54 protein-coding genes and 1 riboswitch (1 of these 55 running past the window's edge) are annotated in these 50,637 nt (G+C 38.0%); of the genes, 36 read left to right on the top strand and 18 right to left on the bottom strand.

From position 1 onward, the window contains the following. Positions 1-550: 550 nt before the first annotated feature. Together ACSKT4_RS12880 and ACSKT4_RS12875 are read right to left on the bottom strand one after the other, a co-directional pair. Positions 551-940 (bottom strand): hypothetical protein, encoded by a 390-nt coding sequence (locus ACSKT4_RS12880; RefSeq protein WP_186867987.1) that lies wholly within the window; start codon positions 938-940, stop codon positions 551-553. Between the two features lie 14 nt (positions 941-954). Beyond that, a complete protein-coding gene (locus ACSKT4_RS12875; RefSeq protein WP_186867988.1) occupies positions 955-1,425 on the bottom strand; it encodes a hypothetical protein in 471 nt (156 codons plus the stop codon). Between the two features lie 184 nt (positions 1,426-1,609). Here ACSKT4_RS12875 and ACSKT4_RS12870 point away from each other — a divergent pair, with 184 nt between their 5' ends. The 3 genes from ACSKT4_RS12870 to ACSKT4_RS12860 all read left to right on the top strand — a co-directional run bounded on the left by ACSKT4_RS12870 (position 1,610) and on the right by ACSKT4_RS12860 (position 2,723). Next, positions 1,610-2,086, top strand: a complete 477-nt coding sequence (locus ACSKT4_RS12870; protein ID WP_465823530.1) for a DUF2975 domain-containing protein — start codon at positions 1,610-1,612, stop codon at positions 2,084-2,086. A 10-nt stretch (positions 2,087-2,096) separates the two neighbouring features. Then, positions 2,097-2,303 (top strand): helix-turn-helix domain-containing protein, encoded by a 207-nt coding sequence (locus ACSKT4_RS12865; protein ID WP_465823529.1) that lies wholly within the window; start codon positions 2,097-2,099, stop codon positions 2,301-2,303. 81 nt (positions 2,304-2,384) lie between these two features. After that, positions 2,385-2,723 (top strand): hypothetical protein, encoded by a 339-nt coding sequence (locus ACSKT4_RS12860; protein WP_465823528.1) that lies wholly within the window; start codon positions 2,385-2,387, stop codon positions 2,721-2,723. A 143-nt stretch (positions 2,724-2,866) separates the two neighbouring features. On the opposite strand, the gene mgtE is transcribed toward ACSKT4_RS12860, so the two are convergent. Next, positions 2,867-4,222 carry a magnesium transporter gene (mgtE, locus tag ACSKT4_RS12855; RefSeq protein WP_186867992.1) on the bottom strand — a complete coding sequence of 452 codons (1,356 nt, stop codon included), beginning with the start codon at positions 4,220-4,222 and terminating at the stop codon, positions 2,867-2,869. 436 nt (positions 4,223-4,658) lie between these two features. Here mgtE and ACSKT4_RS12850 point away from each other — a divergent pair, with 436 nt between their 5' ends. From ACSKT4_RS12850 to ACSKT4_RS12795, 12 genes are all read left to right on the top strand, one after another. Next, positions 4,659-5,342 carry a response regulator transcription factor gene (locus ACSKT4_RS12850; protein ID WP_211740914.1) on the top strand — a complete coding sequence of 228 codons (684 nt, stop codon included), beginning with the start codon at positions 4,659-4,661 and terminating at the stop codon, positions 5,340-5,342. Continuing rightward, a complete protein-coding gene (locus tag ACSKT4_RS12845; RefSeq protein WP_186867994.1) occupies positions 5,339-7,180 on the top strand; it encodes a sensor histidine kinase in 1,842 nt (613 codons plus the stop codon). Before ACSKT4_RS12850 ends, ACSKT4_RS12845 begins: the two co-directional genes overlap by 4 nt. A 180-nt stretch (positions 7,181-7,360) precedes the next feature. Further along, the gene (locus ACSKT4_RS12840) at positions 7,361-8,257 is read left to right on the top strand and encodes a polysaccharide deacetylase family protein (protein ID WP_186867995.1); all 897 of its coding nucleotides are present in this window, start codon (positions 7,361-7,363) and stop codon (positions 8,255-8,257) included. Positions 8,258-8,300: 43 nt separating this feature from the next. Then, positions 8,301-9,326, top strand: coding sequence for an LCP family protein (locus ACSKT4_RS12835; protein WP_465823525.1), 1,026 nt, complete (start codon positions 8,301-8,303; stop codon positions 9,324-9,326). Positions 9,327-9,500: 174 nt separating this feature from the next. Beyond that, the gene (locus tag ACSKT4_RS12830) at positions 9,501-10,211 is read left to right on the top strand and encodes an N-acetylmuramoyl-L-alanine amidase family protein (RefSeq protein ID WP_186867997.1); all 711 of its coding nucleotides are present in this window, start codon (positions 9,501-9,503) and stop codon (positions 10,209-10,211) included. A 190-nt stretch (positions 10,212-10,401) separates the two neighbouring features. Then, positions 10,402-11,106 (top strand): helix-turn-helix transcriptional regulator, encoded by a 705-nt coding sequence (locus ACSKT4_RS12825; protein ID WP_246521256.1) that lies wholly within the window; start codon positions 10,402-10,404, stop codon positions 11,104-11,106. Between the two features lie 85 nt (positions 11,107-11,191). Then, entirely contained in the window at positions 11,192-12,094 is a 903-nt protein-coding gene (locus ACSKT4_RS12820) for an EamA family transporter (RefSeq protein WP_186867998.1), read from the top strand. 333 nt (positions 12,095-12,427) lie between these two features. Further along, positions 12,428-13,216: a MerR family transcriptional regulator gene (locus ACSKT4_RS12815; protein WP_186867999.1), complete on the top strand. Its 789-nt coding sequence runs from the start codon at positions 12,428-12,430 to the stop codon at positions 13,214-13,216. 100 nt (positions 13,217-13,316) lie between these two features. Then, positions 13,317-14,114, top strand: a complete 798-nt coding sequence (locus ACSKT4_RS12810; protein WP_186868000.1) for a CPBP family intramembrane glutamic endopeptidase — start codon at positions 13,317-13,319, stop codon at positions 14,112-14,114. Between the two features lie 176 nt (positions 14,115-14,290). Next, entirely contained in the window at positions 14,291-15,565 is a 1,275-nt protein-coding gene (locus tag ACSKT4_RS12805; protein WP_465823538.1) for a DUF5068 domain-containing protein, read from the top strand. Between the two features lie 168 nt (positions 15,566-15,733). Next, a riboswitch (PreQ1 riboswitch) is annotated at positions 15,734-15,780 on the top strand. A 96-nt stretch (positions 15,781-15,876) separates the two neighbouring features. Continuing rightward, positions 15,877-16,377 (top strand): preQ(1) synthase, encoded by a 501-nt coding sequence (gene queF, locus ACSKT4_RS12800; RefSeq protein ID WP_186868001.1) that lies wholly within the window; start codon positions 15,877-15,879, stop codon positions 16,375-16,377. Positions 16,378-16,397: 20 nt separating this feature from the next. After that, positions 16,398-16,952: a VUT family protein gene (locus ACSKT4_RS12795; protein ID WP_186868002.1), complete on the top strand. Its 555-nt coding sequence runs from the start codon at positions 16,398-16,400 to the stop codon at positions 16,950-16,952. Positions 16,953-17,120: 168 nt separating this feature from the next. Here ACSKT4_RS12795 and ACSKT4_RS12790 read toward each other — a convergent pair whose 3' ends face one another. The 5 genes from ACSKT4_RS12790 to ACSKT4_RS12770 form a co-directional block, all read right to left on the bottom strand. Next, positions 17,121-18,407, bottom strand: coding sequence for an MFS transporter (locus ACSKT4_RS12790; protein WP_436262590.1), 1,287 nt, complete (start codon positions 18,405-18,407; stop codon positions 17,121-17,123). A gap of 157 nt (positions 18,408-18,564) precedes the next feature. Next, a complete protein-coding gene (locus ACSKT4_RS12785; protein ID WP_186868004.1) occupies positions 18,565-19,221 on the bottom strand; it encodes a hypothetical protein in 657 nt (218 codons plus the stop codon). A 116-nt stretch (positions 19,222-19,337) separates the two neighbouring features. Further along, the gene (locus ACSKT4_RS12780) at positions 19,338-19,757 is read right to left on the bottom strand and encodes a MarR family winged helix-turn-helix transcriptional regulator (protein ID WP_186868005.1); all 420 of its coding nucleotides are present in this window, start codon (positions 19,755-19,757) and stop codon (positions 19,338-19,340) included. A 106-nt stretch (positions 19,758-19,863) separates the two neighbouring features. Continuing rightward, positions 19,864-20,478, bottom strand: a complete 615-nt coding sequence (locus ACSKT4_RS12775) for a DUF2306 domain-containing protein (protein ID WP_186868006.1) — start codon at positions 20,476-20,478, stop codon at positions 19,864-19,866. A gap of 728 nt (positions 20,479-21,206) precedes the next feature. Continuing rightward, positions 21,207-22,211, bottom strand: coding sequence for a DJ-1/PfpI family protein (locus tag ACSKT4_RS12770; RefSeq protein WP_465823536.1), 1,005 nt, complete (start codon positions 22,209-22,211; stop codon positions 21,207-21,209). Between the two features lie 184 nt (positions 22,212-22,395). Between ACSKT4_RS12770 and ACSKT4_RS12765 the strand changes: the two genes are divergently transcribed. The 12 genes from ACSKT4_RS12765 (at position 22,396) to ACSKT4_RS12710 (ending at position 32,085) form a co-directional block, all read left to right on the top strand. Further along, positions 22,396-23,079: a response regulator transcription factor gene (locus ACSKT4_RS12765; protein WP_186868007.1), complete on the top strand. Its 684-nt coding sequence runs from the start codon at positions 22,396-22,398 to the stop codon at positions 23,077-23,079. 1 nt (position 23,080) lies between these two features. Continuing rightward, entirely contained in the window at positions 23,081-24,409 is a 1,329-nt protein-coding gene (locus tag ACSKT4_RS12760; RefSeq protein ID WP_186868008.1) for a sensor histidine kinase, read from the top strand. Positions 24,410-24,456: 47 nt separating this feature from the next. Then, on the top strand, positions 24,457-25,854 hold the full coding sequence (locus ACSKT4_RS12755) for a polysaccharide deacetylase family protein (RefSeq protein WP_186868009.1): 1,398 nt from the start codon (positions 24,457-24,459) through the stop codon (positions 25,852-25,854). Between the two features lie 204 nt (positions 25,855-26,058). Further along, a complete protein-coding gene (locus ACSKT4_RS12750; protein WP_186868010.1) occupies positions 26,059-26,553 on the top strand; it encodes a hypothetical protein in 495 nt (164 codons plus the stop codon). Between the two features lie 257 nt (positions 26,554-26,810). Next, positions 26,811-27,437, top strand: coding sequence for a uridine kinase family protein (locus tag ACSKT4_RS12745; protein ID WP_186868011.1), 627 nt, complete (start codon positions 26,811-26,813; stop codon positions 27,435-27,437). Continuing rightward, complete coding sequence (locus tag ACSKT4_RS12740) at positions 27,434-27,691, top strand: hypothetical protein (RefSeq protein ID WP_186868012.1); 258 nt, start codon at positions 27,434-27,436, stop codon at positions 27,689-27,691. The genes ACSKT4_RS12745 and ACSKT4_RS12740 overlap by 4 nt, the downstream gene beginning before the upstream one ends. A 56-nt stretch (positions 27,692-27,747) precedes the next feature. After that, positions 27,748-27,930 carry a hypothetical protein gene (locus ACSKT4_RS12735; RefSeq protein WP_186868013.1) on the top strand — a complete coding sequence of 61 codons (183 nt, stop codon included), beginning with the start codon at positions 27,748-27,750 and terminating at the stop codon, positions 27,928-27,930. A 248-nt stretch (positions 27,931-28,178) separates the two neighbouring features. Continuing rightward, on the top strand, positions 28,179-28,658 hold the full coding sequence (locus tag ACSKT4_RS12730) for a GNAT family N-acetyltransferase (protein WP_186868014.1): 480 nt from the start codon (positions 28,179-28,181) through the stop codon (positions 28,656-28,658). A gap of 299 nt (positions 28,659-28,957) precedes the next feature. Further along, a complete protein-coding gene (locus tag ACSKT4_RS12725) occupies positions 28,958-29,761 on the top strand; it encodes a nucleotidyltransferase family protein (protein ID WP_186868015.1) in 804 nt (267 codons plus the stop codon). 176 nt (positions 29,762-29,937) lie between these two features. Further along, on the top strand, positions 29,938-30,915 hold the full coding sequence (locus tag ACSKT4_RS12720; protein ID WP_186868016.1) for an HD domain-containing protein: 978 nt from the start codon (positions 29,938-29,940) through the stop codon (positions 30,913-30,915). Between the two features lie 73 nt (positions 30,916-30,988). Beyond that, entirely contained in the window at positions 30,989-31,618 is a 630-nt protein-coding gene (locus ACSKT4_RS12715; RefSeq protein WP_425516465.1) for an HD domain-containing protein, read from the top strand. A 200-nt stretch (positions 31,619-31,818) separates the two neighbouring features. Next, positions 31,819-32,085 (top strand): CPCC family cysteine-rich protein, encoded by a 267-nt coding sequence (locus ACSKT4_RS12710; protein ID WP_186868017.1) that lies wholly within the window; start codon positions 31,819-31,821, stop codon positions 32,083-32,085. Positions 32,086-32,206: 121 nt separating this feature from the next. Here ACSKT4_RS12710 and ACSKT4_RS12705 read toward each other — a convergent pair whose 3' ends face one another. Further along, on the bottom strand, positions 32,207-33,376 hold the full coding sequence (locus tag ACSKT4_RS12705; protein ID WP_186868018.1) for an MFS transporter: 1,170 nt from the start codon (positions 33,374-33,376) through the stop codon (positions 32,207-32,209). Positions 33,377-33,457: 81 nt separating this feature from the next. On the opposite strand from ACSKT4_RS12705, the gene yeiL reads away from it, so the two are divergent. Both yeiL and ACSKT4_RS12695 read left to right on the top strand, forming a co-directional pair. Continuing rightward, positions 33,458-34,129, top strand: coding sequence for a transcriptional regulator YeiL (gene yeiL / locus ACSKT4_RS12700; protein ID WP_186868019.1), 672 nt, complete (start codon positions 33,458-33,460; stop codon positions 34,127-34,129). A 61-nt stretch (positions 34,130-34,190) separates the two neighbouring features. After that, positions 34,191-35,153 (top strand): nucleoside hydrolase, encoded by a 963-nt coding sequence (locus ACSKT4_RS12695; RefSeq protein ID WP_465823523.1) that lies wholly within the window; start codon positions 34,191-34,193, stop codon positions 35,151-35,153. A 51-nt stretch (positions 35,154-35,204) separates the two neighbouring features. Here ACSKT4_RS12695 and ACSKT4_RS12690 read toward each other — a convergent pair whose 3' ends face one another. The 6 genes from ACSKT4_RS12690 to ACSKT4_RS12665 form a co-directional block, all read right to left on the bottom strand. Beyond that, positions 35,205-36,608, bottom strand: coding sequence for an MBL fold metallo-hydrolase (locus tag ACSKT4_RS12690; RefSeq protein ID WP_465823522.1), 1,404 nt, complete (start codon positions 36,606-36,608; stop codon positions 35,205-35,207). Positions 36,609-36,685: 77 nt separating this feature from the next. Further along, positions 36,686-38,056 (bottom strand): ABC transporter substrate-binding protein, encoded by a 1,371-nt coding sequence (locus ACSKT4_RS12685; RefSeq protein WP_186868022.1) that lies wholly within the window; start codon positions 38,054-38,056, stop codon positions 36,686-36,688. A 66-nt stretch (positions 38,057-38,122) separates the two neighbouring features. Next, on the bottom strand, positions 38,123-38,950 hold the full coding sequence (locus tag ACSKT4_RS12680; RefSeq protein WP_465823521.1) for a carbohydrate ABC transporter permease: 828 nt from the start codon (positions 38,948-38,950) through the stop codon (positions 38,123-38,125). A gap of 18 nt (positions 38,951-38,968) precedes the next feature. Continuing rightward, a complete protein-coding gene (locus ACSKT4_RS12675; RefSeq protein WP_186868024.1) occupies positions 38,969-39,859 on the bottom strand; it encodes a carbohydrate ABC transporter permease in 891 nt (296 codons plus the stop codon). A 12-nt stretch (positions 39,860-39,871) separates the two neighbouring features. Continuing rightward, on the bottom strand, positions 39,872-40,957 hold the full coding sequence (locus ACSKT4_RS12670) for an ABC transporter ATP-binding protein (RefSeq protein ID WP_465823519.1): 1,086 nt from the start codon (positions 40,955-40,957) through the stop codon (positions 39,872-39,874). 170 nt (positions 40,958-41,127) lie between these two features. Then, positions 41,128-41,853 carry a DUF421 domain-containing protein gene (locus ACSKT4_RS12665; protein ID WP_186868026.1) on the bottom strand — a complete coding sequence of 242 codons (726 nt, stop codon included), beginning with the start codon at positions 41,851-41,853 and terminating at the stop codon, positions 41,128-41,130. A 289-nt stretch (positions 41,854-42,142) separates the two neighbouring features. On the opposite strand from ACSKT4_RS12665, the gene ACSKT4_RS12660 reads away from it, so the two are divergent. Then, the gene (locus ACSKT4_RS12660; protein ID WP_211740942.1) at positions 42,143-42,478 is read left to right on the top strand and encodes a zinc ribbon domain-containing protein YjdM; all 336 of its coding nucleotides are present in this window, start codon (positions 42,143-42,145) and stop codon (positions 42,476-42,478) included. A 54-nt stretch (positions 42,479-42,532) separates the two neighbouring features. On the opposite strand, the gene ACSKT4_RS12655 is transcribed toward ACSKT4_RS12660, so the two are convergent. Further along, entirely contained in the window at positions 42,533-42,961 is a 429-nt protein-coding gene (locus tag ACSKT4_RS12655) for a VOC family protein (RefSeq protein WP_211740943.1), read from the bottom strand. A 95-nt stretch (positions 42,962-43,056) separates the two neighbouring features. Between ACSKT4_RS12655 and ACSKT4_RS12650 the strand changes: the two genes are divergently transcribed. Next, on the top strand, positions 43,057-43,704 hold the full coding sequence (locus tag ACSKT4_RS12650) for an RNA polymerase sigma factor (protein ID WP_186868029.1): 648 nt from the start codon (positions 43,057-43,059) through the stop codon (positions 43,702-43,704). A gap of 65 nt (positions 43,705-43,769) precedes the next feature. Here the strand turns inward: ACSKT4_RS12650 and ACSKT4_RS12645 are convergent, their stop codons facing one another. After that, a complete protein-coding gene (locus ACSKT4_RS12645; protein WP_186868030.1) occupies positions 43,770-44,816 on the bottom strand; it encodes an ATP synthase beta subunit C-terminal domain-containing protein in 1,047 nt (348 codons plus the stop codon). Between the two features lie 318 nt (positions 44,817-45,134). Between ACSKT4_RS12645 and ACSKT4_RS12640 the strand changes: the two genes are divergently transcribed. The 5 genes from ACSKT4_RS12640 (at position 45,135) to ACSKT4_RS12620 (ending at position 50,547) form a co-directional block, all read left to right on the top strand. Next, complete coding sequence (locus ACSKT4_RS12640) at positions 45,135-46,634, top strand: malate:quinone oxidoreductase (RefSeq protein ID WP_465823518.1); 1,500 nt, start codon at positions 45,135-45,137, stop codon at positions 46,632-46,634. 107 nt (positions 46,635-46,741) lie between these two features. Beyond that, a complete protein-coding gene (locus tag ACSKT4_RS12635) occupies positions 46,742-47,491 on the top strand; it encodes a collagenase (protein ID WP_465823517.1) in 750 nt (249 codons plus the stop codon). 658 nt (positions 47,492-48,149) lie between these two features. Further along, the gene (locus ACSKT4_RS12630; RefSeq protein WP_186868033.1) at positions 48,150-48,881 is read left to right on the top strand and encodes a MerR family transcriptional regulator; all 732 of its coding nucleotides are present in this window, start codon (positions 48,150-48,152) and stop codon (positions 48,879-48,881) included. After that, positions 48,881-49,819: an ABC transporter ATP-binding protein gene (locus ACSKT4_RS12625; RefSeq protein WP_465823516.1), complete on the top strand. Its 939-nt coding sequence runs from the start codon at positions 48,881-48,883 to the stop codon at positions 49,817-49,819. Before ACSKT4_RS12630 ends, ACSKT4_RS12625 begins: the two co-directional genes overlap by 1 nt. After that, the gene (locus ACSKT4_RS12620; RefSeq protein ID WP_211740946.1) at positions 49,816-50,547 is read left to right on the top strand and encodes an ABC transporter permease; all 732 of its coding nucleotides are present in this window, start codon (positions 49,816-49,818) and stop codon (positions 50,545-50,547) included. The genes ACSKT4_RS12625 and ACSKT4_RS12620 overlap by 4 nt, the downstream gene beginning before the upstream one ends. A gap of 84 nt (positions 50,548-50,631) precedes the next feature. On the opposite strand, the gene ACSKT4_RS12615 is transcribed toward ACSKT4_RS12620, so the two are convergent. Further along, positions 50,632-50,637, bottom strand: partial view of a universal stress protein gene (locus ACSKT4_RS12615; protein WP_465823515.1) — the end only. 495 nt of this gene lie beyond the right edge of the window; 6 of the gene's 501 nt are visible here — the last part of the coding sequence; the start codon falls outside the window, past its right edge; its stop codon occupies positions 50,632-50,634.

Genomic DNA, 50,637 nt, shown 5'->3' with positions numbered 1-50,637 from the left:
CAATAACAAGCTTTATTTTAAATTCCTCACTATATTTGGACATAAAAAACACCCCCAAAAGTTAGATATACTACTCTAACTTTTGGGGGTAAGTGCCCTATAAATATAGGAATCATTATAAAATAATATTTCTTTTTACTCATTTTATCCCCTCCGTTAAACATAACTACCTAGTTAGTTCAACGAGAAACCTTCCTTAAAAATTTGCAAATAATCTTTTTTATTTAACTTGGAGAAACTGCAATTTCTTTTTAGCTTCTTATATTTTGTGAAACCTTAATAAAAAGGGCCCCGTTAATGTTATTAACTTTCTGTATGATTTTGGATATTGACCTTGAAAAGATAAAAAGGGGGATTTCCCCTTACCATCTTTAAATACATTTTAACATAACATTCTAATAATTTACATAAAGATATACCCATTTATTACGTTGGAAAATTACACTGTCAAAACAGATGCTGGAATGCTACATTGTTGTATTTCAACGGCATCTCGTGTAAACCCATCCTAACTCCCTCTTCCCTCTTCACAAATGAATCAAGTATAAATTTAAAATTCTTCAGTTCCTAATTCTAAAAAGAACTCCCTAACATCCTCCGGTAACGCTTCTACCGCAAGAATCTTTAACCGTTCCGTCCCAGGAGAAGTCATAATCACATAGGACATTTCACCGAACTCCATAAGTGTGAACTGTCCTACTCTATTTGCTGTATTGGCTTGAATATAGGTGAAGTCCTCTTCTGTAAAGTTATTCTCATAGCCATCTAATATATGGCTTTGTACATCTTCAAAGCTATCAGCAAAATGTAATTCTTGATACATTTCAAGTGAGTTCTTTGGTGTGAAAAATAATACATGGAATACAGAACCCCCAACGATGATGAAGAAAAAAACGAAGAACCATATCCAATCAGCTGGTGTTTTCCTTTTGATTAACATGAAAATATCCCCCATTATTTTTTAGTAGAAATCGTGATAAATGGCTCTTGTTCACTCAGTACATCAATCATAAACTCAGATGTTATATACAAATGATGTTCAACAGAGGGATGGATATCAAATAAAACAGGATTAATCCCTTTATACCAGGATAAATAAGACGAATTCTTTACTTTATAAAAAGTTGGCTCGTAAGTTAGTTTACTTAATCCTTGTGTTTCTCTATCTTTGCCTACTCTTGAAATAAGCTTTTCAATATCTGTTCTGGCTATTTCATCAAGTATGCGAAACGTAATGACTGAATTAAGATTAGATTTATTTTTCCCGTAAGTGAAGGTATACTCCTTCGAACCATTGAATTCCTCAAATACTAGTATAAAATTCCCTTCATAATGCATGTTTACTAAGTTCATTGGATTATCAAATCTACTAAAGGGATTATTCGTAAGAGGCTCCCAAACTATAAGTTGCCCTTTTTCCAACATACAACCTCTCTCCTTTGTTTTTTGGATCCTATTTAGATATTCGACTATTACTTCTAAATTCCTTTAATCTCATCACGGGAATCAGGAAATCAATAAAAACACATCAATTATTAATAAAATTTTATTGTAAAACGATAAACAAGATGGTAAAGTAACATTGATAATAGATAAGTGAGGTGCTTTTATGGAACGAGGGAAAACGATCTTTTTAAGGATAGCTGTTTATCTTATTGGGATTATAGTACTTGCTTTGGCAATATTTTATTTGCCAAGGTTGGCAAACGATACGGCAGAAATGTATCCTGAGTTTGCTTATCTGAAGTTTCCTGTATTATTTGGTTTGTACATAACCGTGATACCATTTGTATTTGCGATTTATCAGGCATTGAAGCTTTTAACTTATATTGATCATAACCATGCCTTTTCGGAAATGTCTGTAACGTCCTTAAAATATATACAATACTGTGCCATTATGATCAGCATCATATATGTAATAGGGATGATCTATTTCTTGTCCCAACATGCTTTACACCCAGGAATTGCAATTATCGGATTTACCATTATGTTTAGTTCTCTTGTTATTGCAGTCTTCGCGATGGTTCTTCAGAAATTGTTGAGAAATGCGTTAGATATAAAAGCAGAAAATGATTTAACGGTCTGAGGTGAAAACAGTGGCAATTATAATCAATCTAGATGTGATGCTAGCTAAAAGAAAAATGAGTGTAACAGAGTTATCCGAAAAAGTAGGAATTACAATGGCCAACATATCTATTTTAAAAAATGGTAAGGCCAAGGCGATTCGGTTATCAACCCTAGAATCGATTTGCAAGGCATTGGATTGTCAGCCTGGGGATATTCTGGAGTATCGACCTGACTAGACAATGAAGGTCAGAATGAAATGGGAGAATTGTTTAAAATGAAAGGAAGTGGACGTCATGGGGATTTCTCTCATATTTTTTATGGTTATAAGTATCATTTTCATTTCAACCATTACTATTCCAATAATTATCGCTGCGAGAAAGAATGAGAACAGAAGACCACCTCGAAAGATTTCTTATGTCATAGTAGGGCTGTTGCTACTTCATTGGGTATTTTTCTTAACTAGTGGTTATGCTTTACTACCAACGAATATTGCAGATGCTATATTCTTGCCTGTGTGGTTAGTTTTGTGCGGGGCAGGTGCCATTACAGCTATTTATGAATTTAAAGGTAATAAAGTTTTTGCTATTCCGGTAGCAGGCTTAACAACCATTAGTTTATTATTTAGTTTTTTCATTTACGGACTCTCCAAAATGTAAAACACTGGGGATAAAGATGAAGATGATTCATTAAGAAGAGTGATCAAATAAATACATGACTCCACCAATTTAAAAAACCCTAATCCACTCACTAGACTTTAGTAAATGGATTAGGGTTGCTTCAAAAGACTATATTCTCCTGATCACATCAGCTGCGTGATGAACATCGTCGCAATCCCGAAGTAAATCAGTAAGGATAAAATATCATTGATCGTTGTAATTAGCGGTCCTGATGCGACGGCAGGATCGACCTTAAATTTATATAGAATTAATGGGATAATCGTTCCTGCTAATGTTCCAATAATTAACGTGATTAATAACGAACTCCCCACTACCAAGCCTAGTGTTAGACTACCTTGCCACAAATAGGCAATAATCGTAATCATGATGGCACAGATAATCCCAATCATGATACCTACCCACAACTCACGGGCGATTAGCTTGATGACTTGTTTAAAATTCAAGTCTTTTGATGCAAGTCCCCTTACGACTACTGCAAGTGATTGGGTTCCTGTATTACCGGTCATCCCTGCAATCATTGGCATAAAGAATGCGAGTGCAACTGACTTTTCTAGCGTTGCAGAAAAGCCATCAATGATACTACCTGAAATAAGCCCAATAAAGAGTAGTAAAATTAACCAAGGTAATCGCCGAGAAGCAGCTACGAGAGGCTTCGTATTGAAGTCAATCGCTTTACCAGAGGCAGATAATTTTTCAATATCTTCGTTCGCTTCTTGAATGACGACATCGATAATATCATCGACCGTAATAACCCCTACTAATTTATTCTCCTCTTCCACAACTGGAATGGAGACAAAATCGTACCGCGAAATTATCTTAGCAACTTCCTCCTGGTCTGTTAGTGCATCGACCTTCACGACTCTACTATACATAATGTCCTCAATCTTATCTTGCAAATCTGCCAGCAATAAATCTTTATACGACACAACACCGATAAGATGCTTATTCTCATCAATGACATAGAGATAGTTAAGGTATTCAGCCAGCTCTGCAAAATGCTTTAGCTTATCGACTGCCTCACGAACAGTATAGTTCCTTGGTATCCATACATAGCGGTTATTCATAATCCTACCGGCAGTCTCGGGAGGATAATTCATTAAGTTTTGGACGATTTGGTATTCTTCCTGCTTCATTTCTGATAACAGTTCTTCCATTTTTTCCGGCTCTACATTTGCTAGTAGATCCGCCAAATCATCATTTTCCATTAAATCCAGAACTTTAGTTGATTTTTCAATCCCTACTTTATGTAGCACATCTAACTGCTCTTCATTCTCTAACTCCTGGATAAAGTCTGTTAGTTGTTCAATGGACAAGTAGAGAATAAACTTATTTCGATATTTAGGAGCTAATTGAAGATATTGCTGCGCTAAATCATACGGCTGCAATTCATCAATAATTTCTTGGAATGTCTCTTTCTTTCCATCTTTTAAGGCTTGGATAATAGCCAATGTGATTTCGTTCTCTATATTTAGCGTCATCCATGTCCCCTCCTTTACGTAGGATGGCAATTGAATTAATTGTCCTTATTGAATTATTCCCATAAACTAGTCCTGTGAAAAGTAGTATAAAAAGAAATGTGACCAATTCCTTGGAATAAGCAATGCTATAATGATGAAACCTAATAAAAATAAGTCTCTATGTACGCATTAATTAGGATATAGACTAAATAGGGAAAAAGCAAACCCCTGCTAAATGCTTTGAGAGTAACAAAGGAAAAAAATACTAATTAAGTAGACAGCGTGAAAACCCTTATCGATAAAGGGATTAAAGCGATCTGTTGATCTGTTATTTATGGAGTTTCTACCAATCAACTTTATTTTCTTTATCTAATCTTTACATGAAATTGATATAATTTTAATGTTTAAGTAGAATTTAGTGTTTGGGGTTTATTAAGGTTAAACAAGGATGGGTTCTATGAAAGAAACAATATTAATTGTGGAAGATGAAGATATACTAAGAGAGATTAATAAGGACTATTTTGTCGATGCGGGTTATAAGGTGTTAGAGGCAAAAAATGGGAAGGAAGCATTAACTTTATTTGGAAGTTTAGCAGTTGATCTAGTCATTCTTGATGTGATGATGCCGGAATTGGATGGATGGTCCGTATGTAAGAAAATACGTGAAAAGTCCACCGTGCCCATCATTATGCTAACAGCAAGATCAGATGAAGAGGATACCCTATTAGGATTCGAACTAGGAGCAGACGATTATGTAACAAAGCCATTTAGTCCACGAGTTCTGCTAGCAAGGGCAAAGCGCTTACTCACCTCGCAAGGTGGACATAGCGTACCCGAAAATAATGAAGTCCTGACGAGTAAGCATCTCGAAGTAGACCTCCGTTCCCATTCTGTTAAGGTTGAGGATGAGTACATTACGTTAACCCATACTGAATTTGAAATATTAACCTATCTAATGAAAAATAAAAACATCGTCGTATCCAGAGAGCAATTAATTATTAAAATTTGGGGATACGATTTTGCTGGGGATGATCGAACGATTAATACGCATATCCGTAACTTACGACACAAATTAGGGAAATGCGCCAATCAAATCAAAACCATTGTACGTGCAGGATATAAATTTGAGGAGCTAGAATGAGAAATCGCATTGTAGTGAAATTATTCTTGCTCACGTCAGGACTGTGTATATTAATATTGGCGAGTATTTTTATTGGTCAAACGATCCTATTTGAAGATTATTATGCGAACAATAAACTGAATCAGCTATCACAAGCCGTTGATTCATTCATCGTAGATTATCAAAAGCTTGATGAAGATGAAATAAGACGGCAAGAGCTAGAGCAACAATTCTATCAAGAAAACAATGCATGGATTGCTGTACTGGACAAACATGGTTATATTAACGGGACAAAAGACTATTCTGTGCAATTAGATCAAGGGTTTGTATTAGAAGACGAATTGGTTACCTATACAGATCAACAGTTTGTCATCCCTATTTCCTACCTAGAGGATACGTATAATGAAAATGACCAGCTCGATTTTTTTGATGGAAAAGAAAATCGCCTAATTGAAATTCATGGGATAGAAAAGGATGATGAGATTTATCCGTATGAACTCATTGTTAGTACAGAAGAAGTTGTGTATGAACCACAAAATCCTTTTTATCTGCTAAATGGCGGAATTGATAATGTGAGTTTTTGGAAAAATACTGCACTTGCTGCAGAAGCAGAAAAACATAAGGATTCCAAGAAAATCGTAAACCAAATAATATATGGAAGTATTGATGACATACACATACCAAGTAATAATAGTCTTTTATATGCTTCAACACTATCCAATCGACTATTTTTGGAACGAATTAAGCAATTTCAAATTGATTTGATTTTTAACCGTACTCAGGTTCCTTTATCTGATGAGCTAGAATATGAGGAAAATGGAATAAATTATCGAGTATTAATCAACGAGCAAAAAGATAGCAATGGTGAGACCATCTATTTCTTTACGATGGCATCCCTACAGCCGATTGATGAAGCTGTAGAGATGATGAAGGATTACTACATCTATATTATTCTTGGCGTCCTCGTATTAATTTTGTTAGTGGCATTTTATTATTCGAAAAAAATAGCTAGCCCATTATTAAAAATCAATAATACAGCAAAACGGATAGCTAATTTAGATTTTAAAGAACGAGTACCAGTGAAGTCTAAGGATGAAATCGGTGAACTGGCTAAGAATATCAATTCCCTTTCGGATACGTTACATTCCTATATACGAGCATTACAGCAGGATATCGAGAAGGAAAGGCAATTAGAACTAACACGTAAAAGCTTTATCGCTGGCGTGTCGCACGAGTTAAAAACACCTTTAAGTATTATGAAAAGCTGTATCGACATCCTACAAGATGGTGTAGCGAAGGATAAAAGGGAATATTATTTCGCAGCGATGAGTCAGGAAGTTAACCGCATGGATCGCTTAATTGTTGATATGCTGGAGCTGGCTAAGTTTGAATCAGGAACATATAAAATGAAAATGGAAGTCTTTCGTATAGACGAACTGATTCATAATGTTTACCAGCAATTGCTAATTAAGGCGCATGACAAGGAGTTACATGTGCACGTGAACGTAGAGCCTATTGAGGTAGTTGCGAATGAACATTGGATCGAACAGGTAGTAACGAATTTCGTAACCAATGCGATTCGTCATACCCCTGAATCAGGGAATATAACCATCAATACAAATGAAGAGGATAGTAAAGTAAAAATAACTATAGAAAATGAAGGTAGCTCTATTGATCCAGATCAATTGGAAAAGGTATGGGATCGCTTCTACCAGGGGGATAAGAATCAACGCTCGAAGGAAGGGACAGGACTAGGACTTGCTATTTCCAAAAACATCTTACTATTACATGATGTCGAGTATGGGGTTTATAATACCGACACAGGGGTATGTTTCTACTTTTATTTAAATAAAACATAATGTTTTAGACAGTCGTCTAACCGCCCTTTCTGGTTAGGGTTAGACGACATGTTACTTGGAATCGTATTCTAGTAATCTTTAAGTTAACTTCACGCTATCTTTTTTTTATCTTTATTTCACTATACTACTCTAGCATTATGCACCAACAGTAAAGGGTAAAGTGAAAGGAAGATCATCAATATGTTAAAAAGTTACCGACCACTAATAATTTGTGTTGTACTAATTATCGTAGCTTTCGCGATTGTAACGAAATTTAGCTCGACCGCTGTTAGCTCAGAAAACAGTGAGAATAATAGCGAGCAATCGTTATCCATAGATTCAGAGGATGAAAAGGTACAAGATAAAGAGGAAGATACCGTAGAGCCGTCAGAAGATACAGTATCACCGGAAGTAGAAACGAATGAGAACGAAGAAGTAACGGAAGAACCAGTAAAATCAATAGCAGATGAGACGGGGAAAGTCGTATACTTAACATTTGACGATGGCCCAAGCTCTGTTTCAGATGAAATTTTAGATACGCTTGATCAATTCAATGCGAAAGCAACATTCTTTATGCTGGAGCCTGCGATGAAGCAATATCCAGAGGCAGTAAGACGTACGGTTAAGGACGGACATGCTGTCGGATTACATGGGGTGACCCATAATAAAGATATATTTTATAAATCCGAGCAGTCTGCTTTAGGGGAAATGAAAACAGCACAGGATACATTAGAGAGTATTTCAGGTGTCCATTCCTCCTTAATTCGTACACCGTATGGAAGCATCCCATATTTAACCGATTCATTTAGGGAAGTGTTTGATCAGAATGGATTTAAATTGTGGGATTGGAATGTAGATAGCAGTGATTGGAGTTTATCAAAGGATGAATACGTAAAGAATGTTATATCACAGGTAGAAAAATTAGAAAATGATGGGATAACCCCAGTTATATTAATGCACGATCGTGGCGAGACCGCCCATCATTTATCTACTCTGCTACAGTACTTACAAGAGCAAGGTTTCCAGACGAAGGTAATTGATGAGCATATACAAGCATATCATTTCAACTGTTATAATCGCTGTTATCGTCTTCCCTAGTAATAGGATAGGTATGGACTAGTTCTACGTTACTAGCGTATTCATGCAAGATAATACGAAAGTGAGGGAGATTACATTGGAGAACCGAAAGCAAATTAGAAAGAGAAAACGGAGAAAATTAACTTGGAAGTTTTTATTATTAATTGTCGCCGCAGTCGTAGCATATAGTATTTATTTCTTTGTAAATGTTTATGCGGCTACAAAAGAGGCTCATGAGGAGATTGACCGTCCAGATAACAAGTCGGCACTTAGAGAGGAAGAGGTTGACTTTGGTGGCGACCCGATATCGATATTATTAATGGGAGTGGATGATGGGGCAAGTGGCCAAAATGGTCGTGCTGACTCGCTAATTGTTGCTACATTAAATCCGAATACCAAGAAAGTATCCCTAACAACCGTTCCACGTGATACAAAAATGGATTTTACGGCAGATGAAGTAGACCCTGCTTATGTTGGTTACCATAAAATTAACGCAGCATACTCCTATGGTTCTATGTTTGGCTATGGTGCCAATAAACTAACTGTCGAAAAGGTAGAACAATTGTTAGATATTCCAATCGACGAATATGTTGCGGTTAATTTTGAAGGATTTAGTGAGGTAGTAGATGCACTCGGTGGCGTTACGATTGATGTCAAAGAACCGTTCTCACAAAAAAGTCACATTAAAGGTGGTGAGACCTTCTACTTTGAAAAAGGTGAGCAAAAGATGAATGGTGAGGAAGCTCTTGCCTTTGTTCGTATGAGAAAACAGGCAACGAATAACATCTATTCTCGTGAAGAAAGACAACGCCAATTTATCAAGTCGACCTTAAAGGAAGCAATTTCTACGGACACCTTGTTTAAAGTGGGAGAACTGGCAAATATTATCGGATCAAATGTGAAGACTAGCCTAAGTCCTAGTGAATTATTCCAATTACAGAAGCTATATTCATCTATTGATGCTTCAGAAATCAAAACGTATGAAATAGAAGGTCAGGATGAAAAAATTGAAGGCATCTATTATTTCATCCCGTCAGAAGAAGGATTAGCTACTATTTCTAATCAATTAAAACAGGAATTGGAATTATAATTTGTAAAGTAGTCTATACTGAAATATTGGTATAGGCTACTTTTTTTATCTTTATCTCACCTTTACATCAAGGTGTTACACTGTAGATGAATAGGTGAAATAGACTTAATACTGGATAAACAATAATTGTAATAAACATACAGCTACTAGATGTGAAACAAGGAGAATTTGCGTATGAAGAAATGGATTAGATTAGTGGTTTTTAGTCTGTTAGTCGTTCTACTAATATTTACTTGGAAGGAAAATGTGGAGTTAAGTAAAGCACTAAGCCAGGCCAAAAAGGAAGAGCAATTGAGTAACCAAGATGTGGTCGTATCAAATGAACAGGAAGATAGCTCAAGCCCGGTTTATAAGGTCGTAATTGATCCAGGGCATGGTGGCGATGACCCGGGGGCAATCGGTGCTAGTGCTTCTTTTGAAAAGGACTTCACATTAAGCTTGTCAAAGAAACTAGCAGCACTACTGGAACAAGAAGCAGCATTGGAAGTATATATGACTAGAGAAGAAGATGTCTTTATTTCAACGGAGACAAGAGAGAGACCGAACTTTGCGAATGACCTATCCGCAGATTTGTATGTTTCGATACATGCCAATACGTTTGATAACCCGTCTGTATCGGGTACGGAAACGTATTATTACCATGACGATGCAGAAGTATTAGCCAATACGATACATAAGCATTTGTTAAGTGCAACTGGCTACACCGATAGAGGGGTTAGAAAGGAAAATTACTTTGTCCTAACCGATACGACGATGCCTGCGGTCTTATTAGAAGTAGGATATTTGACCAATCCGGAGCAGGAGCGAGAGATGATATCGGAGGAGTTTCAACAAACTGCGGCAGAGGCTATTCGTGATGGCATAAAAGAATACTTGGATCTGTAAATGGCCTTGCAATATGTAATCTCTTATCAGTATGTAACTTGAAAAGCCAGTTATTCTGTCATGAAGGAAGGGAAAAGCACGGTTACACTAGCGCCATACATCATCTACTAAAAAAACGGAATTCTCCCTTTATGGTACACCTTATAAGATTTATACTATATTATAATAAGCTAAGGTTATGGGGGAGTACATGATGCAACGTCTCAATCAAGTCATATGCGAGAGAAGAACGTATTCGAAGGAATTCCATTCACATCAACATGATTTTGGCCAATTTCTTTTCCCTTTACAGGGTACCTTAGACATACAAACAAAATGGCAAGCGGTAAACCTTACATCCGATTATTGCTTTTACCTTCCTCCAAATTGTAATCATCATTACCGATCGGTCGATAGGAATGAATTTCTAATATTAGATATCCCAATTCACTATTTGCCGGGAGATACGGACAGCATGTACATACCGTTAGATAAACAATGGAGTTCTATTCGTTATTTGCTATTGGAAGAGGCAAGGAATGAGGATAACTTATCTTCCTTAGTGGATTTGACTAGATATGTAACGAATAAGCTGCAAATCTCCCATTCACCATCCATTGATTATATTCATAAACATTATAAGGAGCCTATTAAGCTAGAAGCATTAGCATCGATTGAACACTATCATCCGGTATATTATTCAGCTTGGTTTAAGAAAAAGACTGGGAAGAGTCCGAAAGCATATATTTCCGAGCTTCGCTTGAAGGAGGCAAAGCATCTCCTGCTTGCAACCGATTGGTCTATGTCGAGGATTAGTGAGGAATTAGGCTATGAGAATTCGTCCTCATTTACGAGATGGTTTGTAGGCTGTGAGGGAATCGCTCCACAACAATATAGAAAGCTTCAAATTGGATAAAAAGGATAGTAAACTTGGTAAAGAAAATTCTTAGGAATTTTTCTATGATAAGTTTACTATTCTTTTTTTAATTGAGGTGAGCAAAATGACAGGGAAGTTACCTCCTTTTTTGATATTATTGGCTGCGATTCTGTGGGGGACAACAGGAACATCACAAGCGCTTGCCCCAGATTCCGCCCATCCGATTGCGATTGGGGGTACTCGTTTAGCGGTAGGAGGGGTATTTTTATTACTAATAGTTCTCCTAACTGGTAAATGGAATGTCAGGAACTGGCCAATTAAGCCGACACTAATAGCGGCTTTATGTATGGCCTTGTATCAACCTTTATTTTTCTCAGCTGTTACATTAACTGGGGTGGCTATAGGGACTGTAGTAGCGATTGGGAGTGCCCCTATTTTATCTGGATTTTTAGAATGGGTTTATCGTAGAAAACGTCCACCTATGATTTGGTGGTGTTCTACATTGCTCTCTATCTTCGGCTGTCTTTTGTTATTTATGAATAAAGACGCTGTTCAAGTGGACCCGGTGGGATTATTCTTGGCATTGGGTGCGGGGTTATCATTTGCAGGATATACGCTAGTAAGTAGGGAGCTAGTAGCAAAATACTCTTCTATATCTGTAGTGGCAATTGTATTTACCCTTAGTGGGATTTTGTTATCGCCATTTTTGTTTGTGTTTGATATCTCCTGGCTAGCAAGTTCTCGCGGTGTTGTAGTCAGTCTTCATCTGGGCATCGTGGCAACAGGAATAGCCTATTTATTATTTGCCAAAGGGCTTACCCATGTATCCTCCTCTACCGCTGTTACCCTATCGTTGGCCGAGCCGCTAACCGCTGCATTATTAGGCGTCTTTATCGTAGGGGAGACGTTAAGCCTTATCTCGTGGGTAGGGATGATCCTTTTACTTATTGGAATCGGGATATTAATAAGGTCGGAGAAATCGAATGGAGAAATGGAACTTAATGAGCAGAAAAGTATGAGTGGTTGAAGCATAGCTAGACATGAAGTCCCTTTACAAAATAGCGTAAGGGGGCTAATTTTTGTATTCCATAACTAATCAACCTATTACAGCAAGATTTGGTTAATCAACCAGTCTGCCAAAAAGGAGCAACATGAAAAATGAACTCTCCTAACCAATGGGTAACTTTAATAGGCGTATAAATATCAAGTTTGCGAACATCCTGAAAGCGGGACTACTCAGGGAATAATGGTGAATGACCAAGACATTATTTATAATAAGTGTAGAGGTCTATTTTTTAATAAAAATGTTTCTGTGATAAAGGTAAGTCTATTCTTACAGCCGATTTACAGGGGGTGAATTATGTATACCATTGGTCAAGTTGCTAAATTTTTGGGAGTTTCTAGGGATACATTAAAGTATTATGAGGAAAAAGGTTTGGTTAAACCGGAGCATGATGCTCATAATGGGTATAGAAAATATAATGAATATGATATTCAGGACGTTATTACAACCAATTTTTATAGGGAAATTGATATCGAGATTAAGAAAATCCAAGAGATACGGCAGAATATGAGTGTAGTCGATTTAGAAAGTATATTAGAGGAGAAGGAAGAACAAATAGTTGAGGAACTTGAATATAAGAGTCTTCTTTTAAAAAAGATTAGATCGGTGAAAGAAGCTTGTAATAAAATTAACAATCATTTAGGAAAGTATACGATTAAAGAGATGGGACCATTAGAAGTAGTGGGCAACATAACGGATTATAAAGCTTACAATGAATATGAAATGTTAAAAATTAATACAGAGGAGAAAGCTGTTACGTTAAAGAGTGCAAGACGTGTTATCTATTTTGATCAAAAGGGAATTAAAGAAGATCACTTTGTTATTGTTAGAGAGATGGGAGATCCAGAACATAATGATAACGGTGGTATCCTTTATCATCCGCAATGTATGTATATGGTAATCGAAAACGGCAGAGCGGTGGATGGTGGGGAAAGTATGGACCAAGAAGTAGGAGAAAGGCTTTTAAAGATAGCACGTGAAAATGGGTATGAATTAGCTGGTGTAACGTATATCAATATATTATTGACTACATATGTAGATGGTCTAGAGCGTGTGTTTTTAGAAGTGTACACCCCTTTAAAATAAATCGTAAATGGTCTTGAGCTGGGGGTAACCCACAGGTTTAAAATGATGATTAGTAATGGATGACTCCATTATTAACGACTTGTTTTAAAGGAGTGGCTTTATGAAAAAGAAAAAACCAGTCAAGAGACCATTGATAAGTTTTATTATCCTAAGCTATGTTATATTTTTGGTGTTTTTTATCGCTATTGGCATAAGTATGCTATTGGGGGTTCCTGATAGTATAACCAACCTTCTACAAGTTATCGCTGCATGGTCTTCAACCTTTGCTTTTATTATATTGTTTAAGAGAATTCAACAAGAAGTAAGTTTAATAGAGTTTATAAAAAAACAATTTGCTGAAAGAATAAGGCCTTCTGTATTGATTAATGTAGTAAGTATACAAGTTTTAATCCTCTTTGTAGCTATTATAGTACTATCCAATATACAGGGTACGCTAGCGTTTTCCTTTACGAGCTTCGGACTATTGCTCATTGCTTTTATAGATAGTTTAGTAAGGGGACCTTTAGGGGAAGAGTTAGGTTGGAGAGGATATGCTTTAAGTGAATTACAAAAAAAGTACTCTCCATTATTATCTGGCATCATAATAGGAATTTTGTGGGGATTTTGGCACACCCCACTATGGTTTGCCTCGGGATATGCTGGGATCAGTTTAATCAAGTACATGGTGCTTTTTATGATTGGGATTTTATCTATTTCCATTATGATGACGTTATTCTACAATCTGAATAAGAACCTTGTGATACCAATTGTCATTCATCAATTGTTTAATTTTTCTCTAGTGGTAATTCCGGGGGATGTATTAGACGTTTTACTATATGTAATGCCTTGTTATGTTATAGTCGCATTACTATTAATTGTTATAAATCCTAGAAAGATCTTATATGGTAGGGATCTATAGGCTATTCATTAGGTTCAATTAAATATTCCTTGCTCTGCGAAGGTTCGTTCTAAAGTAATGTGACTTGAGACTTAGTATTGTAGTATTCTTCCATATAAATTAATCCTTTCTCCTCATATTACTAAAAAGCCTAATATGTTACACTGTTACCAGTTTGAAATCTTGGAGGTTGGAAAATATTGGGTAGATTATGGATGGTTCTTGTCACTATGATGCTAGCATTATTTATTGTCAGTGGATGTGGAAGTGGCGAGAAAGAGACAGCTAATGATAATGAAGATGTTTCAAAGGAAGATAATGAAGAGGTTGACGACGAGGAAGTTCAAGAAGATGAACCAGAGGAAGAAGCGGAATCAGAAGAAACGAATCGAGCGGCTACTGGTGATTTTGCAGAATTAATTACTTATATGGAGGATAAAACAGAAGGAACGGCGAATGTACTTTATGAAAATAAGGAATCACAAGTACATGAATTGGACGGTGTTACGGTTTCATTGGATGCCTATACACTGGTTGAATTAAATGATTTCCACACTAATTTCGATATTCCTTTCAATGATGAGACCGATGGTGGTGTCATTATTGCACAATATACCGTGACGAATGAGCTGGATCAAGATGTATATTATATGCCTACTTTTTATCTGTCATTTACTGGTGCGGATAAGGCTTATAACAATTATAAAGAGCTGCTTCCAGAAGAAGAACAGCTGCCAGAAAAATTATCACCGTCAAATGATTACACCTTAAAAGCTGGTGAATCTGTAACTGGTTATTACGCTTATCCATTCGGTAAGTCCCATTTACAGCAAGCATTAGATGTAGGGACTGTGGCTATAGACGTTCCAGCTGCTGAAGCGGAAAAAGGAGACTTCGGTAATCCGATTGGAAAGGAAGGCAAATTTAAACTTAGCTTAAATGAAGAAGGCGCTGAAAAGGTAGCTGCCAATGAAGCCTTTTATAAGGATAAGGTAACTACTGACGATATGGGTGAGAAGAAGATGCTGAAGGAAGAGTCTGATATTGGAGAAAGTGAACAGTTAGGAGATGTAACGGTTACACTAGAGGGATATCAGATTACTGAATTCACACCTAATGAAGTAGAAGCACCACGCTTTACTGACTTTAATAATGGAATCGTATTGCTGACAGCTAAATTCGATCTTGATAATCAAGGTTCAGAGCCTATTAATCTATCATCAATGAGTTCAAAGCTAATTGTAAACGATGGAAGTCAGTACATTCTCGATCAAGGGATGCTACTTAATTATCGGTATGGTGATGTGATTGAAGCTGGCGAGTCTGGTGAATATCTGCAAATATATACATTAGACAAAGAGCAGTATGAAAAAATTTGGAAGGATAAACCTATTGAATTAGAATTCGGCCCTATTCGGGGTGAGGAAGCAAAAGATTTATCCAAAGGAAAAACAGCTACTTTTGAGCTATAATTGTTTTACCCTTTGACAGGTTTATATGAGAGTAACGGATTTATTGTAAATCTGTTACTCTTTTTTTGACTCCTTAAGGAAAGGAATAAAGCAAATGGTTGCCTAATAAAATAGAGATTGACATGTGCACAAGGAGTTGTATAATAAAGAAATCAATTGCATACCCGAACGGGAGAGGTTCCTAGCTTAAACCCTCTATAAAAAACTATGGATTGCTATGTCCATAAGGGCATAGTTTTTTCTTTTTTTAATAGATTAATGCTATGGCCTCTCTTGTGAAGTGGTAACAAACTTTACGAGGAGGTTTTTTTATGTCACCAAGAACCAATAAGGAAGGATTAGACGAATTACATTTACTAGGGAATCAAAATACGAAATATCCCTCTGATTATGCACCAGAGGTATTAGAGTCTGTAGACAATCTGCATGCTAACCGAGATTATTTCGTAAAGTTCAATTGTCCGGAATTTACTAGTCTATGCCCAATTACCGGCCAACCAGATTTCGCGACCATGTATATTTCTTATATACCAGATAAGAAGATTGTAGAGAGTAAGTCATTGAAATTATATTTGTTTAGTTTTCGAAATCATGGCGACTTCCACGAGGATTGCGTGAATATCATTATGAACGATCTAATCGAGCTGTTAGATCCACGCTATATCGAAGTGTGGGGCAAATTCACACCTCGTGGCGGTATATCCATTGATCCATGGTGTAATTATGGCAAGCCAGGTACTAAATATGAAGAAATGGCGAATTATCGTTTAATGAATCACGATCTCAATCCAGAAAAAATCGATAACCGGTAATCTTAAGAAGGGGATAAGACATGAGAATATTTTTATATTTACTATCCATTGTCGTTGCTAATGTCATAACGGCAAAATTTGCGCCTCTAGTACTTGGCGTGTTTATAATACCAATGGGAACGTTATTTATTGGTGCAACCTTCATTCTACGTGACCTTGTGCAAATGCGACACGGTAGAAAGAAAACATACATGATTATATTTACTGCATTAATTATATCTGGAATTGTCTCCTATCTGTTAGGGGATACCTTAATGATTGTAGCAGCATCTGCACTTTCATTTATTGTGGCAGAAACAGCAGACACCGAGATATATACGAGGCTGAAGCTACCGATACCATGGCGTGTGTTCTATAGTGGGCTAGTAGGTGGGTTCCTCGATTCGGTTGTCTTTATCGTGATTGGATTAAGCCCAATTGGTGCGAATATTTTACCATGGGCAGCAATACCGGGCGCCATCGCTGGACAAATTATGGCAAAGACGTTGGTTCAAATGATTGGAGCACTTATTTTGAATCAGTTTTATCAAATAAGAGGGAAGAGAATTACGAAAAACAGCTACAAACTATCTTAAAATCATGCTGACGGATTGGAACTATTATTTAAGATAGAAGTAATGATTGCATCATCATGTGCTTTTTTTAGTAAGCTTGAACTTTCATAAGCGCCCGTTGATATAATATAGGAAACAGTCTACCCTTGAAAGGAGTAGACTGTTTTTTTGTCCCATTATGTTTACAACTTAAGAAACATTCAGTTTACCATTTTGTTCATTTAATAATTTCTTATCAGAAGGAACAAAGGCTAACACAATTGCTCCAATTATAAATAATACGATTAGGCTCAAGACACCTGCATTCGATTTTCCTGTCAATTGGGTTGTAACCCCCATTAAAACAGGACCTGTAACAGAAGCGAACTTACCAAAGATATTATAGAAACCGAAGAATTCATTAGATTTATGCTTCGGAATTAGCTTGGCATAGTACGATCTACTTAATGCTTGTAAGCCACCTTGTGATGTAGCAACAAGCATGGCTAGGATCCAGAAATCAAGTGCTGTTTCAAGGAAGTAGCCGTATATACATACGATGATATAGATGAAAACACCAATATTTAACATAAGCTTTGCAGAAAATCGGTCAGCTAATCTACCATATAGAATGGCAAAAGGAGCTGCTACGATTTGGGTGACAAACAAGACAACTAATAGAACCGTTGCACTCAATCCTACATCAGTTCCGTATGCTGTCGACATGGAAATAATCGTTCCGACACCATCTATGTAGAAAAAATAAGCAATTAGAAATATCGTTAAGTGCTTATATTGTCTAATGGATGTAACCGTTTCCTTCAGACGACGGAAGCTTGTACGAATCGGGTTTGGTTCCCGCTTAATTCCATGTATTTGTTTAACGTTTTTAATCATTGGAATAGAAAATATCGCCCACCAGATTACGGCGATAAGAAATGCAATTTTACTAGCGGTTGTACTGGATATTGGAATAATCCCTTCTTGGGCTAACAAGATAATGGCAATACTAATTAAAAATGGAATAGCTCCACCAATATAGCCGTATCCAAAGCCCCTTGCCGATACCTTATTCATCCGTTTATTATCGGTCACGTCAATTATGAAGGCATCATAAAAAAGATTTGCTCCTGTTAAACCAAGTGAAGCCATTGTGAAGAGGATAAGTAATAGTAACCATTCTCCCTCTGGTACGAAGATTAACGAAAAGGTAGAGATAAGTCCTAACAATAAAAAGCTAACAAAAAACCTCTTTTTATAACCTTCATAATCTGCTATAGTTCCTAATACTGGGCCAATCATGGCTAAAATAAATGTGAAAATCGCAATGGTATAACCCAAGTATGCTGTTGAATCTGCCGCCTCTACCCCCGCTGCTGTTGCTTGTGCTTTATAAAAAATGGGGAAAATCGCGGTAGTAATAATCATGGAAAAAGCATTACTTGCCCAATCATAATACATCCAACTCGTTTCTTGCTTCGTAAATTTTCTTTTCATCATTTCACCATCCCTTAATTCTATTTTATATAATATATTCCATAGAATAATAGGAAAAGCATAAAAATTTACAAAAATTTTGCAATAAAGTATAGCTATAAAAAATAAGGCATAACTGGAGACTTGCATGTGAGGTGTCGACTCTAGTACCAGCAAACTATTGTTTATGTATTTGTTCAACCTTTGATGTTGGATGGAGGGTATAAGAATCGGAGTAGCTCATGTGTCTAATATGACAATTAGGTCCTATTTGAATTGTCCTTCCTTTAATTGAATTGGCGATTGTTGAATGAAGCTTTACATCCTCGCCTACAATAGCGGAACAAATTAATTGTTTTTTATGAATGAACCATCCCCTCTTTTCTAAGTCTACTTCTATGTGCTTCCCTTGAAGCGTTTCAATTTTGCTTTTACCAGTTAAAGCTATGGAGATGTAGTTGGATTTGACAATAGCTGCTTTAACAACACCTTTAGCCACAAAGTGATCTGCGGTAATCGCCTGCTTGACTGATAGTATCCCACTACTCTGGATCGTCATAGCTGTTCCTTCGGTTAACGTGAGGGATCCGATATTGGTAATCTCGTCAGCGTGTAATGAATGAAAGGTAGAGACCCCTTTTGAGTTTAGTTTGCCGACGGTTGCATGAGATAGAAATGTTGCACGACCTAAAATAAATAAACTCTCAGACTCTAGTTCCTGCTGACATGTAACTGCCCCATTAATCCGTATCAAGGCGTAATCCAGTAACCTTTCTTTAATCAGACCACTTGTTTTGGTCAACTTTTTGCAGCGGTTAGAAGCTTTGTTATCCAAGAAAATCCCCCTTTTCTAAATTGTTTTAATAAGTATATATTTTAATGATTAAAATATATACTTATTAAATATAGAAGTCAATAAAAAATACCCTTAAGATTTACTTAAGAGCATGTTTAGGTAATGGTAGACATTAATTTATTTACTTGTACTAGTGTTGTTGCTATTTTTTCTATTTCTTTTTCAGGGAATTTCTTAAATAATTCCCTTATCTTCTGTTCGCCTTGGGGAGTGAGGACCATTTTTACAATACGGCGATCCATTGGGTCCTTAGTTCGTTCAATGTATGATTGCTTCTCTAGCTTATCACACATTGCTGTTACTGCCCCTGGTGTAACATGAAAAAATTCTGCAATATCCGTAGCCTTCATTCCATCCTGTTTCTTCAGCTGGAACAATAACACTAACTGGGATTGGGTAAGCTGTTCACCCAACGTGATTCGATTGACAAATTGTTGGGACTGCTTCTGGATATCGATTATTTCTTCTATAATATAGTGAATAAGGTCGCTGTTTTGGAGATTATCGTTTATCATGCTATCCCACCTAAATTATTTCATTTAGTAAAATATATAGGTGATATAATAAGTTGTCAATTCTTATCTTTTTACCGGCGCATGATCAGATGAACTGTTATATCCATTATAAAAAGATCCTCTTCCTAATAAAAATTTCTGCCAAAAGTAAATTAAGAATCCAACATGACCACACTGCTATAGTATAAGAAAGGCTATACGGGATATTCATGATCGTATGCAAAATGAGTACGACTATATAAATAGTCATATTGGCAAATGTAAGAAAGAAGCTCCGAGTCATCCATGTACTGTGTAAGCTTACTTTTTTCCTTTTAATATTCCAATAGGCTAACACGGTTGTATAAAGCCATAGCGAATTCAAAATAAGAAAGCCAACCGTGCTAATCCATCCCCCAGTAGCAAAGAAAGAGACATAGATTCCTGGTATGAAGTTTAATAGAATCGATATGACATATATCCGCCCATTCCAACGGTGAACCTGAATGGATGTACGACGTATTTTCTTGAGCACGCCAATAGGCCCAGTAAGAAGGGAGATAATTGCCAGGAAAATATGCATACGAATCATGAGCAGCCACAGTGATTCATTGGTTAGAATGTCATCCTTCCTAGCAAGAAACTTCTCAAACGTAGGGTCAACCATGAAATTCTTTGAAAACGTATGGAAGACCCACATGATTGGAATGATGAAAACAATAGTAAGAATGAATTTCCTCATAAATAACTCCTCCGAAATTTAAAAAATGTATGGCGATTAGTCATGATGAATACGATCTCCGGGATCATTTGGGTAACAGAGGCATCCGCTCTGTTACCTTTTTTCCGTTATCTGTGATCAATAGGGTAACAGAGGCATCCTCTCAGTGCTTTTTTTCCGTTATCCGTGATCAATTAGGTAACAGAGAAGCTCTATCTGTGCCCTTTTTCCGTTAATCGTGATCATTTAGGTAACAGAGGAATCCTCTCAGTGCCCTTATTCCGTTAATCGTGATCATTTAGGTAACAGAGAAGCTCTGTCAGTGCCCTTATTCCGTTAATCGTGATCATTTAGGTAACAGAGAAGCTTTGTCAGTGCCCTTATTCCCTTATCCGTGATCAATTAGGTAACAGAGAAGCTCTGTCAGTGCCCTTTTTCCTTTATTCGTCATCATGTAGGTAACAGAGGCATCCTCTCAGTGCCCTTATTCCGTTATCCGTGATCAATTAGGTAACAGAGAAGCTCTGTCAGTGCCCTTTTTCCTTTATTCGTCATCATGTAGGTAACAGAGGCATCCTCTCAGTGCCCTTTTCCCGTCATCCGTAATCATTTGGTAACAAAGCCCTCCCCGTTCCCTTGTCTGAGACTGCACATTAGTTAGTACATAAGGAAGAGCGAAGAAAGTCCCTAAGAATAATGGTTAAGGTCCTGGATAAAATACGAGAATGGAATACATCATGTTCACCCTTCTAGGAAACAAGCTTTCCAACTAATTTAGATGATGGAAGCATTCCGGCCTTGACGATGCCACGCATTTTATTTCCCTTTACGGTAACGATAAATGTTAAGGTAAGCCGTATTGGCTTAGTCACTTTCATTGTCCATGTTAGGGAATCCCCGTCTAATGCGGGGTTATCAAGTGTTACGATTTCTTCACCTTGTTTGGCTGTACCAACTATACGGTTATTCTCCTTCTTTAAATCTAATAGGACGTTCATTTTACCAACAGGTGTGGATATCGTTGTATCCCATAGCCCTTGAAAATCTATTCCATCTCCTGATTGTGTAGAAGATGTTTCTTTGGGTAATTCCGATTGATCTCCTTGTTGCTGTACTATTGGAGTATCTCCCTCGGCCTTCCAAACAGTTCCTCTACGTTCATACTCAAATAACTGCTCTACGGCGTGTGCTATACGTGGACCTAACTCGCCTTCTACTAAATAAAGAGCAAGATCCAATCCCGAAGTAACCCCGCCAGCTGTAATAAGGTTTTGATCGGCCACGACACGTGCTTGTATTGGAATCGCACCTGTCGCTCCTAAAAGCTTCATACCTAAATGATGGGTAACCGCGTGACGCCCTTCTAGTAAACCAGCCATCGCTAGGATAAGAGAACCGCCACAAACGGTCGCTAACACAACATTAGGGTTCTCCATCGCCCCCTCTAAAAGTCTAGGTAAATCGGTCTCAGTTGCTTGTTGTAATTTTGCCGGAATAGAATCCATACCGGTAGGGTCAAGTGTTCCAGAAGCACCAGGGACGACAATAATTCCTTTTTGATTAATATCAAGCTTAGCGCTTGCTTGAAGTACTACTTGGTTATCTCCACTCGGGACGGTGCGCTTCCCTTCAGCGGAAACAAAGGTTACTGATATGGGCTTGTCTGTGTACAAGGCAGCAGAAGTAAAGACTTCATACGGGGCTATTGCGTCTAATAAATCAAATCCATCGAATAAAACAATTTGAACATGAATGTGTATTCCTCCTAATTTAAAGTTGTCTTTCCAAGGAGAATGATAAACTTAAAGCTTCTCAAATAATGCTACATAAGTATCACAAAACCATCACAAAACGAGGAACTAGCTTGTCGCTAATGAGAAACGTGATACACTGAATTTAGACTACTAGTAGGGGTTTTTTAGAAAAGGCGGGATTTTAATGAACGAAACCTATACGGTATTAGTTGTAGATGATGATCATCATATTGTGGAGCTGTTGCGGGATTTCTTAGAGGTGGACGGATTTAATGTGAAAACGGCAAATAATGGAGCACAAGCATTGGCAGTTTTAAAACAGGGAACGATTGATTGTCTCATTCTAGATGTTATGATGCCTGGGCTAAATGGCTTTGAATTATGCAGACAAATTCGTGAAGAAAGTGATGTTCCGATTCTATTTTTGAGTGCTCGCGGTGATGACGTAGATAAAATTCGCGGCTTATCCCTAGGTGGCGACGACTATATTGTAAAGACTGCCTCTCCAGGTGAAATTGTTGCCAGAGTAAAGGCGGTGCTGCGTAGATCTAGTCAAGGGGAAAAGAATATGAAGGTATTGGATTATGGTCGACTTACCATTCATTTATCAACAAGAGAAGTCATGATTGAAGGGAAAAAAATCTCGTTAACGCCGAAGGAATATGACCTGCTACGACTATTTGCAGAGCATCCAAAATTTGTATTTTCCTATGAGCAATTATTAGAGAAGTTTTGGGAAGGAATTGGCGATAAGCACACCGTACGGGTCCATATTAGTCGACTTCGGGAAAAAATTGAAGCCGATCCTAATCAGCCAGAATTTATCACGAATGAGTGGGGCATCGGCTATCGCTTTAAAGGAGAATAACATGAAAACGATACGGATTCGGACGTTTACTATACTTTGTTGTACGTTCTTAACATTAGTGCCATGGGTGTTTTTTGTTACAGTACATGTAATGGAAACAAAATCATTTCGTTTCGACATAAAGGAAGAACAAAGGAATCAATTGGAGCAAACGATTCAGCTAGTAGAAGAAAATAAAGCGAATTGGACGAGTCCTGTATGGCAGGATCAGTTCAATCAACATCTAAAGGAAAGTAAGATCGATGTATCTATCCAATCAGCATCAGACGATGTTATTTTTGAATCAAGCTCCTATCAGGAACGCACCTCCAGGAAGTCTGAACAAGTTACGGTTATAGAAGATGGTCAGATTGTGGGAAGGGTTTACGTCTCCTATTCGAATACGAGAATGAATCAAACTATTGCCGCGATATTGGGCTTTGTCATAGCGTTACTGCTAAGCGCGCTCGCCTTCCGCAAATATATTTTGAAACCACTAGAAGGGATGGGCTCAGGTGCAAGGCAAATTGCAGAAGGAGACTTAGATGTTGAATTGCCAAAGTCTATCGTGACAGAGATAGCAGATGTGCGCGATGGATTTAATGTAATGGTGGAAGGTTTGAAAAAATCATTTCGTAAGCAGGCAGAATTAGATGAGAATCGTCGTTTTGTCATTGCTGCAGTAGCCCATGATTTACGAACACCATTATTTGCCCTACGTGGTTATTTAGATGGACTTGAACAGGGGATAGCGGATTCGCCAGAAAAAAGAGCAAAGTATCTCGCCGTATGTAAAGAAAAGTCCGCACAGCTAGACCGTTTGGTAGAGGATTTATTCACTTATAAGAAGACAGAAATCAGTGAAATGGAACTTAAGAAAAACAAGGTTAACCTGGAGCAAGTAGTCGAACATGCCATCGATACGCTTACTCCAAGTGCAAAGGATAAGAATATCACCATGATGAGGACAGGGTTAGAGGGAGATGTCGTAGTTACAGGAGATGCGCATTTGTTGGAACGAGCAATAACCAACATATTGGATAATGCAGTTCGGCACACACCTCCTCATGGCAAAATCACCATCCATCTGGAACAAGCAAATCAACAAGTAATCTTTTCTGTACGTGATACTGGAGTGGGATTTACTGAAGAGGAATTGAAGCATGCATTTGACCCGCTATTTCGTGGGGAAAAATCAAGGAATGCTTTGACTGGAGGGGCTGGTCTAGGACTAACCATCTCACAGAGGATTATCAGGCTCCACGGTGGAGCACTAACAGTAACCAATCATGCAACGGGCGGGGCGATTGTGAAAGGATCATTACCGTGGTATTGTGAACCCACTCTATGAGGCGTAAATAGGAAGAGTTTACAACAAGAATTAGAAGGTGCTAATAAATGAGACAGAAACTAGTTTATTTCGTATTACCGATTATGTTAATCCTAGGTATTGTGTTATTCTTCGTTTTTTCCAGTAATGACTCTGATTCAGACACATCAGAAAAACAAGGCGCGAAGGAAACTGAAACGGAACAATCCGCCTATCCGGGCGTTAATATCATAACAGAAGTGTTAGAAGAGGAAGCATATCACCTTGCCATCCATTATCCCGAATTTGACGACGAGCAGTTAAATAAGAAAATGAATGATTATGTATCCAAATCAAAGCAAGAATTTCTCCAAGAGGTAGAGGATACAGAGGAGCTTTCTCAAGGTCATAATGCCTCCTTCTATTTATCCTTTGACATTTACCCAGTGGTGGAAAACGTGTATTCCATTGTATTTACAAAGGAAAGTTTTTTTGGTGGGGCCAACGGTATGCAAATATCTAAAATATTTATACCGGATATAGAGAACAACCAATTTATCGACCAAAAAAATATTGTAAAGGATACGGAAGAAAGTAGAGAAGAGATTTACCAGAAGTTACTGCATGCATTTAAAAACGATGAAGCATACAGTCCATTCTTTTTTGAAGAAGAGCTACAAAAATGGATCGATGATGAGAATAATACGTTCTCTAATGTATACCTGACGGATGAGTCCATTATCTTTAAATTTGATAAGTATGAGGTTACCGCAGGTGTTGCAGGATTTCCGGAAATTGCTATCCCATTAGTAGAAATGCAAGATTTACTGACCGATAAGTGGAAAGAACGGTTAGATGTTCCAGACCAGACAGCAGAAGATTCTGAACCACCAAAACCAAACGAAGAGCAAGGTTTAGAACAGGAAGTTCCAGCTGGAAAAAAGCGAGTTGCTCTTACATTTGACGATGGACCACATCCAAGTAATACACAGGAGATTTTGAAGTTGTTAGATGAGCATCAGGCAAAGGCTACCTTTTTCATGCTTGGAAATAGAGCAGTTTTCTATCCTGACATCGTCAAGGAAGTGGCTGCGAAAGGACATGAGATTGGAAATCACACATGGAGCCATAAGGATTTAACAACATTAAGCAATGAGGAGATTAGGGAGGAGTTCCAGCAGACCGATGACGTTATTCTAAGTGTACTAGGCGTATCACCAACTGCATTTCGACCACCGTATGGTGCGATTAATGACCAAGTGACTGATGTAATCGGAATTCCATCTACGTTATGGACCATCGATACATTAGATTGGAAATCACATGATCCCGATCAGGTACTAAGCATTGTGAAGGAAAATGTACAAGATGGATCCATTATTTTAATGCATGATATTCATGCAACCACAGTAGAAGCGGTGGAACTCGTGTTAGATTACTTAGAGGCAGAAGGCTATGCGTTTGTAACGGTTTCTGATATCAATTAACTATCTTTCCTAATAAAAAATAATTCAGTAGGGTAAGTGTTTCTTCATAAGAATTCCAATTCAAAAATAAGCTAAACCAAGCAGTCGTAATGTATTTTGTTTTCTTTGGCTGATAGTATAAAGATCTTTCCAGCCAGCTTCAGAATAATGAACGCATTCGCAAACAGCCGTGTGAATACAGTTTTATTAGGAGAGGGAAACGAAATGAAGAATAAAGCAGTATGGGGAATTGTGGTGTTAGTCGTTGTTTTAGCCGTTTTGATAATTTGGTGGATTCAATCACCCCAGAAGGAAGCGGAAGATAACTCGGAATATGAAGAGCAAGAGCGTATTCGGGACTTTTTCACGGAGCTTAGACAGCATGGTGGCTATCTTTATACCGGAGAAGAAGAGTTGTTTTTCCTTAATTTTAACGAGGCACTCCTAGAAGGGGAGCTAACTGGGAATTTATTAATAATCGAGCATACAGATGATAAAAATAACCCCTATAAAGAAACGAGCTATCAAGTAAACGGCATAACCGATGGACATATTTTGGAACTTTATACGACCGTGGATGGGGAGTCTGTCGAGCTAGCTGGTCAATTCCATGATGGTGCAGAACGTTTGGAACTATCCTTCTGGATGACAGAGGATCAATTGATGTTTCATGCAGTTACGGAAGAGGAATTCAATCAGTTTTATGAGGAATATAACTAATGGCTTGGGATTAGCAGGAGAAATAAATAGTAAATACTAGATGGATTAGCATACCAATTAACATATGTATTGGTATGCTTTTTTCTATAGAAAAGCTGAGTCTTACTTTATTTAAGACGGTGTAAAATAATGTAAATGGTACAACGAATTTGTGTTAAGATAGAGTTGAAGATTTAGAATATTTCGCACCCTGTTGAGCGGAGTGAAGTCGTTATAGACAGATAGGTAGCATAGATTACTAGCAAGGAGAATGAGGGTTGGATACATTAATTCAAGAAATCACACGATGGATTCATCAGGCAGATGGGAAGCGGATTATTGGAATTTCTGGTCATGGAGCTGCTGGGAAGAGCACTTTTGCCCATGCATTAATAGAAAAGCTAGATTGCCAGGTTACGTATCTAAATACCGATCCATACATCGTGAGCTCAGTAATAAGAAAACATGCATTAATTGATTATACACATAAAGGTACAGCCTATCGATTTAAGATGACTGCTTGTCATCCTGCTGCACATCATATCCCTTCCTTGGAAAGGGATATACGGATGCTAAAGGAAGGAATGGATTTACGTACGATAGATACCCATTATGCAAAAAGTGAGGTACTATCCTCACATAACAAGATAACCATTGTAGAAGGCATGAGTGTAGCGTTTGCCAATCCGGAGCTATTTGATTTACTCATTTATTTTTATACCGATGGGGATACGGAACTAAAAAGGCGATCCATACGTGATATAGAAAAAAGAGGAGCAAACATGGATTATTTACTGCAATCCCATCAACAAAGACGTATACAATACGAGGAGTTTATGCATCAATACAGTAAAAACTTCGATATTGTAATGAAAAGCGCGGATGATAAATGGTTGGGCATATGAATAAGGATAAAAAACATTTATTTCTTAATATGGTTGTTGGTACAATTGGAATGCTTTTATTAGGTATCGGATTATTACAATATGTATCAATCAGTCCACAAGGTTTTGGTCTAATGACAATAGGCTATGCATTAGTAAATAGTTATATTTTTTATTTAGAAGCAAAGGCTGGGATAAGCAATAAATTAATCTGGATTCAATCCATTCTTGCGGTGACTGTTTTACTAGTCATAGCGTATTTTATGTATGTTTAAAGCGTCTAAGATTTCATTATAAGGAGGAGAGAACCATTAATAGAGATCAGAAATTAATGATTATCTTTATTCTGTTAGCTTCTTCGTTTATAGGTCTAGGCAATGCACTACATCCATTGATCAACTATTCACCAATAATTGGGTGGTTCTTGGGAATAACGTGTCAATTACTTGCTTTAGTAGTTGCTTTTAAATGGGAACTGAAGAGAACGTTAAGTAAGCAAAAGGGGCAACCTTAGTCAAACGCGTTATCTTTTTCTCCAAGGTAAAACCGAACCCTATTTTAATTAATCTAGAAACATTACTGTTCTTTATCGCATTGGTTAGTTATGTAACTTTTCACTCTTAAAGGAGTGTAAAGAAATGTAATTGATTCAAATTACGTTTAATTACGTGAAATGGAGAAGGATTGAAAAGCAAGTATATCAACAGAAAAGAACGACTAGTTTGTATCTGAATGTAAACGAGATGACAGAGGTGACCTAGTATGAAGTATTGTGCGGTAGCAGAATTACCTAAAAGTAGAATAATAGACTTTTTTCAGCAACATTGGGGAAGTCCGGAAATGGTTATTTCCAGCGGTGTTTATGATTGTAGCACATTAGATGGTGTTGCTGCTTTAAATGAAGAAGATACCATGATTGGTCTAATTACGTACATCATAAAAGATCACGAATGTGAAATTATTTCATTAGATAGCACCGAGGAAGGAAAAGGAATAGGGTCAGCTTTAGTTCAAGAGGTGGAAAAGCTTGCAATGGAGAAAAACTGTAAGCAGATAAAGCTCATCACAACAAATGATAATTTACTAGCGTTAAGGTTTTATCAGAAGCGAGGCTTTACCCTATCAAAAATTTTGCCGAATGCAGTGGAGCAAGCAAGAAAGCTTAAACCAGAGATCCCTTTAATAGGGAACGAAGGCATCCCTATTAAAGACGAAATTGTATTAATCAAGGTATTAAACTAAAAGCTTGGGCTCCTAAGCTATTTTGAGCTTATATAGAGGGACATATTTGGCGATTACATAAAATTAAAACGAGAATATAGGCTTCGATATAGTGACCAAAGTGGGTCGCTTTTTTCTTAATAAAGGAAAGCGGGAAAGTAAGCCTCTATCCTAGGTGAGCGAGGAAAGTAGGGAAAGGAAACAGAGTTAAACCAAAATGAGAGAAGAAAGCAGGAAAAGGAACCAGAGCTAAAGTATAATAAAAACAATCAGAATAGGAAGACTCCATCGCACATAGAGTTAGAAAAAGGGAGGAGTAAATGGTGAGCTTAAGAACTGGCTATGGTCTAGATGCTAGTGGATTTATTATAAGCGATGTTCATATCGATAAAATAGATAATGACTATATGGCTTGTATTCAGGAATCTGTTGAGCGTCTTAGGAAAAGGTTTGGTCAATGCTTACATAGTGTTTATGTCTATGGTAGTGTGGCTAGAGGTGAAGCGACTCGGGTTAAATCAGATTTAGACCTCCTTGCACTTTTTAATCGTAAATTGAATCCTGATGAATTAAACGATTTAAAGAAACTTAGTGGAGAAATGTCTCAAACGTATCGTGCTCTCGTTCGGGATGTCGGTATTGCAGTTACTGATTATGATTATACTGTAGACCCAGCTAATTATTACGAAAATGCATTTCTTAGGGAGATTTGTGTTTGTGTGTATGGAAAGGATGTAGGGGAACAATTTGGTCCATATAAACTAACCTCGGAGATAGCGATTCAATTCAATGGAGATATTTGCGAGGCGCTTAACCGGGCATTAAGTAGACTAGAAACAGCCTCCAATGAGGAAGTTAAGACATTTACACAAGGCTTCGCTCGTAAGCTTATTCGAACATACTATTCCATGGTGATGGCACGTTCTCAGATTTGGACGACAAGACTCCATGAGCAAGCAGAAGTCGTTATCCAACACTTTCCAAATAAAGAATCTGTCATTCATACCCTGCTAAATTGGATAGAGGAACCACCGTCTGACAGGAAGCGTGTAAGTGAGTTATATAAGCGCGAAGGAGAATGGGCATGTGCAAATTTTATACGGGAAGCGAAGATGACCTCTTGAATTCCTCTCCTTTTATTACGATATATATTAAAGAATTTTTCCCAATTTAATAATAAAACGTAACCAAGGCGATGTAAGAGAATCGCCTTTTCATTTTGGAGAAACATACTATTTTTGTACTATTAAACTATAAGGTTATTCTAGAATTCTAACTAACAGTTTAAGGGAGATAGGAAATGATTATCTATGATGAAATTTATGGGGAATTTGAAGTAGATGGTGTATTAGAAGAATTGATTTTAAGTAAGCCAGTACAACGGTTAAAAGGAATTCATCAAGGTGGGGCAAGCTACTTGGTGAAGGAAGAATGGGATGAAACGCGTTTTAGTCATTCCGTAGGTGTTATGTTGTTAATTAGAAAACTTGGTGGATCGATAGAGGAGCAAATCGCAGGATTATTACATGACGTCTCCCACACCGCCTTTTCGCATGTCATTGATTTTGTTTTTGAAAATAAGGAAGAAGATTATCATGAAAAAATATATAGCTCCGTTGTGGAAAACTCTGAAATTCCCAACATTTTAATGAAACATGGCTATCATTATGAAGACCTATTGCTCGATGAAACAAAGTGGACATTGTTGGAACAGCCAGCACCAGAGCTTTGTGCCGATAGGGTGGATTATACGCTTCGTGATATGTATGCATATGGAAATATCACGTTGGAAGAGGTTAATCGTTTTTTAGATAATGTAGTCGTTGTGGAAGGGAAAATGTATCTACAAAACATAGAAATTGCCGAATGGTTTGTCGAAACATATTACAAAGAAGTGATCGACTTCTTTATGGATCCGTTAAATATCTATGGTTATGATATATTAGCTAAGGCACTGAAGCGATCATTAGAAAAAAACATTATTAACCTTGATGATTTCCTTGGTACGGATGAGGATGTAATCAAAAAGATAAAATTATCAGAGGATCAAGATGTACTACAATTCATGCGAAGACTTCATTTTAATGTGAAAGTCAAAGAAGATCGGCAGCACTATGACATACATCGGAAAAATAAAGTCCGCATGATTGATCCGTCCATATATATGAATGGAGAATTAATACCGTCATCAGAGTTATCCGAAAGCGTAAGAAACATGGGACGTGCAGCATACGAGAAAGCAAACAGAGGGATGTATGTCAAAATAATTTCTAATTAACTCCCCACCAAAAAGGGATGAGTTAGTTTAAACGTTATTTTGGATGTACACTAAAGTTATTGGGGGAAGAAGCATGAAAACAGAGCTGATGAAAGTCATGGAAATAATCAAGCTAGGTGAAAAGCTAAAGTATGAAATGCGACATAGCTGGCTATCTAATGGCAGACAAGAAAGTGTAGCAGAGCATACGTGGAGAGTCTCTTTAATGGCTATGTTATTAGAACCTTATTTAAAACAGAAAGTAGATGCTTCAAGACTACTAAAGATGATAATAATCCATGATTTAGTAGAGGCAGATGCAGGTGATATCCCAGCATTTGATACGATGGATAATGTTAAGGTAAAAGAGCAAAAAGCCTTAAATGAAATTAAATCCATCGAAAAAATTAGAGATACACTAGGGAATTCGTTGGGAGAGGAACTCTATCATCTCTGGTTTGAATTTGAGAATAAAGAAACATATGAAGCAAAGGTTGCTAATGCCTTAGATAAACTAGAGGCACAAATACAACATAACGAAGCTGATATAGCAACATGGATTGATATCGAACATAGAATGAGCTTTATGATGGACCGGTATGTAGCGTTTGACCAGAATCTTCAACTGTTCAAGGACATTATTGAAGAAGAAGCTATGGAGAAGTTGACTGCAGCTGGAATAGATGCTGATCGGATAAAGAAAGAGGTCTTGTCTTCTTCCTAGCGATGCACCGATACTAGGTGAAGGTGTACCTAAAACAAAGAAGGATGCGCCCACTCTGTGATAAGATGAGCCCAAAGAAAAGGAACATGTGCCCACCCCGGGATCGGATGAGCCCAAACAAAAGAAAGAAGCGCCCATCCCAGGATCAGGTACACCCAACCTAAAAAACATCAGCAAATTTTACTATAAGAGGTGAATACATGAAATATACTTGTCCTTGTTGCGGATATAAGACATTAGTTGAAGAACCACCAGGTACGTTTGATATATGTGAAATCTGTTTTTGGGAAGATGATGATTATCAATATGAATTTGTAGATGATACAGGTGCGAATGATGTATCCTTCAGAGAAGCACAACAAAATTTCATAGCATTTGGAGCAGTAAATCAAAGATGCTTGGAGTTTGTGAGGCCGCCTAAAAAAACGGATATGAGGGACCCGAATTGGAAGTGTTTAGGTGAATGAAGTGCCGAATTAAGGCTACATAGTATGGAGAAAATATGTAAGGATGGATAACTAGAGATTGGGACAATCCAAGGAAGATGAAGAACGTTACTCCCAATCTCTATACCCGTACTAAATTCTATCAATTAATCGAAACATGTTCCTTTTTACGCTCTAACCCCCGGTAAACGAAAGCTAGAACCATAGCTGGAATTGTACAAACGATCATACCGATAAAGGCGAATCTCGGTTCTACTTCGTATAAATATCCCCCGAAAATAGTAAATACGGCTGTACTCCAGCTTAGAGCTAATGCCGAATACATCCCTTGTGCATTAGGTATTTGTGCGTTCGGAATATGCTTGATTAAATATTTCATAAAAGCATAATGTCCCATCGCAAAAGAAAGGGCATGTAGCAACTGCGCAATACTAAACACGATTACATTCGGGAAAGCGAACACTAATATCCAACGTATGGTCGAACCGAATGCAGCTAAAGTCAGCAGTGATCCGACAGAATATTTCTGAAAGCCTTTGTCCGCTATCGCAAAGAATAGAATTTCTGCTAAAACAGCAATGTTAATGATAACGCCAATCAGATAAACAGGTGCACCGATATCCTGTAAAAAGATGTAGCCATAATTGTAATAAGTAGCATGTGCTGCTTGTAGTAGGATAACAATAATCAAGACGATGCTAAAGTGCTTTATACGGAACAACTGGAGCATGCCACTGCGCGAACTACTCGCTTGTGGTTTTTCTGCTAAAACGGTTGGTGTTTGCATAAAGCCTAGTCCAACAAATCCAATCATACCAAGTAATAATGCCCATAAAATGATGTCATCACCAAATCTATCGGTAAAAATAGTCAATACCATGCCGACAGACACAAATCCAATCGAACCCCATTGCCGGGCTCTACCATAATGCTGTAATTCTTTATTTTGCATCAGGACACCAGCAGCGCTATCTAATGCAGGCATCAGTGTTGGATAAAAGATATGTATGCCTATTGTGACGATTAGTAGACTAGTAAAGTCGCTTGCAGGAATATAACAGAGAATCGCAATAATCGTACTAATTCCTGTTACATGCAATAACATTTTACTGCTAATTTTCCCGGAGAAATACGGAAATGCAAATAAGGTAGACAAGCCTCTAGCCACTAGACCTAAACTCATAATCAAGCTAGCCTCTGAGACACTAATACCCTTTGTATAAATCATCCACCCTGACCAATAAGGTAGAAAAATTCCCCATGTTAGAAAAAAACTAAAAAACTGCATACTCATCCAACGTTGTGTATTCATTCTCTGTCCCCCTTGTTGATTGCATGATATCATGGAAGTATCCAGTAAGAATATGAGATATCTCTTATTATGAGGTGAGAAATGGAAATTTACAAAGGCGAGAAAAAGCGGAAATTTATAGAAGAGAACGCAATCGGTCATTTATTTTCGTTTCCAATAGAGGAGTACATGGAAGTCCATGAATACAGGCGGGATGATTGGATTATTCAAGAAGGTATGCGACCCAATTATTTATTTTATGTGATAGAGGGAAAGGCAAAGATTTACATTACCCATCAGAACGGAAAGGTTTCCTTAATTAATTTTATCAATGAAAGTGAATATATTGGTGAAATGGAATTGTTACATGACGTGTATTATACAAAGGGTATTCAAGCGACAACGAAGACGATCTGCTTTGCGCTTCCTATAACCCACTATCGAAAGAAATTACTGGAAGATACGAAGTTCCTTAGAGAATTGACGAAATTCTTAAGTTTGAAGGCGACCAATATGGCGGCTAAATATTCACAGAGCCTCGCCTTTCCACTAGAAAACAGACTTGCAGATTTTATTTTGCAAACGGCAGACCGAGGGGTGTATAAAGAAAAGCATGTAACAGTTTGTGATTATTTAGGCGTGTCATACCGCCATTTATTGTATGTACTAAACCAATTTTGTGAAAAACGATACCTGTTAAAAGTAGGCCGTAACTATGAAATTTATCAGTATGATGCATTACACTCGCTTGCCAAGGTTATAGAGAATAAATAAGGAGTATAGTAGGCAAAGCATGGATAGGATACAAATACATTACGATAAGGGGTAGATTCTCATGACAAGATTACCAATTATTATTGATACAGATCCGGGAATTGACGATGCCATGATGCTCACTTTAGCATTTGCTAATGATGATGTATTAGATATTCGGTTAGTGACCACTTGCGCTGGTAACATTCCCCAAGCGAAAACAAATTATAATGCACGGGCATTTTTAAGTTATATTGGAGCAGATGTAGAAGTTGCACGTGGTTTAGAGCAGCCGATATTCCGAGCGTTAGAAGTAGCAGAGGATATCCATGGGGAGAGTGGCTTTGGCAATGTTTCGTTCCCTGAGCCGACATTACCAATAAGCGAGCGTCCTGCTATTAGCGCAATGCTGGATACGATTATGAATAGTAAAGAGAAAATAACGATTGTAGCAACCGGTCCATTAACGAATGTCGCGGCACTTCTATTAGCACATCCAGAGGTGAAATCAAATATTCAACAAATCTCCTGGATGGGTGGGGCAGCTGTTGGGGGCAATATGTCTCCGTTTGCTGAATTCAATGCTTATGTCGATCCACACGCGGTTGAGATTGTATTCCGTTCGGGAATTCCGATTGTGATGAGTGGATTAGATGTAACCCATAAGGCATATGTCACACCAGCAGAGGCAAAGCAAATTCTAGAGATTGGAACTGCATTTGCAGAGAAAGCATACCAACTCGTAACCTTTTACTTAGATGCCATCAAGAAAACGCCCTTCGACGAGGAGAACTATGACCAAGTATTACACTTCCACGACGTATGTGCGGTTATGTATTTATTGAAACCAGAGTTATTTCAAGGGAAGGATTATTATGTGGAAGTGTCCTTAGAAGGGATAACATCGGGAGCGACAGTTGTAGATTATCGAAATCGGATGGAGAAGGAACCGAATGTTCATGTGTTACACTCTGTTCAAAGAGAAGCTTTTGTAGAAGCATTTATGAAGGCGGTAAAGCATATATCGGATAAACTACAGAAATAGTGTGATTCTAGCAGAAGGGACTCAAGCCTCGGAGTCCCTTCTACTACCAATCTATATGTCTTGCTCCACTAATGCTCCGTTCTCCAACATATAAGTTTTCCCATACTGTGGTAGCAATTGAATCCCTCTTTTAGGTGTTAATCGTTCTGGATGAAAGCTATGAAGCGGTATTAACACATTTGGATCTAATTCCTCCACGATATATTGTAAATGTTGTGGTAGTGCATGTCCTCCTGTTCCAACAGCAACTTTAGCCAGACCAAGATAATCTAGTATGCGCTTGAGGTTATGAAAAGCTGGATCATAATCCCCCAATGGCACACCGTCAGAATGGAAATATAGTCCCTTTTCCGTGTTGAGATCAAATAGCTCTAAAGCGTGATCGTATGAATTTTGTAATAGGTATTCATGAGGACTCTTATTAATCACTTGAGCAGAAAGGGAAGGATACGTATCGAGCAAATTTATTTGCCAGTCTTGTAATTGGCTATTTTCCCTTAAAAGTCTTAGCGATTCCGATTCATAAATGTAAAATGACGTTGTATTTAACAAATTAGCTGCGAGCTGGGCCGTGCCAATTTCGAAGGCCACTTTCCGATTTAGTAACTGTCCTGCTTGTAACACTCCGGCAATTCGATCTATATTTCTGTGGTAAATGTTAAAGATACCGATTCCTTGCTTGTCGTGAAGTAGCTCAGCCATTACCTTTGGTACCTTGGGTTCGGTTATTAGCTCCGCCGGGATATCCTTATTGGCAACCAGCAATTCTCCAGGAAGCTCATCCTCACTACGTAGGGTAGTACCTTCTATAATGACTACATCAAAACCAAGTGTTTTTGCCTTCGTAATAAATGATTCCACTCGTTTTGGGTGAGTACCATGTAAGCGAAGATCCCCGGTATAGACAACCGAGCCATCTGGTGTTTCGATATGAAATCCACAAGCACCAGGAATGTCATGATCCACCTGAAGTGGTGTTATTTTTATTTTCCCAACGAAGAAAGGTTTGTCGTATTCACAAGATTCATAGGTTCTATCCCCATTAACTCCTTCACCAATCATTTCTAATGTTTGGTATAGGTCATGTGAATCCTTACTCATAAACACTGGAATAGATGGGTCGATGAAGCCCATGCCACCGATATGATCTAAGTGTAAATGGGAGATAAGGACAGCCGTTTTCCCTTGATATTGATTGGCTGGTATTAATGAAGAGCCTATAGGTAATGAGGTTTCATGATAGATGCCATCTATCTTTGGAATAAGCCCTAATGTTAAGTAATCACGGGTCATGGCGCTTTCTCTTACTTGTATTTGACCATCTAAAATGTTGGTTTGAGGGCTGTAAACAAGTCCAAAGTCAAAAATAACGCGGTCACTTCCATATTGTAGGGAGACAATTGTCCCGCCAATCGAACGTAACCCACCATAGAATGTTAATGTTGTTTTATTCATATATGTATCTCCTTTTAATAATAAGTGAAGGAACCTGAATATCCAGGTTCCTTTACTATAAAAGTCGTTAACTTAAATTATTGGCCAAGCTCTCTTTTAGCAGCTTCTTCTGCGTTAGCTAGTCCTTCGTCAACTGTAATTTCACCAAGTAGAACGCGGTCTAGCTCTTTTGCTACAGCATTTTTTAATGCATAGGCACCTTTGATACGAGGATCATAGAAGCCAGCATCAAATTGCTGTTCCCCTACGCCATACTCTGGATTTTCAGAGACATAAGCTTTCCATTCGTCACTTTCAAGTGCAGAGTAACGAACTGGTAGATAACCAGATTCCATTGCCCAGTAAGTCGTGTTTTCAGTGTTAATTAAGAACTTCATATATTCCCAAGCGGCATATTTCTCTTCTTCTGTTGCAGAAGAGAATACGGATACGTTTGTACCTGCAAATGGTGTTGCTGCTTGCTTACCAGCAGGTAGAACGGCAGCTCCCCAGTTCAATCCGTTTTCTTCAGCTGGAGCTGCTACATAAGGAATACCAGCAGATGAACCAATGTAAAGTGCTACATCTCCGCGAGCAAATGGCTCTGACATGTAACCATCCTCACCAGCAGTACGCGCGATGCCATCTTCAATCATGCCATAAACAAATTCTAATGCTTCTTTACCTTCAGCAGAGTTCATTTCAAAGGTTCCATTTGCTTCATCAAAGTAAACACCACCAGCTTGGTGTACCCATTGGTTAAATTCTAATGTTACAGAGTTTTCTAGACCTAGACCGATAACATTTCTTCCGTCTTTTTCCCCTGTTGTCGCTTCTGCAACTTTACGAAGCTCATCCCAAGTCGTTGGAACGTCAACACCTGCTTCTTCTAAGTAATCTACATTATAGAACATAATACGTGTACTTTTATTGAAAGGTAGTCCGTAGTATTTTCCATCCCAAGTGTTCATTTCACGGAAAACTTCTACGATATCGTTTAATTCTTCTTCAGAGAAGCCAATTTCTGAATCGGTAACATATGGCGTCATATCAGCTACTAAATCATTTTCCAGATATTCTGTAATCCAGTCTTCATACGATTGTGTTAGTACTGGAAGCGTATTTGCTCTTGCCGCAGCCATGTTTTTAGTGGAAAGATCATCATAACTACCTTGATTAACTAATTTCACTGTGATATTTTCTTGTGATGCATTGAAATCGTCGGTGATTTTTTCTAATGCTTGTTCATGTCCACCACTCATAGCGTGCCAGAATTCAATTTCAATCGGCTGATCTAATGATGTCACAACACTTGAATCCGTATTGGATTCGGATGGTGTAGCATTAGTTTCTGTGTTTTCCTTGTTACCTTCGTCTTTGTTACCTTCCTCTTTGTCACCGTTATTGCCGCAAGCTACTAAAGCGATGGTTAAAAGAGAAATAAGTAAAGTTAATAGAAGCTTTTTCAACATAGTTTCCTCCTAGGATTAGTTTTATATTTCATAAGGGTTGGCCCTTGTAAAACCATAAATCGATTAGCCCTTAATTCCTGCTTTTGCAACACCTTCAATGATGTATTTTTGTAAAACAAGATAAAGGATAATCATAGGTAGAATAATCATTGTGGAAGCAGCCATTAATAATTCGTATACAGTACCAGCTTCCGTACTAAAGGAAGTTAGCCCAACAGGTAATGTTCGCATTTCTTTGGATTGGGTTACAATTAATGGCCATAAGAAAGCATTCCAGCTGCCAATTGCTTTTAATAGAACAATTGTAATGATGGCCGGCTTTGCCAATGGAACCATGATGGTCCAAAGGAAACGAAAGTCGCGACAGCCATCGATTTTGGCTGCGTAGGATAGCTCTTTCGGAATCCCAAGGAAAAACTGACGTAATAAAAAGATAGAGAAAATACTAGCTAGCCATGGGACAATTAATGCTTCATATTGATTAATCCATCCTAGATTGGCTAGTGTTACATAGTTTGGAATGAGTAGCACCTCTCCCGGAACCATTATCGTACCTAAGAGAACAGCAAATACAACATCACGTCCCCAGAAGTTAATACGGGAGAACGCATAGGCTGCGAGAATGGTGGTAAGCACTTCTCCCAATGTAGACAGAACGGTAACGATGAGACTATTCATCGTATAACGGAGAAATGGTGCTATGGCCCAAGCGTCTTGATAGTTTTCCCACTTAGGGTCATCCGGAATCCAAACGGGTGGCATTGCTGTCACTTCCCCAGATGTCTTCAATGAAGTACTTAGCATCCAGATAAAAGGTAATAACATTAAGAAACTACCAAGTATTAAGATCAAATAGATAAAACCTTTAGATAGAGCAGCTTTTTTGTACAATCTTAATTCCCCTCTCCATTAGTAATTCACCCTGCGCTTACCTATGTATAGTTGGACAAGGGTAAAGATGAAGATGATGATAAATAGTATATAAGCTGCGGCTGATGCAATCCCAAATTGCCATTCATTGTAAAACTTCTCATATATGTAATAGACAATAGTTTGGGCACTATAAGCAGGGCCGGGTTTACCACCAAATAATGCAAAAATCTCATCGAACACTTTAAAGTTATTAATAATTGCTACAATCGAAACAAAAAATGTAGTCGGAGATAATAAAGGCACGGTAATGTGAAAGAACCGTTTAAGTGGCTTGGCACCATCGATTTGAGCTGCTAAGTAATATTGCTTATCAATGTTTTGTAATCCGGCTAGGAAAATAATAATGTTATAGCCTAACCCTTTCCAAATACTCATAATAATAAGTGCAGGCATGGCCCACTCTGGATCTGTTAACCACTTGATTGGATCGACTCCAAAGATGCCAAGGAAATAGTTCATCAACCCATATTCCGTATGATAAATCCAACGCCAAACGATCGAGATCGCAACAACGGAAGTAACAAATGGAATAAAGTAGATAGAACGGAATATTCCTCGTAATCGAATGTTCGAGTTTAACATGATCGCGATGACTAATGAGATAACAATGGATGCGGGTACTACCCCGAGAACAAAAATGAACGTGTTCTTAACCGATGTCCAAAATTCATGGTCCTGAAAAATGTAAGAAAAATTATCCCATCCGTACTCATAAACAACATCATTGAAATAATCATAATCGGTATAAAAGCTCATGATAAAAGACTTAATAATCGGATAGATATTGAAAACACCTAATATAACGAGTGCTGGTAATAAATATAGAAGAGCTTTTAATGTACTGGATAATGTTGGTTTTAGATTCAACAAAAGCCCTCCTTATTCATTTTTTAACCCTAAATTCGCTTCTGTCTTTGCATCAAATAGGTGGAAACGATCATTCCGAATCGTTAAATCTACTGCGTCCCCTGGCTGAATCGTAAATTCGGGGTCTACTAGGGCACGAATAGAATGTCGGCCAATCGTGGCAGATAGTAATGTATCTCGACCGATTCTTTCAACTAATTCAACAAGGGCCGTTAAGCGTATTTCTGATGTGTCTTTTGCAATGGTCCAATCTTCCGCACGTACACCTAATAATGCCTCATTAGATGAGGATAATGCTTGATTTATGGTAAGTGGGTTAGGGAAGGACTGTTCGGTATCCTTAATGGTAATACTTCCTTCATTTAACATTACGGGAATCATATTGAGAGGCGGACTCCCCATGAACTTACCTACGAATGCATTTTCAGGAAAATCATACATATCCTGAGGCGGGCTATATTGTTGATATTTCCCATCCTTCATAAGTAAGATCCTATCTGAAATACTCATCGCCTCTTCTTGGTCATGGGTTACGAAAATGGTTGTAATCCCGACCTCTTGCTGAATTCGGCGAATTTCTTCGCGCATTTCTAATCGAAGTCTAGCATCTAGGTTTGATAATGGTTCATCTAGTAATAATAGATTCGGCTTTTTAACAAGGGCACGAGCAATGGCTACGCGTTGCTGTTGGCCACCAGAAAGTTGCTTTGGCTTACGGTCTAGCAAATGTTCGATTTGGACAAGCTTGGCCATTTCAATTGCTCTTTCTTCCGCTTCTTTTTTAGGTACTTTTGCCATCTTTAATGGAAACATGATGTTTTTCAGTACAGATAGATGCGGGTAGAGGGCATAATTTTGAAATACCATGCCAATCCCGCGGTCTTCGGGCTCTATATCATTGACTAACTTTTCACCGAAATAGAGTTTCCCAGAAGATGGCTTATATAATCCTGCTAGCATAAATAATGTTGTACTTTTCCCACATCCGCTTGGGCCAAGAAGGCATACTAGCTCTCCTTCATTAATCGTGACCGTTAGATTGTCTACAGCGGTAATATCATCAAACTTCATTGAGATATTGTTTAACGCTAGTTTCAAGTTGTAACCTCCTAAAATAATACCTAAGTCGACAAATTTCATTATATAGATGTTCTACTAAGCCAATGTAAAGCGGGGGTAAGAATAATGTAAATTTATTGTTGTTTACTAGAATGATAGATTTTATAGCATAATAAAAAGCGCCTCAGAAATTCTGAAGCGCTTAGAAATTAATGCTTAATCGGCGGAATCGTAATAGAATGATCATCATATAACGAGATCTGTAATTCTAAATATTTATTAATGGAAGCAAAGAATACCTTATCCACCTCATCAATTCCTTGCTGTGATAGCTGTGTTCGTATCCAATCCTCATCAACGTTTAAATCAGCTAAAACATCCGTGTATATCGTTCCTTCTATAATGACAGGAAACGTTATGTTGGAGGTAGGGTTCATCATATTCATATCTTCTAATGTAACAGTATTTTTTAACGGCTTCTTCAATACACTAAGCGACCCATTCGCTTCGATAATCGCTGTTTCCACATCACTGATATCAAATACATCTTTCTCTCTTAGCATTTGCAAGATATTATCTATCGAGTAACGAAGCTTTTTGAGATTTTTATGGATGAACTTGCCATTATGTATCACGATGGTAGGTTCAAAGGTAAATAATCTCCCTATTTTCCGATTAGATATTTTCCATTTGGCGACAACTTTTTGGAGAATCCCGATTCCAATAATCGCCATGGCGGTTGGGAGATGGTGAATACTAGGATCAGCAATATCGGCTCCAACTACCGCACCTAAGGTAACAATGATTAGGAAGTCAAAAACAGGTAACTCACCAATGGCTCGTTTCCCCATAAGTAAGGTAACGATGAGAAGCAAGGGTAAAATGGTAATAATTCTACCAAATATCAAGCCAACTTCTTTTAAAAACTCTATCATCTGCATACCACTTTCTATAATTAATCTTTTATAGTACCTTTTCTTCCCAAATGGAGTGGAATACATACCTAGAGGATGGAGGAATGAAAAAAACTAGATGATGCGGATACATGATATAATAGTGCGAGAGAATCGTTTTCATACTGTAGTACTGAATATGCAATGATTGAAAAGATTATCCTTTGCTTTAAGAAGAGATTTGAATAGGGTGTCCATGGGGGAGTCCTACATGATCTTAAGAAACCTTAATGCGAAATAGAAAATTTAAATTGTGAGGAGCCTGTTAACTATGAATTTACCTAATTGCCCAACGTGTAACTCAGAATATACATATGAGGACGGAACCATGCTCATTTGCCCGGAGTGCGGCTATGAATGGGTGCTTAATCAAGAGCAAGACAGTGGGGAAGAGCTAGTTATAAAAGATGCCAATGGCAATATATTACACGATGGCGATACGGTAACCGTTATAAAGGACTTGAAAGTAAAAGGCAGCTCTTCTGTGTTAAAGCAAGGAACAAAGGTGAAGGGCATTCGCTTAGTAGACGGTGACCACAATATTGATTGTAAAATCGCTGGTTTTGGCGCCATGCAGTTAAAGTCGGAGTATGTTAAGAAAGTATAGCGAAGTAAACAAAGGAGGCGCATCCCATTTAAGCGGGCGCGCCTTTTTCCTTCATTATTTACCCTTTAAATCGTTCTCCTGCAACCTTCGAACATGATCTGAATGATAAGGGGAACCTTCAACTTCATTCACCACACTAAATGGATTTCCATCCGGATCGAAAAAGTCAAAGAACTTCATCCCGCCAAAGTCGTCTACTTCAGTCGTCACAACACCATGATCATGAAAATGTTGGTGGGTAGATTCAATATCCTCCACAACAAAGTTATAATAACTGTTTTTTTGATTACCTGTTGTCGTAAACTCTGTCGGCTGTTGGGAATCTACTTTTACTAAGGCAAGTTGTGTTGAACCAATTGGTAAATAAAAACCGGCCCCATCTTCCCAACTATCAATCTTTTTCACTCCGAGAAATTTCTCATACCACGCAGTTGATTTTTCGATGTCTGTTACCGGAATAAAAATACTCCCTATTTTGAACATAATGTCCCTCCTTCATACGAAATTCCTCCTTATAACGTATATAATAGTAGAAAAGTTACCTGTTTTAAAAATATTTTTCAAATAAGGTGTAAATCATGATCGTTCCGAATTTAGAAATGCAGATTCATAAGCTATATAAATATTGCTTAAAGCTAACTGGAGACCCTTGGTTAGCGGAAGACCTTGTCCAGGAAACGATGCTCAAAGTCTTTGTGTTAAAACAAAAAGAACCCCAACGGGAATTTACCCATTCCTTTTTTTGTACAGTAGCTAGAAACCTACTAATTGATGATAGAAGGAAACAAAAGGGGGAGAGTGTTGCTTACGAGGATATATACGGTAAGGAAGACAACTTATTAGAATTGGATGGTTTAATGGAAATCGTATTAACGAGGTTGCCTCTAAAGTATACGATGCTGATTACCTTAAAGGATGTATTCGGCTATAGCTCTAAGGAGATCGCTTCCATGCTGCGAGTGAGTAATGAAGTAGTAAAAACAGCACTTCATCGTTCTAGAAAAAAGCTACAGTCAACGAAAGAGATAGGGACGGAGCGGAAACCAGAATACAATGAAATGATTTCTGGACTATTACAAGCTATCAAACAGTCAGATCCAATTAAGATATTCCATTATTATCGACAATTAGAAGCAAGTAATTTTCGAGTGAGAAGAATGCCTGGGCAGTCTGTTTTTCATGTGATTGATCCAGATGGGAATGTATTGGAGTTATTATCGTCATAGAATAAAAAAGAGAAGTGTGGCTGAGACAAAGTGTTCGCTGAGTCCCAGCCTTTGGTAGGGGAATGTTATAGTTTCCCGATATAAGTTAACGCTTTAGTATTAAGAGAATCTGCTCCACCATCTAATATCTTTCGTACATCATTTAGTGTCGTAGTGAGATCTACAGATTCACCTTCTATTCCAGAGTATTCTTTCGCTACATAAAATGGCTGTGTTAGATAGGCTTCTAGACGTTCTCCTCTATGATAAATCTCCTTATCTGCTTCTGGAATTTTATCTAGTCCACGCACCGTGACGATAGAACGTAGCTCTCGATAACGGCGTAATAATTTTCTAGCTCTTTGTTGTGTAAATAGATGATGTTGGTCTAGGTGAGCTCCCTCTAGAACAGAAGAAGTAGAAAAGATTGGATTGATAGCAGGGAAGCTATGTCTTGCTGCGAGGTCGGCATCAAAGTATAGTAATGTTTCTAAAGGTCCATATGGTAGATCCTCATCTACGACAGTTCCTTTTAAATCAAGTAGGAAAGTAGTAATAGATTTTAAATCATATGCTTGAAGCTGGTCTTGTAGCTCAAATATCTCACCAGTTAAAACATGAGAACGATCTGCTGTGAATATAATTTCTTGCTCTACTCCAATGGTAATCATTTGTTCATAAGCTTTTTCAATCGAGTCTACCACATTAACTACATCAAAGTCTGTTAAATCCTTCAACTCCGGATGGTTTCCTTCTGGTTTTAATAGAATTATGGAATATCCATCATCATGAAGCCTATAAAACAACTCTCTTAACAAAACAAGCTGCCCCATTCCTGGACGGGCTACTAAGCCAACAGTCCCACCTTTAGATATAGGTGCAAACAAATCCAATGTTTTAATTTTGGTTTCGATCATTTCCACTGACTCCCCTCTTATAATTAGCTCATCTAAACTACATTTAGCGAGTGTTGCAAGTGCAACTAAGGTCTTTACTTCAGCGCGTTCAATTGGAATTTTTCCTGTACATAGATTCGAAACAGTAGCCGGTCGTAAGCCAATTGATTTGGCCGCACTGGTTAGATTCGGTACTCTTCTACGCAATAATGAAACATTTAAACGTATCGTTTCCATCTGATTTTCACCTCCTTACTTCATATAGTAATGTAGATTACGTTTAAAGGCAATAACAAATTACTCCGAAAAGTAATTTTATTTACAAAGTGGTAGTTGACTGGAATTGACATCGTTTTACAGGGTGAGGCAATAAAAAGTAATACTAGAAAATATCGATTAATAAATACCAATTAATATATAATTCGAAAAAAATCTGCTAAACTAGTAATATGTTATAATGATTTTAGAAAATAATTTTTGTAAGGCGTGAATATTTCTAAAATTGGATGCGCCTACAATTGATTTAAGCACTTCTAGAAGATAGGGATGGGGAAAATGAGCAACAATGGAATGAAAACAGATGTTATCTTAATTGGTGCCGGCATCATGAGTGCAACATTGGGGTCATTGCTTAAAGAATTGGTACCAGATTGGAAGATTACCGTATTGGAGCAACTAAGAGAGCCAGGGGTAGAAAGCTCGAACGAATGGAATAATGCTGGAACAGGGCACTCGGCATTATGTGAGTTAAACTATACTCCTGAGAGATCAGATGGATCTATTGATATTAAGAAAGCAATCAATATCAATGAACAGTTTCAGCTTTCTAGACAATTCTGGTCTTACCTGGTGGATAAGGGGTTAATTAAACATCCAGAAGACTTTGTTATGCCACTGCCGCATATGAGCTTAGTACAAGGGGAAAAAGACGTAGAATTTTTGAAAAAAAGGTTTGAAGCGCTGTCAAAAAGTCCGCTATTTAGTGGAATGGAATTCTCCGATAATCCGGATAAGCTAAAGGAATGGATTCCAGTTATTATGGAGGGTCGTCATTCTGATGAACCGATAGCAGCTACGAAGATTGATTCTGGTACGGATGTTAACTTTGGGGCATTAACACGTACATTATTTGATCATTTACGAGAAAAAGATGTAACGATTAACTATAATCATAGTGTAAAAAATATGAAACGCACCAGTGACGGTTCCTGGGAATTGAAGGTAAAAAATCTTGAAAGCGGAACCGTAGAATATCACACTGCTAAATTTGTCTTTCTTGGTGCAGGTGGAGGTAGCTTACACTTACTGCAAAAATCTGGAATCCCAGAAGGAAAAGGTATTGGTGGATTCCCTGTAAGTGGATTATTTATGGTATGTAATAATCCAGAAGTGGTGGAAAAACACCAGGCGAAAGTATATGGAAAGGCTAAGGTTGGTGCGCCACCGATGTCTGTACCACACTTAGACACGAGATATATTGATAAAAAGAAATCATTATTATTTGGACCGTTTGCAGGATTTTCTCCGAAGTTCCTAAAGACGGGTTCATACTTTGATTTAATTCGCTCAGTAAAACCACATAATGTGTTCAATATGATCGGAGCGGGCGTTAAGAATTTCTCCCTAACGAAATACTTAATCCAGCAGGTCTTATTAACGAAAGAAAAACGAATGGAAGAATTACGTGAGTTTATCCCAGAAGCTAAAAGTGAAGACTGGGATATGGTCGTGGCAGGTCAACGTGTGCAAGTAATTAAGGAGACAGAAGCAGGCGGTAAAGGAACCCTTCAATTTGGTACAGAAGTAGTTAGTGCAGCAGATGGGTCAATCGCTGCATTGCTAGGTGCTTCACCAGGAGCATCTACCGCGGTGCATGTAATGCTTGAAGTCATAGCAAAATGCTTCCCAGAACGCATGCAAGAGTGGGAACCCAAAATTAAAGAAATGATCCCATCATATGGACGTTCTTTATCTGATAATCCGGCATTAGCTAAAGAAGTATTAGAACGGACGGCAAAAACACTTGGGCTAATTAATAGTTATCAAGAAGCATAGGGACGAAAGTACGGCCCCTAAAGTTAGGCTCTGTAGAATGTAACGTCTACAGAGCTTTTTTAATAGGGCGAGATACTTTTTATAGGTCCTAGGACGGAGGATAAAATATGAAACAAATCTATGCTTTTGAAAAAGTAGAAGACTACATGAAACACCAACCCGTTATGGAATTTTTCATGAGTCGCTTATCCCTTTATCAACGGGAATTGGAAGAGCATTATGCTTTAACCGAATTACCCAAAGGAATCGTCTGGACTACAGCAGAACTAGCAACCGAGACTTTCTCCACGGTACCAATCCCTGCCTATACCAATAAAGACCTAATTTACTTCACACCAGACATTGAAGCTTGGAGAAGTCTTTTCTTAAGACAACTGGAGGGACTTGAGGACCCTGAAATAGAATCTTTCTATGAAACGATTTCCGAAAATCATATTTTCTCGATATTAGGGCATGAACTAACACATCATCTAGATCTGTTCCCAGATGAGTTTGATGAAGAACGAGAAGATAGTATTTGGTTTGAGGAAGGCATGTGTGAGTTTTTACCGCGGAAAGCGATGTTAGATGAACATGAATTTAATGAATTTACCAAGGTAGAAACAGAACTAGTTGCCATATTTAAAGAAAAGTACGGCAAGCATTCATTAGATTATTTTGGTCAAGCCAGTTACAAGGGCAGTTTAACCAGTATTATGTATGACTATTGGCGAAGCTTCCTAGCCGTAAAGTATCTAGTGGAAGAATGGGCCAATGGAGATACCATGAAAGTATTTCAGGCATATCATGACTGGCATTATAAAGGAAGAAAGCAACCACTGACAGATTACTTTGGGATCAGTAGAATGTTTGATTAATCATAGCAGAGGCAATCAAGATCAAGTGACGATTTTGATTGCTTTTTTGTGCTTTAGATAGTGGGGGCTGTGACCAGGATGAGGGAGATACGATGGGGAAGGTATCGGAGAGGGTGCGTCTGTTACCTAAACGAGGAAATAGCAGAGAAAAAGGTAACAGAGAGCGCATATCAGTGACCTAAATGCGGAAGAAGCAGGCAAAAAAGGTAATAGAGAGCGTACATCAGTGACCTAAATGCGGAAGAAACAGTGAAAAAGGTAACAGAGAGAGCACCTCAGTGACCTAAATGCGAAAGAAACAGTGAAAAAGGTAACAGAGAGAGCACCTCAGTGACCTAAATGCGGAAGAAGCAGAGAAAAAGGTAATAGAGAGCGTACATCGGTGACCTAAATACGGAAGAAGTAGAGAAAAAGGTAATAGAGAGCGTACATCGGTGGCCTAAATACGAAAGAAACAGCCAAAAAGGTAACAGAGAGAGCACCTCTATCCTAACCGAGGAAGAGATGGAGAAAAAAGTAATAAATCAAGCCATCTACACCCCTATAATCCAATATTAATAAACCATCATAATAAAATATCAAATTATTTTGTATATATCTATTGAACATCACGTAACGTGTTGTTTTATACTTAAGAAAATTGGGAAAGGGTGGTGTCATGTACACGATTGGTACTTTATCGAAAAATACCGGGGTAACTAGAAGAACATTAGATTATTACGATGAGATTGGTCTCGTTAAGCCTTCATCGAGAACGAGTGGTGGGCATCGGCTATATAGTGAGGATGATGTCATGCGGCTAGAGCGTGTTCTGGCATTGAAGTATATGGGATTTTCGTTGGATAAGATTAATGCTATCTTGCAAAGCTCCAAATTAAATTGGCAGGAGTCAATCCAAGAACAATTAGACATGGTGAAGCGGGAACAGGAACGTCTGAAAATGCTAGAACAAGCACTTCAAGGCGTACTATACTCGATTGAGTTTGAAGAGAAGATTAGTTGGCCAATCATTTCGCTAATCATGAAGTTCTATCACCAGGAACCTGAAGAATTAATACAGCAATATAATCATTTTATGAATGAGGAAGAAATGAGAAAGATAATTGAATGCAATGAAACGATGAGTGAGGAAGATATTCGTGAATGGATGAAGGCTGTCTATGATATCAAAAAACATCAGGACATCGACCCGCATTCTGACCTGGCTTTACAGCTTGCAGAGCGTTGGCTGAAGCAAGCTGAGAAAATGTTTGATCATGATGAACAACTGCTCGGTAACTTGTGGGAATCATTAAAAGGTCTAGAAGAAGGCGTTGTGTTCTATCCAATGGATAAAGGTGTTGTAGAATTTCTGCAAAAAGTATCTAAAGCACATGGGGAGATGGGATAATGGTACTGGAGATAAACGGTGTGACAAAGGTGTTTAAAGGGAAGGGGAAGTCAAAATTAATAGCGAATGATAATATTTCGCTTACGATGAAGGAAGGAGAAATAGTCGGCTTATTAGGGCAGAATGGTGCGGGAAAAACCACTTTAGTGAACCAAATAGTAGGTTTAGTAACGCCGGAGCAAGGAGAGATTCGCCTATTTGGAAAATCAGTGACGGACAATCGTGTGTATGCACGGTCTGTTTGTTCGGTTCAGCCACAGTCCCAAGTACCTTTAGGATTTCTTACCCCTAGGCAGGCAGTTTCCATTATTGGGAAAATGCGAGCTGGAAAAAACTATAACCCGAAGCGACTTGATATGCTCTTTGAGGCATTGGATATGGAGAAATGGGCTGATAAAGAGGGGGAAAGGCTTTCTGGTGGTGCCCGTAGACTTACTGCCTTTTGTATGGCGGTCATTGCCCCTGGTAAGCTAGTCATCTTAGATGAACCAACCAATGATGTCGACCCAGTTCGTAGGCGTTATTTATGGGATGTCATTCGAAATTTAACCGATAATGGTACCTCAGTTATATTAGTTACCCATAATGTGTTGGAAGCAGAAAAAGCAGTGGACCGTGTTGCGATCATTAATCAAGGGAAAATTCTTACACAAGGAACCCCTTCCGAAGTAAAACGTTCCGTAAGTAATCAAATGCGAATCGAATTGAATCTACTAGAAAAAATGGAGGAACGATATATTCCTGAATGGGCTATTTCCTATCATCAAAGCGGATCTCGACTAATTATCAAGATGAATACGGAAAATGTTACAAATGCAGTTGCGTGGGCTGGTGAGCAGGTGGAGTTAGGGAATGTAATGGATTATTCCTTAACACCGACAACCATTGAAGATGCTTATATTGAACTAACCTCTAATAAGGTGGTGGTTTCCTCATGAAAATATATAGCCATTACAAGTATGTTTTTCAAATGCAATTCTTAAGAAACGCTGGCTTTTTAATCTTTATGGCTTTAATGCAAATCCTGATATCCATTGGAATTGTGATAGGGTTTACTTACCTAATGCCTAGTCCAGACACCCATTCCATCCTCTATTTGGCAACAGGTGCTCCGACCATTATCTTAATATTTACGGGGTTAGTCATACTTCCACAACAAGTAGGTACATCCAAAACAGATGGCTTCATGGAATTTATGCGAACATGGCCAGTGAACCGTTCCGTTATACTTAGTGCGGATACGACGATATGGTTATTGATTACGATTCCTGGTATTGTTGTTGCCTCTTTTATTGCTCATTTGCTGTATCAACCAGGATATGATATTTCATGGACAATAGTTCCAGCGCTTCTCATGATTGCACTCACTTCCATTGGAGTAGGATATGGATTATCTTATCTATTATCTCCAACGACATCTTTAGCCTTATCCCAAGTAATTGTCTTTGGAGCTCTTATGTTCTCACCAGTCAACTTTCCAATGGATCGACTACCAGAATGGCTACAAACACTTCACGAAGTACTTCCGATATATTCCATGGCAGAAGTGATGCGCGCATCACTAGCTTCATCAACATTTGATGCTTCCTTGGGCAATTACATTAATTTACTTATCTGGTGTGTGCTTGGCTATGGTGGGGCAATTTATATTTTGAATAGAAAATAAGAAGTGGGCAGGGACTGTACCACCTCCACTGGGTAGTACAGTCCCACCTCCACTGGGTAGTACAGTCCCGTCATTATCAATTCTTTATTT

This window comes from Ornithinibacillus liuyingii (assembly GCF_055550225.1).
Note: the sequence above shows the minus strand (reverse complement) of the source record. Positions and strands in the feature narration are given on the sequence as shown.

Bases quoted from the DNA above. Each gene is read 5' to 3' on its own strand.
- ACSKT4_RS12880 (WP_186867987.1), bottom strand. From the start codon at position 940: ATGTTAATCAAAAGGAAAACACCAGCTGATTGGATATGGTTCTTCGTT.
- ACSKT4_RS12875 (WP_186867988.1), bottom strand. From the start codon at position 1,425: ATGTTGGAAAAAGGGCAACTTATAGTTTGGGAGCCTCTTACGAATAAT.
- ACSKT4_RS12870 (WP_465823530.1), top strand. From the start codon at position 1,610: ATGGAACGAGGGAAAACGATCTTTTTAAGGATAGCTGTTTATCTTATT.
- ACSKT4_RS12860 (WP_465823528.1), top strand. From the start codon at position 2,385: ATGGTTATAAGTATCATTTTCATTTCAACCATTACTATTCCAATAATT.
- mgtE (WP_186867992.1), bottom strand. From the start codon at position 4,222: ATGACGCTAAATATAGAGAACGAAATCACATTGGCTATTATCCAAGCC.
- ACSKT4_RS12850 (WP_211740914.1), top strand. From the start codon at position 4,659: ATGAAAGAAACAATATTAATTGTGGAAGATGAAGATATACTAAGAGAG.
- ACSKT4_RS12845 (WP_186867994.1), top strand. From the start codon at position 5,339: ATGAGAAATCGCATTGTAGTGAAATTATTCTTGCTCACGTCAGGACTG.
- ACSKT4_RS12840 (WP_186867995.1), top strand. From the start codon at position 7,361: ATGTTAAAAAGTTACCGACCACTAATAATTTGTGTTGTACTAATTATC.
- ACSKT4_RS12835 (WP_465823525.1), top strand. From the start codon at position 8,301: ATGCAAGATAATACGAAAGTGAGGGAGATTACATTGGAGAACCGAAAG.
- ACSKT4_RS12830 (WP_186867997.1), top strand. From the start codon at position 9,501: ATGAAGAAATGGATTAGATTAGTGGTTTTTAGTCTGTTAGTCGTTCTA.
- ACSKT4_RS12825 (WP_246521256.1), top strand. From the start codon at position 10,402: ATGATGCAACGTCTCAATCAAGTCATATGCGAGAGAAGAACGTATTCG.
- ACSKT4_RS12820 (WP_186867998.1), top strand. From the start codon at position 11,192: ATGACAGGGAAGTTACCTCCTTTTTTGATATTATTGGCTGCGATTCTG.
- ACSKT4_RS12815 (WP_186867999.1), top strand. From the start codon at position 12,428: ATGTATACCATTGGTCAAGTTGCTAAATTTTTGGGAGTTTCTAGGGAT.
- ACSKT4_RS12810 (WP_186868000.1), top strand. From the start codon at position 13,317: ATGAAAAAGAAAAAACCAGTCAAGAGACCATTGATAAGTTTTATTATC.
- queF (WP_186868001.1), top strand. From the start codon at position 15,877: ATGTCACCAAGAACCAATAAGGAAGGATTAGACGAATTACATTTACTA.
- ACSKT4_RS12795 (WP_186868002.1), top strand. From the start codon at position 16,398: ATGAGAATATTTTTATATTTACTATCCATTGTCGTTGCTAATGTCATA.
- ACSKT4_RS12790 (WP_436262590.1), bottom strand. From the start codon at position 18,407: ATGAAAAGAAAATTTACGAAGCAAGAAACGAGTTGGATGTATTATGAT.
- ACSKT4_RS12780 (WP_186868005.1), bottom strand. From the start codon at position 19,757: ATGATAAACGATAATCTCCAAAACAGCGACCTTATTCACTATATTATA.
- ACSKT4_RS12775 (WP_186868006.1), bottom strand. From the start codon at position 20,478: ATGAGGAAATTCATTCTTACTATTGTTTTCATCATTCCAATCATGTGG.
- ACSKT4_RS12765 (WP_186868007.1), top strand. From the start codon at position 22,396: ATGAACGAAACCTATACGGTATTAGTTGTAGATGATGATCATCATATT.
- ACSKT4_RS12760 (WP_186868008.1), top strand. From the start codon at position 23,081: ATGAAAACGATACGGATTCGGACGTTTACTATACTTTGTTGTACGTTC.
- ACSKT4_RS12755 (WP_186868009.1), top strand. From the start codon at position 24,457: ATGAGACAGAAACTAGTTTATTTCGTATTACCGATTATGTTAATCCTA.
- ACSKT4_RS12750 (WP_186868010.1), top strand. From the start codon at position 26,059: ATGAAGAATAAAGCAGTATGGGGAATTGTGGTGTTAGTCGTTGTTTTA.
- ACSKT4_RS12740 (WP_186868012.1), top strand. From the start codon at position 27,434: ATGAATAAGGATAAAAAACATTTATTTCTTAATATGGTTGTTGGTACA.
- ACSKT4_RS12735 (WP_186868013.1), top strand. From the start codon at position 27,748: ATGATTATCTTTATTCTGTTAGCTTCTTCGTTTATAGGTCTAGGCAAT.
- ACSKT4_RS12730 (WP_186868014.1), top strand. From the start codon at position 28,179: ATGAAGTATTGTGCGGTAGCAGAATTACCTAAAAGTAGAATAATAGAC.
- ACSKT4_RS12725 (WP_186868015.1), top strand. From the start codon at position 28,958: ATGGTGAGCTTAAGAACTGGCTATGGTCTAGATGCTAGTGGATTTATT.
- ACSKT4_RS12720 (WP_186868016.1), top strand. From the start codon at position 29,938: ATGATTATCTATGATGAAATTTATGGGGAATTTGAAGTAGATGGTGTA.
- ACSKT4_RS12715 (WP_425516465.1), top strand. From the start codon at position 30,989: ATGAAAACAGAGCTGATGAAAGTCATGGAAATAATCAAGCTAGGTGAA.
- ACSKT4_RS12710 (WP_186868017.1), top strand. From the start codon at position 31,819: ATGAAATATACTTGTCCTTGTTGCGGATATAAGACATTAGTTGAAGAA.
- ACSKT4_RS12705 (WP_186868018.1), bottom strand. From the start codon at position 33,376: ATGAATACACAACGTTGGATGAGTATGCAGTTTTTTAGTTTTTTTCTA.
- yeiL (WP_186868019.1), top strand. From the start codon at position 33,458: ATGGAAATTTACAAAGGCGAGAAAAAGCGGAAATTTATAGAAGAGAAC.
- ACSKT4_RS12695 (WP_465823523.1), top strand. From the start codon at position 34,191: ATGACAAGATTACCAATTATTATTGATACAGATCCGGGAATTGACGAT.
- ACSKT4_RS12690 (WP_465823522.1), bottom strand. From the start codon at position 36,608: ATGAATAAAACAACATTAACATTCTATGGTGGGTTACGTTCGATTGGC.
- ACSKT4_RS12665 (WP_186868026.1), bottom strand. From the start codon at position 41,853: ATGATAGAGTTTTTAAAAGAAGTTGGCTTGATATTTGGTAGAATTATT.
- ACSKT4_RS12660 (WP_211740942.1), top strand. From the start codon at position 42,143: ATGAATTTACCTAATTGCCCAACGTGTAACTCAGAATATACATATGAG.
- ACSKT4_RS12655 (WP_211740943.1), bottom strand. From the start codon at position 42,961: ATGTTCAAAATAGGGAGTATTTTTATTCCGGTAACAGACATCGAAAAA.
- ACSKT4_RS12650 (WP_186868029.1), top strand. From the start codon at position 43,057: ATGATCGTTCCGAATTTAGAAATGCAGATTCATAAGCTATATAAATAT.
- ACSKT4_RS12645 (WP_186868030.1), bottom strand. From the start codon at position 44,816: ATGGAAACGATACGTTTAAATGTTTCATTATTGCGTAGAAGAGTACCG.
- ACSKT4_RS12640 (WP_465823518.1), top strand. From the start codon at position 45,135: ATGAGCAACAATGGAATGAAAACAGATGTTATCTTAATTGGTGCCGGC.
- ACSKT4_RS12635 (WP_465823517.1), top strand. From the start codon at position 46,742: ATGAAACAAATCTATGCTTTTGAAAAAGTAGAAGACTACATGAAACAC.
- ACSKT4_RS12630 (WP_186868033.1), top strand. From the start codon at position 48,150: ATGTACACGATTGGTACTTTATCGAAAAATACCGGGGTAACTAGAAGA.
- ACSKT4_RS12625 (WP_465823516.1), top strand. From the start codon at position 48,881: ATGGTACTGGAGATAAACGGTGTGACAAAGGTGTTTAAAGGGAAGGGG.
- ACSKT4_RS12620 (WP_211740946.1), top strand. From the start codon at position 49,816: ATGAAAATATATAGCCATTACAAGTATGTTTTTCAAATGCAATTCTTA.